This is a genomic window from Streptomyces sp. NPDC049970, assembly GCF_040660235.1.
GTDB lineage: Bacteria > Actinomycetota > Actinomycetes > Streptomycetales > Streptomycetaceae > Streptomyces.
The window spans coordinates 516,411-573,236 of record NZ_JBFALP010000001.1; the positions used below are offsets into that span (position 1 = coordinate 516,411).

The 56,826-nt window shown below is 70.9% G+C and carries 53 protein-coding genes (2 of these 53 running past the window's edge); 35 read left to right on the top strand and 18 right to left on the bottom strand.

Annotated elements, in window-relative coordinates:
* Nucleotides 1-1,399: the 5' portion of a xylulokinase gene (xylB, locus tag AB0I83_RS02210; protein WP_363303267.1), read on the bottom strand. 89 nt of this gene lie to the left of the window's left edge; only the first 1,399 of its 1,488 coding nucleotides appear in the window; its start codon is at nt 1,397-1,399; its stop codon lies off the left edge, out of view.
* A 222-nt stretch (nt 1,400-1,621) separates the two neighbouring features.
* On the opposite strand from xylB, the gene xylA reads away from it, so the two are divergent.
* Nucleotides 1,622-2,791, top strand: coding sequence for a xylose isomerase (gene xylA, locus AB0I83_RS02215; RefSeq protein WP_363303268.1), 1,170 nt, complete (start codon nt 1,622-1,624; stop codon nt 2,789-2,791).
* 120 nt (nt 2,792-2,911) lie between these two features.
* On the opposite strand, the gene AB0I83_RS02220 is transcribed toward xylA, so the two are convergent.
* The 5 genes from AB0I83_RS02220 to AB0I83_RS02240 form a co-directional block, all read right to left on the bottom strand.
* Complete coding sequence (locus AB0I83_RS02220; RefSeq protein ID WP_363303269.1) at nt 2,912-4,168, bottom strand: ROK family protein; 1,257 nt, start codon at nt 4,166-4,168, stop codon at nt 2,912-2,914.
* A 69-nt stretch (nt 4,169-4,237) separates the two neighbouring features.
* Entirely contained in the window at nt 4,238-5,545 is a 1,308-nt protein-coding gene (locus AB0I83_RS02225; RefSeq protein ID WP_363303270.1) for a phytase, read from the bottom strand.
* Between the two features lie 224 nt (nt 5,546-5,769).
* Nucleotides 5,770-6,438 (bottom strand): DUF305 domain-containing protein, encoded by a 669-nt coding sequence (locus tag AB0I83_RS02230; protein ID WP_363303271.1) that lies wholly within the window; start codon nt 6,436-6,438, stop codon nt 5,770-5,772.
* Nucleotides 6,435-7,085 (bottom strand): DUF3105 domain-containing protein, encoded by a 651-nt coding sequence (locus AB0I83_RS02235; RefSeq protein ID WP_356530393.1) that lies wholly within the window; start codon nt 7,083-7,085, stop codon nt 6,435-6,437. Before AB0I83_RS02235 ends, AB0I83_RS02230 begins: the two co-directional genes overlap by 4 nt.
* Nucleotides 7,086-7,188: 103 nt before the next feature.
* Nucleotides 7,189-7,611 carry a hypothetical protein gene (locus AB0I83_RS02240; RefSeq protein WP_363303272.1) on the bottom strand — a complete coding sequence of 141 codons (423 nt, stop codon included), beginning with the start codon at nt 7,609-7,611 and terminating at the stop codon, nt 7,189-7,191.
* A gap of 71 nt (nt 7,612-7,682) precedes the next feature.
* Between AB0I83_RS02240 and AB0I83_RS02245 the strand changes: the two genes are divergently transcribed.
* Nucleotides 7,683-8,552: a phospholipid scramblase-related protein gene (locus AB0I83_RS02245; protein ID WP_363303273.1), complete on the top strand. Its 870-nt coding sequence runs from the start codon at nt 7,683-7,685 to the stop codon at nt 8,550-8,552.
* 41 nt (nt 8,553-8,593) lie between these two features.
* Nucleotides 8,594-9,199 carry a GNAT family N-acetyltransferase gene (locus tag AB0I83_RS02250; RefSeq protein ID WP_363303274.1) on the top strand — a complete coding sequence of 202 codons (606 nt, stop codon included), beginning with the start codon at nt 8,594-8,596 and terminating at the stop codon, nt 9,197-9,199.
* Between the two features lie 264 nt (nt 9,200-9,463).
* Here AB0I83_RS02250 and AB0I83_RS02255 read toward each other — a convergent pair whose 3' ends face one another.
* Nucleotides 9,464-10,216 (bottom strand): VOC family protein, encoded by a 753-nt coding sequence (locus tag AB0I83_RS02255; protein ID WP_356530387.1) that lies wholly within the window; start codon nt 10,214-10,216, stop codon nt 9,464-9,466.
* 172 nt (nt 10,217-10,388) lie between these two features.
* Here AB0I83_RS02255 and AB0I83_RS02260 point away from each other — a divergent pair, with 172 nt between their 5' ends.
* The 8 genes from AB0I83_RS02260 to AB0I83_RS02295 all read left to right on the top strand — a co-directional run bounded on the left by AB0I83_RS02260 (nt 10,389) and on the right by AB0I83_RS02295 (nt 19,221).
* Nucleotides 10,389-12,092 (top strand): FUSC family protein, encoded by a 1,704-nt coding sequence (locus AB0I83_RS02260; protein ID WP_363303275.1) that lies wholly within the window; start codon nt 10,389-10,391, stop codon nt 12,090-12,092.
* Nucleotides 12,089-12,595: a MarR family transcriptional regulator gene (locus AB0I83_RS02265; RefSeq protein ID WP_356530385.1), complete on the top strand. Its 507-nt coding sequence runs from the start codon at nt 12,089-12,091 to the stop codon at nt 12,593-12,595. The genes AB0I83_RS02260 and AB0I83_RS02265 overlap by 4 nt, the downstream gene beginning before the upstream one ends.
* Before the next feature lie 601 nt (nt 12,596-13,196).
* Complete coding sequence (locus AB0I83_RS02270; protein ID WP_356530384.1) at nt 13,197-14,822, top strand: ATP-binding protein; 1,626 nt, start codon at nt 13,197-13,199, stop codon at nt 14,820-14,822.
* Nucleotides 14,819-15,226: a roadblock/LC7 domain-containing protein gene (locus AB0I83_RS02275; protein ID WP_014152870.1), complete on the top strand. Its 408-nt coding sequence runs from the start codon at nt 14,819-14,821 to the stop codon at nt 15,224-15,226. The genes AB0I83_RS02270 and AB0I83_RS02275 overlap by 4 nt, the downstream gene beginning before the upstream one ends.
* Nucleotides 15,223-15,591: a DUF742 domain-containing protein gene (locus AB0I83_RS02280; RefSeq protein ID WP_356530382.1), complete on the top strand. Its 369-nt coding sequence runs from the start codon at nt 15,223-15,225 to the stop codon at nt 15,589-15,591. The genes AB0I83_RS02275 and AB0I83_RS02280 overlap by 4 nt, the downstream gene beginning before the upstream one ends.
* On the top strand, nt 15,572-16,189 hold the full coding sequence (locus AB0I83_RS02285) for an ATP/GTP-binding protein (RefSeq protein WP_356530381.1): 618 nt from the start codon (nt 15,572-15,574) through the stop codon (nt 16,187-16,189). The genes AB0I83_RS02280 and AB0I83_RS02285 overlap by 20 nt, the downstream gene beginning before the upstream one ends.
* Before the next feature lie 79 nt (nt 16,190-16,268).
* Complete coding sequence (locus AB0I83_RS02290) at nt 16,269-17,792, top strand: cytochrome P450 (protein WP_363303276.1); 1,524 nt, start codon at nt 16,269-16,271, stop codon at nt 17,790-17,792.
* 82 nt (nt 17,793-17,874) lie between these two features.
* Nucleotides 17,875-19,221, top strand: coding sequence for a 6-phospho-beta-glucosidase (locus tag AB0I83_RS02295; protein WP_363303277.1), 1,347 nt, complete (start codon nt 17,875-17,877; stop codon nt 19,219-19,221).
* A 59-nt stretch (nt 19,222-19,280) separates the two neighbouring features.
* Here AB0I83_RS02295 and AB0I83_RS02300 read toward each other — a convergent pair whose 3' ends face one another.
* Nucleotides 19,281-19,721 carry a hypothetical protein gene (locus tag AB0I83_RS02300; RefSeq protein ID WP_363303278.1) on the bottom strand — a complete coding sequence of 147 codons (441 nt, stop codon included), beginning with the start codon at nt 19,719-19,721 and terminating at the stop codon, nt 19,281-19,283.
* Nucleotides 19,715-20,170: an ATP-binding protein gene (locus AB0I83_RS02305; RefSeq protein WP_363303279.1), complete on the bottom strand. Its 456-nt coding sequence runs from the start codon at nt 20,168-20,170 to the stop codon at nt 19,715-19,717. Before AB0I83_RS02305 ends, AB0I83_RS02300 begins: the two co-directional genes overlap by 7 nt.
* 207 nt (nt 20,171-20,377) lie before the next feature.
* Here AB0I83_RS02305 and AB0I83_RS02310 point away from each other — a divergent pair, with 207 nt between their 5' ends.
* The 3 genes from AB0I83_RS02310 (at nt 20,378) to AB0I83_RS02320 (ending at nt 22,086) form a co-directional block, all read left to right on the top strand.
* On the top strand, nt 20,378-21,238 hold the full coding sequence (locus tag AB0I83_RS02310) for a helix-turn-helix transcriptional regulator (RefSeq protein ID WP_356530374.1): 861 nt from the start codon (nt 20,378-20,380) through the stop codon (nt 21,236-21,238).
* Nucleotides 21,238-21,474: a DUF397 domain-containing protein gene (locus AB0I83_RS02315; RefSeq protein ID WP_356530373.1), complete on the top strand. Its 237-nt coding sequence runs from the start codon at nt 21,238-21,240 to the stop codon at nt 21,472-21,474. Before AB0I83_RS02310 ends, AB0I83_RS02315 begins: the two co-directional genes overlap by 1 nt.
* Nucleotides 21,475-21,636: 162 nt before the next feature.
* The gene (locus AB0I83_RS02320; protein ID WP_363303280.1) at nt 21,637-22,086 is read left to right on the top strand and encodes a YchJ family metal-binding protein; all 450 of its coding nucleotides are present in this window, start codon (nt 21,637-21,639) and stop codon (nt 22,084-22,086) included.
* 54 nt (nt 22,087-22,140) lie between these two features.
* On the opposite strand, the gene AB0I83_RS02325 is transcribed toward AB0I83_RS02320, so the two are convergent.
* The 6 genes from AB0I83_RS02325 to AB0I83_RS02350 all read right to left on the bottom strand — a co-directional run bounded on the left by AB0I83_RS02325 (nt 22,141) and on the right by AB0I83_RS02350 (nt 28,790).
* Nucleotides 22,141-24,216 (bottom strand): MDR family MFS transporter, encoded by a 2,076-nt coding sequence (locus AB0I83_RS02325; protein WP_356530369.1) that lies wholly within the window; start codon nt 24,214-24,216, stop codon nt 22,141-22,143.
* Between the two features lie 55 nt (nt 24,217-24,271).
* Complete coding sequence (locus AB0I83_RS02330) at nt 24,272-25,108, bottom strand: hypothetical protein (protein ID WP_356530367.1); 837 nt, start codon at nt 25,106-25,108, stop codon at nt 24,272-24,274.
* Nucleotides 25,109-25,341: 233 nt separating this feature from the next.
* Entirely contained in the window at nt 25,342-26,556 is a 1,215-nt protein-coding gene (locus AB0I83_RS02335) for an acyl-CoA dehydrogenase family protein (RefSeq protein ID WP_363303281.1), read from the bottom strand.
* 4 nt (nt 26,557-26,560) lie between these two features.
* Nucleotides 26,561-27,034: an SCP2 sterol-binding domain-containing protein gene (locus tag AB0I83_RS02340; protein WP_363303438.1), complete on the bottom strand. Its 474-nt coding sequence runs from the start codon at nt 27,032-27,034 to the stop codon at nt 26,561-26,563.
* An 81-nt stretch (nt 27,035-27,115) separates the two neighbouring features.
* Nucleotides 27,116-27,379 carry a hypothetical protein gene (locus tag AB0I83_RS02345; protein WP_363303282.1) on the bottom strand — a complete coding sequence of 88 codons (264 nt, stop codon included), beginning with the start codon at nt 27,377-27,379 and terminating at the stop codon, nt 27,116-27,118.
* A 196-nt stretch (nt 27,380-27,575) separates the two neighbouring features.
* The gene (locus tag AB0I83_RS02350) at nt 27,576-28,790 is read right to left on the bottom strand and encodes a helix-turn-helix domain-containing protein (RefSeq protein ID WP_356530364.1); all 1,215 of its coding nucleotides are present in this window, start codon (nt 28,788-28,790) and stop codon (nt 27,576-27,578) included.
* 660 nt (nt 28,791-29,450) lie between these two features.
* Here AB0I83_RS02350 and AB0I83_RS02355 point away from each other — a divergent pair.
* The 17 genes from AB0I83_RS02355 (at nt 29,451) to AB0I83_RS02435 (ending at nt 46,866) form a co-directional block, all read left to right on the top strand.
* A complete protein-coding gene (locus AB0I83_RS02355) occupies nt 29,451-30,086 on the top strand; it encodes a hypothetical protein (RefSeq protein ID WP_356530363.1) in 636 nt (211 codons plus the stop codon).
* A 388-nt stretch (nt 30,087-30,474) separates the two neighbouring features.
* Nucleotides 30,475-31,914: a DUF6801 domain-containing protein gene (locus tag AB0I83_RS02360; RefSeq protein ID WP_363303283.1), complete on the top strand. Its 1,440-nt coding sequence runs from the start codon at nt 30,475-30,477 to the stop codon at nt 31,912-31,914.
* Nucleotides 31,915-31,982: 68 nt separating this feature from the next.
* A complete protein-coding gene (locus tag AB0I83_RS02365) occupies nt 31,983-32,936 on the top strand; it encodes a hypothetical protein (RefSeq protein ID WP_363303284.1) in 954 nt (317 codons plus the stop codon).
* A 700-nt stretch (nt 32,937-33,636) separates the two neighbouring features.
* Nucleotides 33,637-34,620, top strand: a complete 984-nt coding sequence (locus AB0I83_RS02370; protein ID WP_356530358.1) for an ATP-binding cassette domain-containing protein — start codon at nt 33,637-33,639, stop codon at nt 34,618-34,620.
* The gene (locus AB0I83_RS02375) at nt 34,617-35,462 is read left to right on the top strand and encodes an ABC transporter permease (protein WP_363303285.1); all 846 of its coding nucleotides are present in this window, start codon (nt 34,617-34,619) and stop codon (nt 35,460-35,462) included. The genes AB0I83_RS02370 and AB0I83_RS02375 overlap by 4 nt, the downstream gene beginning before the upstream one ends.
* A gap of 3 nt (nt 35,463-35,465) precedes the next feature.
* Nucleotides 35,466-36,269, top strand: a complete 804-nt coding sequence (locus AB0I83_RS02380) for an ABC transporter permease (RefSeq protein WP_356530356.1) — start codon at nt 35,466-35,468, stop codon at nt 36,267-36,269.
* Nucleotides 36,269-37,567, top strand: a complete 1,299-nt coding sequence (locus AB0I83_RS02385) for an MCE family protein (RefSeq protein WP_363303286.1) — start codon at nt 36,269-36,271, stop codon at nt 37,565-37,567. The genes AB0I83_RS02380 and AB0I83_RS02385 overlap by 1 nt, the downstream gene beginning before the upstream one ends.
* Nucleotides 37,564-38,595 carry an MCE family protein gene (locus AB0I83_RS02390; RefSeq protein WP_356530354.1) on the top strand — a complete coding sequence of 344 codons (1,032 nt, stop codon included), beginning with the start codon at nt 37,564-37,566 and terminating at the stop codon, nt 38,593-38,595. The genes AB0I83_RS02385 and AB0I83_RS02390 overlap by 4 nt, the downstream gene beginning before the upstream one ends.
* Nucleotides 38,592-39,611 (top strand): MCE family protein, encoded by a 1,020-nt coding sequence (locus tag AB0I83_RS02395; RefSeq protein WP_363303287.1) that lies wholly within the window; start codon nt 38,592-38,594, stop codon nt 39,609-39,611. Before AB0I83_RS02390 ends, AB0I83_RS02395 begins: the two co-directional genes overlap by 4 nt.
* A gap of 1 nt (nt 39,612) precedes the next feature.
* Nucleotides 39,613-40,740, top strand: coding sequence for an MCE family protein (locus AB0I83_RS02400; protein WP_356839879.1), 1,128 nt, complete (start codon nt 39,613-39,615; stop codon nt 40,738-40,740).
* Entirely contained in the window at nt 40,737-41,891 is a 1,155-nt protein-coding gene (locus tag AB0I83_RS02405; RefSeq protein WP_363303288.1) for an MCE family protein, read from the top strand. The genes AB0I83_RS02400 and AB0I83_RS02405 overlap by 4 nt, the downstream gene beginning before the upstream one ends.
* Nucleotides 41,891-43,126 (top strand): MlaD family protein, encoded by a 1,236-nt coding sequence (locus tag AB0I83_RS02410; RefSeq protein WP_363303289.1) that lies wholly within the window; start codon nt 41,891-41,893, stop codon nt 43,124-43,126. Before AB0I83_RS02405 ends, AB0I83_RS02410 begins: the two co-directional genes overlap by 1 nt.
* A complete protein-coding gene (locus AB0I83_RS02415; protein ID WP_356530346.1) occupies nt 43,123-43,650 on the top strand; it encodes a hypothetical protein in 528 nt (175 codons plus the stop codon). Before AB0I83_RS02410 ends, AB0I83_RS02415 begins: the two co-directional genes overlap by 4 nt.
* Complete coding sequence (locus AB0I83_RS02420) at nt 43,647-44,252, top strand: hypothetical protein (protein ID WP_356530345.1); 606 nt, start codon at nt 43,647-43,649, stop codon at nt 44,250-44,252. The genes AB0I83_RS02415 and AB0I83_RS02420 overlap by 4 nt, the downstream gene beginning before the upstream one ends.
* Nucleotides 44,253-44,265: 13 nt before the next feature.
* The gene (locus AB0I83_RS02425) at nt 44,266-44,796 is read left to right on the top strand and encodes a nuclear transport factor 2 family protein (RefSeq protein ID WP_356530343.1); all 531 of its coding nucleotides are present in this window, start codon (nt 44,266-44,268) and stop codon (nt 44,794-44,796) included.
* 28 nt (nt 44,797-44,824) lie between these two features.
* Nucleotides 44,825-45,619: a hypothetical protein gene (locus AB0I83_RS02430; RefSeq protein ID WP_363303290.1), complete on the top strand. Its 795-nt coding sequence runs from the start codon at nt 44,825-44,827 to the stop codon at nt 45,617-45,619.
* A gap of 20 nt (nt 45,620-45,639) precedes the next feature.
* Entirely contained in the window at nt 45,640-46,866 is a 1,227-nt protein-coding gene (locus AB0I83_RS02435) for a lytic transglycosylase domain-containing protein (protein ID WP_363303291.1), read from the top strand.
* Nucleotides 46,867-46,870: 4 nt separating this feature from the next.
* Here the strand turns inward: AB0I83_RS02435 and AB0I83_RS02440 are convergent, their stop codons facing one another.
* Entirely contained in the window at nt 46,871-47,932 is a 1,062-nt protein-coding gene (locus AB0I83_RS02440; protein ID WP_356530338.1) for an ATP-dependent DNA ligase, read from the bottom strand.
* A gap of 94 nt (nt 47,933-48,026) precedes the next feature.
* Between AB0I83_RS02440 and ligD the strand changes: the two genes are divergently transcribed.
* On the top strand, nt 48,027-49,037 hold the full coding sequence (gene ligD / locus AB0I83_RS02445) for a non-homologous end-joining DNA ligase (RefSeq protein WP_363303439.1): 1,011 nt from the start codon (nt 48,027-48,029) through the stop codon (nt 49,035-49,037).
* Nucleotides 49,034-50,104, top strand: a complete 1,071-nt coding sequence (locus tag AB0I83_RS02450; RefSeq protein WP_356530337.1) for an ABC transporter permease — start codon at nt 49,034-49,036, stop codon at nt 50,102-50,104. Before ligD ends, AB0I83_RS02450 begins: the two co-directional genes overlap by 4 nt.
* Before the next feature lie 16 nt (nt 50,105-50,120).
* Here AB0I83_RS02450 and AB0I83_RS02455 read toward each other — a convergent pair whose 3' ends face one another.
* The gene (locus AB0I83_RS02455; RefSeq protein ID WP_363303292.1) at nt 50,121-52,361 is read right to left on the bottom strand and encodes a family 16 glycoside hydrolase; all 2,241 of its coding nucleotides are present in this window, start codon (nt 52,359-52,361) and stop codon (nt 50,121-50,123) included.
* Entirely contained in the window at nt 52,358-54,853 is a 2,496-nt protein-coding gene (locus tag AB0I83_RS02460; RefSeq protein ID WP_363303293.1) for a ThuA domain-containing protein, read from the bottom strand. The genes AB0I83_RS02455 and AB0I83_RS02460 overlap by 4 nt, the downstream gene beginning before the upstream one ends.
* A gap of 230 nt (nt 54,854-55,083) precedes the next feature.
* On the opposite strand from AB0I83_RS02460, the gene AB0I83_RS02465 reads away from it, so the two are divergent.
* Nucleotides 55,084-56,073, top strand: coding sequence for a multicopper oxidase domain-containing protein (locus AB0I83_RS02465; protein ID WP_363303294.1), 990 nt, complete (start codon nt 55,084-55,086; stop codon nt 56,071-56,073).
* A 209-nt stretch (nt 56,074-56,282) separates the two neighbouring features.
* Nucleotides 56,283-56,826: the 5' portion of a VOC family protein gene (locus tag AB0I83_RS02470; RefSeq protein WP_363303295.1), read on the top strand. Its footprint extends 251 nt past the window's final position; only the first 544 of its 795 coding nucleotides appear in the window; the start codon lies at nt 56,283-56,285; its stop codon lies off the right edge, out of view.

Consider the following 56,826-nt stretch of genomic DNA (forward strand, 5'->3'; position numbering starts at 1 on the left):
CGGTGTCGGTGGTGTCGCCCCCCGCGTTCCAGCGGGTCGCGATGGCGACCGGGTCGCCGCCGCCCGCCGCGGACGCGGCCAGTGCCGCGGCGCCGAGGGCCACCAGTTCGCCGCTGCCGGGAACGATCAGCGGCCGGCCGGAGAGCCGGCGCACGGTCTCCACCCATGTACGGCCCTGCGCGCCACCGCCGATCAGCCGCAGCGGCCGGCCCGCGACCTCCGGGTCGGCCGGGTCCAGGCCGCACGCCCGCAGGAGTTCGTCCAGCGCCCGCAGCACGGTGAAGGCCGCGCCCTCGTAGGCGGCGCCCAGCAGTTGCTGCGGTGTCGTGTCGTGCCGGAGCCCGGTGAGGAGACCCGACGAGGTGGGCAGGTCCGGGGTGCGCTCGCCGTCCAGGTAGGGAAGGAGGACGGCCTCGCCGCCCGGCGTCGAGTCGTCGCGGTGCAGACCGAGCAGGGTGGCCACCTTGTCGACGGCCAGTGTGCAGTTGAGGGTGCAGGCCAGCGGGAGGTACGTACCGTCTGCCGCGGCGAATCCGGAGAGTGCGGTGGAGGCGGGCCTGGTGCGCGAGGCGGCGAAGACCGTGCCCGAGGTGCCGAGGCTGAGCACGGGGTGGTCGAGCAGCCCGGCGCCGCCGAGGCCGAGGCCGACGCCGGCACTCATGTTGTCACCGGTGCCCGCCGCGACGGCGATCCCGGCGGGCAGGCCGAGCGCCTCCGCCGCGGATGCAGTCAGGGAGCCGACCCGGGTCCCTCCCGTGGCGGCCACCTCCGGCAGCATCGCCGTGTCCAGGCCGAGGAGGTCCAGGAGTCCGGGGTCGTAGGTCCCCGTCGCCGTCGAGTACCAGCAGGTGCCCGACGCGTCGCCGGGGTCGGTCGCCGCCGCGCCCGAGAGCCGCTCGGTGAGGAAGTCGTGAGGCAGCCGCACGGCTGCCGTCGCCTCGGCGTTCGCCGGGTCGTTCTCGCGCAGCCACCGCCACTTCGTGGCGGTCATGGAGGCGACGGGCACCGTGCCGGTGCGCGCGGTCCAGGCCTCCGGCCCGCCCAGTTCGGCCACGAGCGCCGCCGCCTGCGGCGCGGAGCGGGTGTCGTTCCACAGGAGTGCGGGGCGCAGCGGGCGGCCGGACCGGTCGAGCACCACGAGGCCGTGCTGCTGCCCGGCGACGGCGATGCCGGTGACGGCGGACGGGGAGACGCCGGACTCCTTGAGCCCCGCCGCGACGGCGTCGCACAGCGCGCGCCACCAGACCTCGGGGTCGCTCTCGCGCGCCCCGCCCTCGCCCGTGACCACGTGCGGCGCCCGGCCGACGGCGAGCAGCTCACCCGTCTCGGTGTCGGTGACTGCGGCCTTGGTGGACTGGGTGGAGCTGTCCACACCGATGACGACGGAACGCGGCGGCATGGGCTTACCTCTTCTCGTGCGGTGTCCGGACTGTGCGCATTTTGGGAGTGCGACAAACAAATTACGTGATCGGCGCCGCCCGGAACAGGGGCGTCGCTCGTTTCGTCGCCCGGGGGGTTACGTCCCCGGGGTGCCGTGTGCATAATTAATCATGTCAGTGAACAAATAGGCCCGGACGGCGACGACGGTCCCGGACCGCAGGCAGTCGAAGGCGGACAGACGATGACGGAACGCTTCACCCCCACCCCCGCGGACAGGTTCACCTTCGGTCTCTGGACCGTGGGCTGGCGGGGCAACGACCCGTTCGGTGAGCCGACGCGCCCCGCGCTGGACCCGGTCGAGTCGGTCGAGCGGCTCGCCGAGCTCGGCGCCCACGGTGTCACCTTCCACGACGACGACCTGATCCCGTTCGGATCCACCGACGCCGAGCGCGCCCGGCTCGTCGGACGGTTCAAGGACGCCCTGGAGCGCACCGGGATGAAGGTCCCGATGGCCACCACCAACCTGTTCACCCACCCGGTGTTCAAGGACGGCGGCTTCACCTCCAACGACCGCGACGTACGCCGCTTCGCCCTGCGCAAGGTCATCCGCAACATCGACCTCGCCGTCGAGCTCGGCGCCAGCACCTACGTGGCCTGGGGTGGCCGCGAAGGTGCCGAGTCCGGCGCCGCCAAGGACGTCCGCGTAGCCCTGGACCGTATGAAGGAGGCCTTCGACCTCCTCGGCGACTACGTCACCGAACAGGGCTACGACCTGCGCTTCGCCATCGAGCCCAAGCCCAACGAGCCCCGCGGCGACATCCTCCTGCCCACCGTCGGCCACGCCCTGGCCTTCATCGAGCGCCTGGAGCGCCCCGAGCTGGTCGGTGTGAACCCCGAGACCGGCCACGAGCAGATGGCCGGACTCAACTTCCCGCACGGCATCGCCCAGGCACTGTGGGCCGGCAAGCTCTTCCACATCGACCTCAACGGCCAGTCCGGCATCAAGTACGACCAGGACTTCCGCTTCGGCGCCGGCGACCTGCGCCAGGCCTTCTGGCTCGTCGACCTCCTGGAGACGTCGGACTACGAAGGTTCCCTGCACTTCGACTTCAAGCCCGTGCGCACCGACGGCATCGACGGTGTCTGGGAGTCCGCGAAGAACTGCATGCGCAACTACCTCATCCTCAAGGAGCGCGCCGCCGCCTTCCGCGCCGACCCCGCGGTCCAGGAGGCCCTCACCGCCTCCCGCCTGGACGAACTCGCCCGCCCCACCGCCGACGACGGCCTCAAGGCCCTCCTCGCCGACCGCAGCGCCTACGAGGACTTCGACGCCGGCACGGCCGCCGAACGCTCCATGGCCTTCGAAGCCCTGGACCAGCTCGCCATGGAACACCTCCTCGGCGTCCGCTGACCCGGCCGGATCAAGGGCGGCCGACGGCACGACCGCAGTCGGCCACGTCCCGGGGCGCGCGACGGCTCCACCGTCGCGCGCCCCCCACCCGCGTGCGGGGGCGGGCGGCCGGGGGACCAGTCAGGGGTGTGCCGGGGCGGGAGCGGCGTACGCGACCGGGTCGGCCAGTACGTCCTGCACCACCAGCGCCGCCGCGCCCCGTGCCGCGTCGCCCGCGACGGACGACGCCCGCAGCCTGCCGCCACCGCGGGACCACAGGCCGGACACCACACGGTCCGTCAGTTCCTCGTCGGCGGGCGGCGACAGCCACGGCATCAGGCCCCGGTATATCCCGCCGAGCACCACCGCGTCCGGATCGAAGAGGTTCACCGCGCCGGACAGCACCTGGCCCAGCATCCGGCCCGCTTCGCCCACCGCGCCGAGCGCCCGTGGGTCACCCGCCTGGGCACGCCGCTCCAGTTCCATCACACCGGCGGCCCCGCCACCGGCCACGTCGACACCGGCCGCCCTCAGCAGGGCCGACTGGCCGGCGTACTGCTCAAGGCAGCCGCGCGAGCCGCACCGGCACCCGGGCCCCGCCGGATCCACCACCACGTGCCCGATCTCCCCGGCGAAGCCGTGCGCCCCGCGCAGCAGTTCACCGTCGAGGACCAGGGCGCCGCCGACGCCGATCTCGCCCGTCAGGTACAGAAAGCTGCGGACCGCGCCGAGCCCGCCGAACCACAGCTCGGCCAGCGCCGCCAGGTTCGCCTCGTTCTCGGAGCGCACCGGAAGCGGGCCGGTCCCTGGGCGGAGGCCGGCGAGTGCCTCGGCGAACAGGTCCTCGGCGGCGACCTCGTTCCACCCCAGGTTCGGTGCCTGCCGCACGGACCCGTCCGAGACGAGTCCGGGCAGCGCGAGCGCCCCGCCGACCGGGTACAGGTCCTGCTCCCGCGCGGAGTCCAGAGTGCGTGCGGCGATCCCGGCAGCCCTGGCCAGCACCTCCCCGGGCGGCGCCCCGCGGTTGTCCAGGTGCTCGGTCTGCCTGACCCGGCCGGTGCCGGCGAGATCCACGACGCACACCGAGACGTAGTCGATGTTGATCTCCACGCCCAGCCCGGCGGGCCCGGTGCGCGCCACCTTCAGGGCCGTGCCGGGGCGGCCCGCCTGCCCGCTGAACGTCTTGCCCGACTCGGTGACGAAACCGCTGTCCAGCAACTGCTCGACCAGGGAGGAGACCGCGGCCCGGGTGAGCCCCACCCGGGCCGACACACCGGCCCGGGTGGCCTCGCCGGCCTCGCCCTCGTCCCGCACGGCGCGCAGCACGAGGCTCAGGTTGTGCCGTCGCACCGTGTCCTTGTCGGCCTTGGACCCCAGGGGCGTGAGGTAGCTATTCATATCGTCGACGAGCCTATGTGATGCCCGCCCCGCACCGGTCGCGGTCCGCGGCCGGTTTCCGGCATCGAGCTACATGCCCGTCGCGTTCCTCAGCGCACCCAGGTCGACGAACTTGAAGCCGGTCGCCTCCCTGCCCTCCTCGTCGCCCGACGCCGAGGTCTCGTGCCCGTCCTGGACCACGAGCAGGCCGTGCGGGTAGAGGGAGCCCAGCGGCTCGTTGAGCACGGCGGCGCCGTCGCACTCCTCGCTGCCGTCGAGGTCGGCCGACACGGCGGTGATCCGGAAGCCGCCCTCGTACTTGTTGCGCCCGCGCTCGGAGACCTCCCGGTCGTACAGGGCGAAGCTGTCGTCGCCCTGGCCGGACGCCATCAGATAGCCGTCACCACCGGACTCCCTGAGGAGGGTCAGGCCCTCCACGTCCGCGGCCAGGTGCCTGCCGCCGTAGCCCGGGTCCGCGCCGGGAGCGCACTCCTCGGTCTCCGGGTCGTACGTCCCCGGGACGCCGTACTCCCTGACCTTGTCCACCAGGACCGGGCGGCCGTTCAGGCCGGCCGGCAGACGCCAGATCCCGACGTCCTCCTGGCCCGCGTAGAGCGTGCCGCTGTCAGGGTCGACGACCATGCCCTCGACCTGCGGCAGCTCGCCCGGCTCGGCGCACGGCGTCCACGAGGTGCCGTCCGGGAGCCGGAAGGACGACGGGAGCGTGAGGGTGCGCACCAGGCGGTAGCCCACCGTGCCCCTCGCCGTCGGCCGCAGCTCCAGCAGCGCGAGGTCGGTGGTGTTGCGCCGGCTCACCAGCGCGTACGAGCGCCCGCTCGCGCGGTCCTGCCAGGCGGCCAGGCCGTAGGCGGTCCGCTGCTCGTCGATCTCGGCCTGGTCCGCCGAGAAGACCGGGGCGGCGGCTGGATCCGTGACGTCCTTCAGCGGGCCTCCGCGCCGGGAGGGGTCGATGCGGTAGACGCGGAGGCGGTCGTTGCCCCGGTCGCTCACCACGGCCACGTCCGCGCGGCCCGACGGGGTGCGCAGCCCGGTGACGAGGTCGACGTTGTTGAACCTGCCCGGGGCGGCGCCCTCCGTCGTGGGCGGGGGAGCCGGGACGGACTGGACCAGGGACGCGTCCAGTCCGTAGACCCGCAGACCGCCCTCCTTGGCGGTGGCGACGACCAGGCTGCGCGCGGGGTCGGCGTTGTCGCGCCAGATCGCCGGGTCGTCGGCGTCGGAGTTGCCGCCCGCCTCGTCGTCGTACAGCGCGGCCGTCTCGGCCTTCGCGCCCACGGCCGGGAGCGACCGGGCGTGGGCGGGGGACGACGGGACGAGGACGAGGAGTGCCGCGCCGAGGACGGTGGCCGCCAGGCGGGGTGAGCGCTGCATGCGCACGGATGCTTCCTGTCGTGAGAGGGACTTGTCCATGACTCGTCAGGAAGTGTCGGGTGGCGCGGCGGTGTCAGGGTGTCGAGTTGATGAGAGCGGCATGGGCGCCAGGTGAATTCGCTGTGGTGCCGAGCCCGGGACGGCCGAGCCCGGGACGGCCGAGCCCGGGGCGGCCGGGCCTGGGTACGGCGAGACCTCCCGCCGTACCCAGGCTCGGTGCCGCCGCCGACTCAGGGCCGCGCGCCCCGGGCCTCCAGCATGTCCGCCATGAGCGAGATCTCCGACTCCTGGGCGCGGGCCATGCCTGCGGCCAGCTCCCTGATCTCGTCCGTGGACGCCGAACCGGCCGCTGCCCGGGCCATGTCGGCGCCCGCGCGGTGGTGGACCGTCATGAGCCGCAGGAAGACGACCTCCGCCGACCTGCCGTCGGCCGCCCGCAGCCGGTCCAGTTGCGTGTCGGTCGCCATGCCCGGCATGAGAGCCCCGTCCGCCGCGGTGGCGGGGTGGCCCATCCACTCCATGGGCGGCCGTTCCGAGCTCTTGGGCATGTCCCAGGACTCCAGCCAGCCCAGCATCATGCCCCGCTGGTTGGCCTGGGTGTTGATGATGTCGTACGCGAGGCGGCGTACGTCCTCGTCGTCGGTACGGTCCCGGACGAGGAAGGACATCTCCACCGCCTGCTGGTGGTGGACCGACATGTCCCGCGCGAACCCCACGTCGGCCGACCCCTCCGCGGGTGCGGAGGCGGAGCCCCCGGAACGGGACGAGGAGCCCCCGGTGCCGGACGGGGAGGCCGCGGACGGTCGCACGACCATCAGCAGCACCAGCCCCACGGCCACCAGGAACACCAGCGCCCCCGCCCACACCAGCGAACGGGGAGCGGGCGCCGCCGAGCTCACTTGGCCACCCCGCCGGAGCAGGCGGCGCCCGGCTCCGGGGTCTGCGGACCCTGGACGTACTTGGTGAAGAACTGGCCGACCCGCGCGTCCGTGGCGCTCTTCACCGTGACCTGCTTCCCCCAGGCGCTGAGGATCAGCGGATCGTCCTGGTCGGCCACGGGGCTCATCAGGGAGTAGGGCGTCTTGGACACGCGCTCGGCGAGCGCCTTGACGTCGGCGTCCTGTGCCTTGTCGTTGTACGTGACCCAGACGGCACCGTGCTCCAGGGAGTGGACGGCGTTCTCGTTCGGTATCGCCTCCGTGTAGACGTCGGCGTCGCAGTTCATCCAGACCGGGTTGTGGTCGCCGCCCACGGGCGGGTTCATCGGGTAGTCGACGGCCTTCTGTACGTGTTCCTGGGTCAGTTTGTCCCAGGAGCGTTCTCCGGTGACGGGGGAGGTCTTGGCCTTGGCCTCCGCCTTGTCCTGCTCGTCGGCGGCCGACATCAGGTAGCCGCCGCCGGCGACGAGGCCGGCCACCACGACGACCGCGGCGGCGATGGTGATGACGCGGCTGCGGCGCTCGCGGGCCCGCTCCTTGCGGCGGGCCTCCTCGAGCTTGGCTCGGCGCCCGGCGGCGGGGCTGTTCTGGTTCTTGGCGGAAGCCATGTCAGGTCCTCGGGTTCAGCGGATTCGGGCGCGCGGAGCGCGCCACGGGGGCGGGTACGGAGAGCCGCTCCGCCGCGTTCGCGACGGGCGGCGGACCGCCGGTCTAGATCCGCTGGACCTGAAGACGCAACTGGTCGACGGCGCCCACGCCGTCGTTGGAGGGCCCCCGGATGGTCCCGGCACCGCAGAGCGGTGCCGCCGCGGGCGCGGCCGAGGGGCAGGGTGGTGCGGCCGGGGCCGGGTGGCCGGGCAGTACGACGGCCGTCGAATGGTCCGTCGCCCCGTGGCAGGAACTGCCGATGCCGCGCTCGCCCGGGGCGTCGGCCACGACGACCGACGCGGCCGCCGCGGGCGTCGGGGTGAAGGCACGAGCAGTGGCTCCGGACGGGGCTCCGGCGTGGGGTGCGGTCGTGGGGTCCGGAGAGCAGCAGAGGAACACGGCCATGAGCGTGAGCACCCAGCCCAGGGCGACGGGCAGGCTGTTCGCGCCCCGCCGCCGGTCCGTGCGCCCACTCGCTCTGGTCATCGCCGCCATCGTAACGGTGTGTGAAACTTCAATGAGTCCGGGCCCACAACCCGGCAGGATAGTGTGCCCCGGTGACGACGCAATCGAACGTACCTGCGGGCTGGCATCCGGATCCCCACGGCGCACCCAAGTTGCTCCGCTACTGGGACGGCTCCCGGTGGACCGAGCACACGCACCCGGCCGAGGGCCAGGCCGCGCCGGCTCAGGCCCCCGTGGCGGGCGGGCCCCAGGCCGCGGTTCCGCAGCAGCAGGCCGCACACCAGCAGTTCGCGCCGCAGCAGGCGGCCCATCAGCAGGGGGCCCCGCAGCAGTACACGCCCCAGCAGGGTGCGCCCGGCGGCGGCTCGCTGTTCAACCAGCAGGTCCTGGTCGTGAACCAGAAGGCCAAGCTGATCGAGGTCACCAACGAGTACCGCGTCTTCGACCAGCAGGGCAACACGGTCGGCTCCGTCGTCCAGGTCGGTCAGAGCGCCCTGCGCAAGGTGCTCAGGTTCGTCTCCAGCATCGACCAGTACCTCACGCACCGCCTGGAGATCCGCGACGCCCACGGGCAGCCGCAACTGCTGCTCACCCGCCCGGCGAAGTTCATCAAGTCCCGGGTCGTCGTGCAGCGCCCCGACGGGCAGCCCGTCGGGGAGATCGTCCAGCAGAACGCCATCGGCAAGATCAACTTCGCCATCATGGCCGACGGTCGTCAGGTCGGGGCGATCAAGGCCGAGAACTGGCGCGCCTGGAACTTCGCCATCGTCGACCACAACGACGCCGAGATCGCCCGGATCACCAAGACCTGGGAAGGTCTGGCGAAGACCATCTTCACGACGGCGGACAACTACGTCCTGCAGATCCACCACCAGCTGCCCGAGCCGCTCCTCAGCCTCGTCGTGGCGACCGCCCTGACGGTGGACACCGCGCTCAAGCAGGACGCCCGCGGCTTCGGCTGATCGTCCGGGACGGCGCCCCGGCGGCTGACAGGATGACGGGCATGCCGGTACTGGTGCCTCCCCACATCCCGCCGGGACGGCTCTCGTCCTCCCCGCAGCCGTCCGTCCCCGTCGGCGACGGACTGCTGCTGCGGCCCTGGCGCCCGCCGGACGCACCGGCCGTGCTCGCCGCCTTCTCCGATCCCGCGATCCAGCGATGGCACATGCGGAGGGCCGACTCCGAGGAGGAGGCCGCCTCCTGGATCGAGCAGTGGACATCGGACTGGTACGCCGAGACCGACATCCACTGGGCGATCGTCCGGCTCGGCGGCGGGGGTCCCGACGAGGTGCTCGGGCGTATCGCGCTGCGCGGCCTGATCCCGGCCATCGGATACGCCGAGTGCGCCTACTGGGTCCTCCCCGCCGCCCGTGGAGCCGGCCTCGCGCACCTGGCGGTCGACGCGGTGCGGCGATGGGCCTTCGACGAGGGGACCGGCTTCGAACGCCTCGAACTCGTGCACTCCGTACTGAACGAGGCGTCCTGCCGCGTCGCGGCCAAGTCCGGGTTCCCACTCGAAGGCATCCGCAGGCACGGAAACCTGCACGCCGACGGATGGCACGACATGCACGTCCACGCGTCCGTGCGGGGCGACGACAACTCCGGCTGAACGCCGACGCGGTCCCGAGGATCTGCCTGGCGCGCGGCGCCGCTTGCCCGGCCGGCTGCGACCGGGACCGGCAGCTGCGGCGCGGTCAACCCGCCGGCCGGGCACCGGCGGTCCCGCGTCACGAAGGGGAACACCCCGAGCCCTTCGGCCGGTTCGGCGACGTCTCGCGCGGCGCCGCAGGTCAGGCCCGGCAGGCCGCGCGGCGTCCACCCGGCGTGCGGGGTCCCGCCCGGTCGGGACCGACCGCGAGGGCGCGGTACGTCGCTACGGCGTGAGGACGCCGAAGGCCGCTCCGTGCGGGTCGCGGAGCGTGGCGACACAGGGACCGCCCGGGACGCGTCTCGGGAGCACGAGCTGTTCGCCGCCCGCGCTCAGGACTCCCGCCGCGGTGACCTCCGCGTCGGCGACCGCGAAGTAGGGCAGCCAGAGCGGTGGCGACCCGGCCCGTTCGTCGTCGTCCTGCTCCTTCGCGCCGCCGAAGTCGGCCCCGTCCACGCCCCAGTGCGTGAAGTGGTCGGACGCGTCGACCGTCCAGCCGAACACGGCCGGGTAGAAGGCGCGCGCGCCCTCGGGATCCGGGGTGCGCAGTTCGGTCCAGGTCAGGGTGCCCGCGTCGTTGAGACGGCCGGCGCCCGCGAAGGCGCGGGCCTGCCACAAGGAGAACACCGCGCCGGCCGGGTCCGAGGCGACTGCGAACCGGCCCCGGTCCAACACGTCCGTCGGCTCGACCAGGAGCGTGCCGCCCGCCGCCCGCACCGCGTCCGCGGTCGCGCCGGCGTCCTCGGTGGCGAAGGCGACGGTCCAGGCGGGTCGCTCGTCCCGACGACGGGCTGGGCTGAGCGCGGCGACGGCGTCCTCGCCGATGTGCGCCGTCGCGTATCCGCCGGCCTCGGGCCGCGGGTCGGTCTCCACCCGCCAGCCGAAGAGCGCCGCGTAGAACGCCTGGGCGGCCCGGATGTCCGGGGTGGTGAGCTCGGCCCAGCAGGGGCCGCCGGGCACGGGGCCGGTCAGCTTCATGTGAGTCCTCCCAGGCATCCGGCACGACAGGTTCGTGCTGCGGCAGGTTCCCTCGCCTTCGGCGGCTGTTGGGCAGCACGCTATGGCCGGGCGTGAGCGGTGGCCACCGGAGCGGCCCGATGTGCGGGGCGGCAAAGTCGTTCACAGGTGTAACACCTGTTAATGTAAATGAGTGAGTGATACACACGTGCGACCCCGGAAGTCGTCAGTCCGCAGACTGCCGGTCGCCGGTGTCCTGCGCCTGAACAGCCCCGCCGAGATCTGGTACAAGCCCGCGCTGAGCGTGGTCGTCGCCTCGGCGGTGCCGAACCTGCTGCTGTACTCCCTCGGCCGCCTCGACCTCGTCATGTACACCATGGCCGGATCGCTCTGCGCGCTCTACGGGCACAACCTGCCGTACGCGCGGCGCGCCCGCACTCTCGTCCGAGTGGTCCTCGGCATGGCGGCGGGTCTCGCGGTCTCCCTGGTCACCGCCTCGCTCACCGGTTCGACGGCCGTGCTGATCGCCGTCGGCGCCCTGCTCGCGGCCGTGCAGAAGGCCCTCTGCGACGCCACCCGTATCGGCCCGCCCGGCAACGTCATCTTCGCCTTCGTCACCTCGGCCGCCCTCTTCGCACCCCAGCGGACCGGGCAGGTCCCGGGGCACCTGGCCCTGATGCTGGCCGCGGGCGCCTTCGCCTGGCTCGTCACCGCCGGACCGGCGCTCTGGCACCGGGAGGGGCCCGAGCGTCTCGCCACCGCCCGCGCGCTCGACGGGGCCGCGGCCTACGCGGCGGCCCCCGGCGCGCGGACCCGGCACGCTGCCGCCGCCGCGATCCAGGGCGCCTGGCAGGCACTGCTCCTGGCCGGCCGGCCCACGCCCGTACGCCGGGGACTGGAGAGGCTCGTCGTCCACGCCGAACGAGCCCTCGCCGTCACCGCCGTCGACGGCCGGGTCCGGGGCGCCGACCCCGATGAGCTGCGCGGGTGGGCCGCCGGGACCCGGGGGCGCGGCCCCGTCCCCGATCCGCCGAGCGCACCCGGAACCACCGAGCAGCTCTTCGGGATCGACGCCGAGCGCGCGGGCCGTCGGATGCGGCGCGGCCGTCAGGAGGCAAGGCGCGGAATGCTCGGCGCGCTCGCCCCCGGCTCCCCGGTGCTGCCGATCGCCCTCCGTACCCTGACCGGCTGCGCGCTCGCCGGCTACGCCTCCTGGGCGCTCGGTGTGGGGCACCCCTACTGGGCACTGGTCACCGCGGCCTCCGTGTACCAGCCCAACCTCTCGCTCTCCTGGAGCAGGGGTCTGCAGCGGACCGTCGGCAACCTCCTCGGAGTGCTCGTGTTCGCGGCCGTCATCCCGCTCGCCCGGGTCGGCCCGCTCGTCCTCGTCCTGTGCGTCCTGTGCCTCAACTTCGCCGCAGAGGCCCTGATCACCCGGAACTACTGGCTCGGCTCCGTGGCCGTCACCCCGATGGCCCTGCTCGTCCTGGAATTCGGCGGGGCCCAGCCCGCCGGGGTACTGGTCACCGACCGGGCCCTGGACACCGTCGTGGGGGTCGCGGCCGGACTGCTGGCCGCAGTCGCCGTCACCAACCGCCGGGCGGGCGGCCGCGTGGAGCGTGCTCTCTCCGCGACGGAGGCGGCCAGGGCCGGCGCCGAGCGGGCTGTCGCCGACCCGGCCGCCGACGGCCGGGCGCTCGAAGCCGCACGACGGCGGCTGACTGCCGCGCTGGTCGAACTGCGGGACGCCGGTGACGTCGCATCGGGTGAATGGTGGCAGCGCGCCCTGCCCGAGGAAGAGCTGCTCGCCGCCGAGCAGGCAGGACACCGTACGCTCGCGACGACAGCACAGCGGCAGGGACTGATCACCCTGCCCCAGGCGAACGGAGCGGTGTGACCGATGACATCGTGGCCTCGGTGGTGCGGCAGTGGCATGCCGTCAACCCCGGTCTTGACACCGGGCCGATGGAGCTCATCGGCCGCATCAACCGATGTGCGGCCCTGCTCCAGCAGGCGGAGGACGCCCCCCTGCGCGCCGCCGGGCTGACGCGGGCCGAGTTCGATCTGCTCGGCGCGATGCGCCGGACCGGCCGTGAGCTCACGCCCGGTGAGCTGGCCCGCGAGACCTTCTCGTCCGGTGCGGCCGTCACCAAGCGTCTGCGCGCACTCCAGGAGGCGGGCCTGATCGCCCGCCGCAGCGACGCCAGGGACCGCAGGGTCGCCCACGTCGGCCTTACCGGGGCGGGCCGCGACCTGGTCGACCGTCTGCTTCCCGAACAGCTCGCCTACGAGCGGTCGGTGCTCTCCGGTCTCGACGAGGAGACCCGCAGCGGCCTCAGCGGACAGCTCGGCGAACTGCTGGTCCAGCTCGAAGGCCGCCTCGGAGGCGGCCGCCGCTGAACGGTGCCGTCGGCGCCGGTCGACGGCACGGCTTCACCGTGAGTGAGCACCGCGCGGAGGCGTGGAGGTGCTGTACCGACCGGAGCCGGTGGCCGCCGCTCCGTCGGCGGCAACTCGGCGGGTGGCCGCCCACGTCGTTCGCACACGTGTCCGTCGCTCAGGAAACTGCTCCTTTCGATCCGATTCGATCGCATGTGCCCTCGTCCCGCTCTGCGGTACGGATTCGGTCGTACGCGTAACGGTTCTTCGCTCTGACGGTCGCCCCTTCTGGCGTTCCACCTGTTCATCACCAGTTCTCGCCGACGGCCGGACCTCACCGTTGTCCCGCAAGACGGGACAGCGGTGTCTGCTTTCTGTCGGTTCCCTGCGGACGTCACTCCTCGCGCACGCGTGACGGCTCTGAGTACAAAACTGGTGAGTGTATTACTGCCGGCGCGCTCGCGCAGAGGGTTGGGTGAATGTGCCGAAGCACTGTTCTGATCTGGCTAGGCTCACGCACAGTGAAGTCGAGTTGTTACGAATTCGAGCGCTTGTTCATAACTGTCCGTAAAAGTGCTGTGCCTCCCGAATGCCTTCCCGAATCAACCGCCAGAGGGTTTAGATGGTCCGTGTCGAATCACCGCCGACCAACAGAGACATCCCCGCAATCCGCGCCGCGCTCCCGCCCGTCGTTCTGATGGCCGGAGCCACGGCGGCCGGCGCGGTGCCGGTCACCGGGGACACGCGGGCGGCAGTCGTCTGGTGCGGGGCGATCGCCACCGTCGTGGTCGCCGCGCTCACCGTCGTACTCAACCGCCGGCGCCGCGCCATGCGCGTGCAGCGAGCCGAGTACGAGCAGCGCATCGCCTTCCTGGAACACCGCATCGCCTCGTACGACCAGGAGACCGTCCGGCTCACCAAGGAACTCCTGCCCGCCGCGATCCGCCGGCTGCGAGCCAGCAACTCGCCGCAGGAGGTGATGCGCGACGTCGTCGACGCCGACGAGTCGTACCGAAGCCTCCCCAAGGCGCAACGCGCCCTGGTCCTCCAGGTCCTCGACATCATCGACAACGAGGAGGCCATGCGCGACTCCGCGCAGCGCGCCTTCGTCAGCGTCGCCCGCCGCGTCCAGGCCATCGTCCACCGACAGGCCAGTGAGCTGCGGGAGATGGAGGACCACCACGGGCGCAATCCCGACGTCTTCGACGACCTGCTCCGCATCGACCACGGCACCGCGCTGATCGGCCGGCTCGCCGACTCCATCGCCGTACTCGGCGGCGCGCGTCCGAGCCGCCAATGGCCCAAGGCCGTACCGCTGTTCAGCGTGCTGCGCGGCGCGATGTCCCGCATCCTCGAGTACCAGCGCGTCGATCTGCACTCGATCGCCAAGGTCGCCATCGTCGGCACGGCCGTCGAGCCGCTCATCCACGCCTGCGCCGAGCTCCTCGACAACGCGACCCGCTACTCGCCGCCCCAGACCCGGGTGCACGTCACCGCGGTCGAGGTGCAGACCGGCATCGCCATCGAGATCGAGGACGGCGGAGTCAGCCTCAGTGAGGAGGCCAGGGCCCGGGCCGAGAACATGCTCGCCCAGGCCCAGGCCGGCATCAACATGAACGACCTGGGGGAGTCCCCGCGGCTCGGCATGGCCGTGGTCGGCCGACTGTCGCGCATGTACCAACTCCAGGTCTCCCTCCGGCAGTCCGCGTACGGCGGTGTCCGCGCCGTGCTCATCGTGCCGCGCGACATGATCACCACCGGGCCCGCTCCCGGCATCGCACACGGCATCGGCGCCACCTCGCGGCCCCAGAGCTCGCTCGACATGTCGCAGATGCAGCACGTCGTACCCCCGCGCGGCAAGCACAAGGCGACGCGCCCCGCCGCGACCGGTCCCGTTCCCTCGGCGGCCGTCCCCGCGGCACCACCCGCGCCGGCCGCCGCCGCGGCACGACCGGCACCCGCCGCGGCGGCGGCCACGGGCGACGACGAGATCGTGGTGACCGAGTGGACCGCGGGCGGCCTCCCGCAGCGCCGCAGCCGGGGCCGCGCCCCGCTCGGTTCGCACAACCTCCCGCAGCAGTCGGCGGCCGCCCCCGAACCCGCAGCGGCGCGGAACGGCCACGGCGGCGATCCGGCACCGCCCGGCCTCTGGCTGGAGGCCTTCACCCAGGCCGTCAACGGTGTGCCCAAGGAGCCCGAGAACGGCGAAGACCCTGACGACGCGTGGGACAAGGGAGACAAGAAGTGATCCAGCAGCGGGGAAACATGGACTGGATGCTCAAGGAACTGGCCGACGACGTGCCGAGCATCCACCAGATCGTGGTGCTCTCCGCCGACGGCCTGCGCATCGCCCGCCACGGCGGCGACCCCGACGTCGCCGACCGTCTCGCCGCCGCCTGCGCCGGGCTGCAGAGCCTGGCCGCGGCCGTCGCCACCGAGATCCCGTACAGCGACGGTCTGATGAAGCTCGTCGTCATCGAGGTCACGGGCGGGTTCTTCTACCTGATGGCAGCCGGCGCGGGAGCCTATCTCGCGGTGCTCGCCGGCGAGACGGTCGACGCCGGACTGGTCGGCGCCCGCATGCGGGACATGGTCGTACGCATCGGTGCGCACCTGACGAGCCCCCCGCGCCATGACGGGCAGGCCGGATGAGTGCTCCCCGCCGAGAACGCAAGAAGGCCGACCCGGCGCTGAGCGACCCGGAGCGGCTGTACGTGATCACCGGTGACCCCGACGGAGAGCGCGCCGCGCTCGACCTCGTCACGATGGTGGTGGCGCAGGCCGAACCGACGCCCATGGTCCAGCCCGAGCAGGCCGCGATCCTGCGGCTCTGCCGGGCGCCGTTGTCCGTCGCCGAGATCTCGGCCTACCTGAGCCTGCCCTTCAGCGTGGTCACCTCCCTCCTCACAGAACTCCTGGCGACCGAACTGGTCGAGTCGCGCGCGCCCGTCGTCCGCGCCACGCTCCCCGACCGGTCCCTCCTCGAAGCGGTGATGCATGGACTTCAGAAGCTCTGACACGATCCCGGGCCCCCGCAACGAGGACGTCCTCCCCAGCACGGCCACGGCCGCTGTGAAGGTCGTCGTCGTGGGCGGGTTCGGGGTCGGCAAGACGACCATGGTCGGCTCGGTCAGCGAGATCCGGCCCCTGACGACCGAAGAGACCATGACCCAGGCCGGGGTCGGCGTGGACGACAACAAGGGCGTGGAGACCAAGACCGCGACCACCGTCGCCATGGACTTCGGGCGGATCAGCCTCAGCGAGGAACTGATCCTCTACCTGTTCGGCACCCCCGGACAGGAGCGCTTCTGGTTCCTCTGGAACGGCCTGTTCGAAGGCGCGCTCGGAGCCGTCGTCCTGATCGACACACGGCGGCTCCAGGTCAGCTTCGACGTCATCGGCAGGCTGGAGGAGCGCGGCGTGCCGTTCGTCGTCGCCGTCAACACCTTCCCCGGCGCTCCGCACCACCCCGTCGAGGCACTGCGCAACGCCCTCGATCTGCCGGCCGAGGTTCCCATGATCGACTGCGACGCCCGGCTGCGTACCTCCAGCCGCGACGTGCTGATGACCCTGATGCGCTACCTGCACAGCCTGGCCGTGCCGGTCGCCGGATGACCGTGCGTACACATCCCTCCCCTGACGGACCGCGGCCCCTCCCGCCCGGTCCCGGAACGTCCTTATCCCTGGAGCCACAGTGACAACCCCCTTCCAGCACGAACCCGGATCCGCAGCGGGCCAGGTCCCGCCCCCGCAGTGCCCCGCGCACGGCACTGGCATCGGACCCGGCGGGCTGCGCCGCATGTACGGTCCCGAGGCGGAGGCGGACCCCGCGGGCCTCTACGAGAAGCTCCGCGCCGAGCACGGGACGGTGGCGCCCGTCCTGATGCACGGGGACGTCCCCGCCTGGCTGGTGCTCGGCCACAGCGAGAACCTCCACCTCACCCGCACGCCCTCGCAGTTCTCCCGCGACTCTCGGCGCTGGCACGCGCTGCAGGACGGAAGCGTGGCACCGGACCACCCGCTCGCCCCGATCTTCACCTGGCAGCCGGTGTGTTCGTTCGCCGAGGGCGCCACCCACGAGCGGCTGCGCGGCGCCGTCACCGACAGCATGGCGCGCATCGACACCCGCGGGGTCCGCCGCCACATCAACCGCTACAGCAACCGGCTCGTCAACGACTTCTGCCGGGAGGGCCGCACCGACCTGGTCAGCCAGTTCGCCGAGCGCCTCCCGATGATGGTCATGTGCGCGATCGTCGGAATGCCGGACGACTACAGCGAACGCCTGGTGGAGGCCGCCCGCGACCTGACGCGGGGCACCGAGACCGCCGTCGCCAGCAACGCCTTCCTCATCGGCGAACTCAACCGGCTGGTCGAGCGCCGGAGGGCGGAACCCGCGGAGGACTTCGCCACCTGGCTCATCGAGCACCCCGCCGGGCTGACCGACACGGAGGTCAGCGAGCACCTGCGGGTGGTTCTCTTCGTCGCGTACGAGACGACAACCAACCTGATCGCCAACGTGCTGCGGATGGTCCTCACCGACCCGCGATTCCGGGCCCGGCTCAGCGGCGGGCACATGACCGTGCCCGAGGCGGTCGAGCAGACCCTGTGGGACGAGCCGCCGTTCACGTCGATCCTGGGCCGCTGGGCGGTGGGCGACACCGAACTCGGCGGACAGCAGATCAAGGCCGGGGACGCACTGATCGTCGGTATCGCGCCCGCCAACACCGATCCGCTGGTGCGGCCCGACCTCAAGGCCGGCATGGAGGGCAACCGCGCCCACATGTCCTTCAGCAGCGGCCCCCACGAGTGCCCCGGCCAGGACATCGGACGCGCCATCGCCGACGTCGGTGTCGACGCCCTGCTGATGCGCCTTCCCGACCTCGAACTCAGCGTCGAACCGGACGAGTTGCGGTGGGTCGGCAACTTCGTGTCACGGCACCTGGTGGAGCTCCCGGCGAGCTTCGCCCCAAGCCCGGAGCAGGCGATCGACGAGGAACCGCTGCCGGCGGTCTCCCGGACCCGGGCGTCCACGGACTGGGAGGTCGCCTCGCCCGCCCCACGGCACCCGGTGGGCGGCGTCCCCATGAGCCGTGCGCCGGCCGGTCCGGGGAGCGCCGAACCGTCGGCGGCGCCCGAGCAGGAGGCGGTGATCCCGGCTCAGCGCACCGGGCGTACGAGGGTCTGGCGGGCCGTCGTGCGGTGGTGGAACGGCCACTGACGCCGCGGCTGCGTGCCGGCCCGGGACTCCCGACCCTCCGGGTCCGGGGAACCGGGCCCCGGGCCCCGTACCATCGAGCAGCGTGAAGCTGACAATTCTTGGCGGCGGCGGATTCCGCGTCCCTCTCGTGTACGGGGCACTGCTCAGGGACCACGCCGAGGGCCGCGTCTCCCGGGTGACCCTGTACGACACGGACACGGACCGGCTCACCGCCGTCGCCCGGGTTCTGGGTGAACAGGCGGCAGGTATCGCCGATGCCCCCGAGGTCGTGGCCACGGAGGACCTCGACGACGCCCTGCGCGGCGCGGACTTCGTCTTCTCCGCGATCCGGGTCGGCGGCCTCGACGGCCGGGCGGCCGACGAGCGTGTCGCCCTCGACGAAGGCGTCCTGGGCCAGGAGACGGTGGGCGCCGGCGGCATCGCCTACGGGCTGCGCACCGTCCCCGTCGCCGTCGGGCTCGCCCGGCGCATCGCCCGGCTCGCGCCCGACGCCTGGGTCATCAACTTCACCAATCCGGCCGGCCTGGTCACCGAGGCCATGTCCCGCCACCTCGGCGACCGCGTCATCGGCATCTGCGACTCCCCAGTGGGGCTCGGCCGCAGGATCGCCAGGGTCCTCGGCGCCGACCCGGACCGCGCGTGGGTCGACTACGTCGGACTCAACCACCTGGGCTGGGTCCGCGCGCTCCGCGTCGGGGGCCGTGACGAACTCCCGCGCCTGCTCGGCGACCCGGCGCTGCTCGGCTCCTTCGAGGAGGGCCGGCTCTTCGGACCCGACTGGCTTCGCTCGCTCGGTGCGATTCCCAACGAGTACCTGCACTACTACTACTTCAACCGCGAAGCGGTCAGCGCCTACCAGGACGCGGAGCAGACCCGGGGCGCCTTCCTCCGTGAGCAGCAGGAGGGGTTCTACGCCCGGATGAAGGAACCGGGTACTCCCGCGCTGGCCACCTGGGACCGTACGCGCGCCGAACGCGAGGCCACCTACATGTCGGAGAACCGGGACGTGGCGGGAGCCGGTGAGCGGGAGGAGAGCGACCTCGAATCCGGGGGCTACGAGCAGGTGGCACTGGCTCTGATGCGGGCCGTCGCCCGAGACGAGCGGACCACGCTGATCCTCGACGTCCGCAACCGGGGCACCCTCGCGGTGCTCGACGACGACGCCGTCATCGAGGTGCCCTGCCTGGTCGACGCCAACGGTGCCCATCCGGTCGCCGTCGACCCCCTGCCGTATCACGCGGTCGGCCTGGTCACCGCGGTCAAGGCCGTGGAGCGGGCGGTGCTGGAGGCGGCCGACAGCGGCTCACGGGCGGCGGCGGTACGGGCCTTCGCCCTGCACCCGCTCGTCGACTCGGTGTCCGTGGCCCGGCGGCTGGTCGAGGGCTACACCAGGGTGCATCCGGGCCTCGCCTACCTCGACCGGCCCTGAGGGGGCTCCCTGTGAACGCCTGGCGCCCTGCGCTGAACTCCCCGCGCCGGACGGCGCGTTCAGGGGGCCGAGACGGCCCTGGGCGGGCCGGACCGGGCCCAGGAGGGCGCCACACCCGTGACCTGGCACACCATCAGGAAAAGTGGGATGGGCGGCGTGTAGGGCGTGCGGCTCTCCGGCGCGTGGATGAGCCGGGGCCGCCCCGCGGGTACGTAGGCACCGGTGGCGTACGAGGCCTGTTCGGGCCAGTCCAGATCGAGATCCGAACCGGACGGCACGATCCACCACCACTTGTCGGCGTCGGCGAACACGCAGCCGGCGCGCGGCAGGTGCGACATCAGCCGGAATCCGTACTGGGCGGGCACCCCCACCGCGTCGTAGCCGAGGCTCGCCGACAGCGCGGGCGGCAGCGGCAGCCGGATCCGGCCCGTGGTGCCGTCCCCCTGCCCGGTGCGGGTACGCCGCGCACCGAGCAGCTGGGACAGCGTCTGTCTCAGCATGTCCGCTCCGCGCCGTCCAGCTCCGCCCAGACGACACGCCCCGAGTGGTTCCCAGCGTCGTAGGAGCCCCAGGCGAGTGCCATGGATTCCACGAGGAGCAGCCCGCGGCCGTGTTCGCCGTCGGCCCTGCGGTAGAGGCGGGGGCCGTCCGGCCTGCCCCCCTGGTCCTGCACGGCTATGCGCAACCGCCCGTCACCGCAACGGAGCTCGCAGACGACCCGGGTGCTCGCGGTGTGCACCACCGCGTTGGTGACGAGTTCGGAGACGATCAGGACGGCCGCGTCGCAGGTGTCCCCGTTCAGCCGCCACCGGGCCAGCCTGGCCTGCGCGCGGCTCCGGGCACCCGCCACCGACTCGGGATGCGACGACAGCGCGAAGCAGTAACGGAGCGCTTCCGTCCCGGGGCTGAGATCCATGAGCCTGGGGATGAGCGCACTGCCAGGTGCCACGACCGATTCCTCACAGTGGGGGCTGTGTCACGCTTCGCGCCGCCCCGAAACGGGACGGTGCGAGACCACGCGATCTCGTTCACTGGCCAACTCTCCCCCTGACATGACCACTTGGCAAGAGGCACTCTGAAAAATCCAGAGTGGCAGTGTTCTTCGGGTACACGTGCATGGCACACTGCTGGCACACAGTGCATCGGGAGGTCTGAAGTGAGCGAACCGCGGTCCGCCCCGACCGTGGGACAGGTCGTTCTGGGCAAGCGCCTGCAGGATCTGCGGGAGCGTGTCGGCCTGAGCCGCGACCAGGCTGCGAAGGTGCTCCGTGTGGCCCCGGGGACCATACGCAGGATGGAGACAGCCGAAGTCGGGCTGAAGATCCCCTACGTCCAGCTCCTCCTCAAGGCCTACGGCATCGCCGACGACGAGGCCGACGCGTTCGTCGAACTCGCCGAGGAGGCCAACAAGCCCGGCTGGTGGCAGCGGTTCCACGACGTGCTGCCCGACTGGTTCAGCATGTACGTCAGCCTGGAGGGCGCGGCCGGCCTCCTGCGCATGTACGAACCGCACTTCGTCCCGGGACTGTTGCAGACGGAGGACTACGCGCGCTCCGTCATGCGTACGGGGGCGGTCGGTCAGACCCGGCCGGCCGACATCGAACGCCATGTGGCGCTCCGGATGGAGCGCCAGTCCCTGCTGACGAAGGCCGAGGCGCCGAAGCTCTGGGTGGTCATGGACGAGACCGTCCTGCGCCGTCCCGTCGGCAGCCCCGGTGCCATGCGAGCCCAGATCGACCGGCTGCTCGAAGCTACGGACCTGCCCAACGTGACTCTGCAGATAGCGGAGTTCGCGACCGGCCACCACCCGGGCACCTACGGTCCGTTCGTGCTCTTCCGGTTCGCGGTCCCCGAGCTCCCCGACATGGTCTACAGCGAGTACCTGACCGGTGCCGTCTACTTCGACGCGCGCCCCGAGGTGGCCTCCTACCTCGAGGTCATGGACCGAATGGCGGCTCAGGCCGCAACTGCACAACGCACGAAGGAAATCCTCAGGGACTTCCGCAAGGAGCTGTGATGAACCACATATACAACGGAATGCCGGCCGCCGACCTCGGCACCGAAGGCTGGTACAAGCCGTGGAGCGGTGGTAACGGCGGCAACTGCATCGAGGCCATGAAGCTGGCGGACGGCAGGGTGGCGGTACGCCAGTCCGCCGACCCGGAGGGCCCCGCACTCATCTACTCCAACGGCGAGATCGCCGCCTTCATCCAGGGCGCCAAGGCCGGCCAGGCCGATTTCCTCCTCACCTGACGCCCAGTCGCACAGCTCGCCGCACACGCTGTCCTCCCCCTCGTCCCTCCCCTCGCGCTCCTCCACCTGCGCGCAAGCCCTGAGGCCACGGCGCGCAAGCGTCGGCCGCCCAGGCCGGGGGTGCCCGGCCTGCCACTCCCGGCCGCAGGTCACAATGGGCACATGTCACGACGCACCCCCCGCCCCCGCGGCTCCGTACCCCCCGGAGCGGGCCCCCTGCGGATCACCCCGGGATCACCGTGCCCGTGCGGTCGGCAGGCCACGTACGGTGACTGCTGCGGCCGGTTGCACGCGGGCACCGCGGCCGCCCTGACCTGCGAGGCGCTGATGCGCTCCCGGTACGCCGCCTTCGTGGTCCAGGACGCCGGCTACCTGCTGCGCACCTGGCACCCGGAGACCCGGCCGCCCGCCGTGGACTTCGACCCGGCGATGCGCTGGACGGGTCTGGACATCCTCGGGACGACGGAGGGAAGCGCCTTCCACACCACGGGCACGGTGACGTTCAGGGCCCACTACACCGACGGCGGCCGCCCCGACGCCCTGCACGAGAAGAGCCGCTTCGTCCGCCACGAGGGGGCGTGGGTCTACGCCACGGCGGTCTTCGTCGACTGAGATCCCCGGAGCCGGAGCCACCGGAGCGTCGCGCCACCCCCGCGAGCGGGACGCTCAGGCCGGTGCCCCCACCCGTTCCGTCGACGGCGACAGCTCCTGGGCGAGGTCCTCGGCGAGCAGCCGCTTGGCGATCACATCGACCGCCGCCCGTAGCTGCCGGTCGTCGGGCCGGGCGCCGTCCTCGGCCAGCCGTTCGTTGAGCCAGCGGCCCCAGGCCGCCGAGATCGTAGCCGCCTCGCGCCGCCCGGCCGCCGTATGGGTGAAGAGGTGGCCGTCCCCGGTGAGATAGCCCTCCTCGATCATCCGGTCGAAGACCGGCACCAGGACCTCCGGCGGGATCCGGTGCCGGGTCGCGATGAGCCCGAGTCCCGCGTGGCCGACCATGCGGGTGAAGAGGTCGACCTGCATCACGGCCCAGGCGCCCGCCATGTCGAGCCGGGTGTCGGACTCCGCCACGATCCGCCGTGCCGTGTCGGGACCCGCCTGGTGCAGGATCCTGGCCACGGAGTACTGGAGGACGTTCGCGGCGTCCCCGGTGCTCGGCTGGGCGAAGCCCTCTCCCATGTCGGTGGACCCCGCACGGGCGCTGTCGCGCAGCTTCACCTGCTTCAGGAAGAGCGACACGACGAAGCCCAGGAGCGCCACCGGTACCGTCCACAGGAAGACGGTGTGCAGGGTGTCCGCATAGGCCTGAGCGAGGGGCGCGGTCTGCTCGGCGGGCAGGGCGTGCACCGCCTGCGGGCTCTCGGCGGCCCGTGCGAGTACCGCGGGATCACCGCCGGCCCGTACGGCCCGCTCGACGCCCTGCGTCAGATTCGGTCCGAGCGAGTTCGCGTAGATCGTGCCGAAGACGGCCGTGCCGAACGAGCTGCCGAGCGTGCGGAAGAAGGTCACGCCGGACGTCGCCGTGCCGAGGTCCGAGTAGTCGACGGTGTTCTGCACGGCGATCGTCAGTACCTGCATGGACAGGCCGATGCCGATGCCCAGCACGAGCATGTACAGGGACTCCAGCCAGACCCCGCTGCCCGGGCCCATCCGGGACAGGAGGTACAGGCCGGCGGCCATGACGAGCGAACCGACGACGGGGAACAGGCGGTAGTGGCCGGTCCTGCTCACCACGTTGCCGCTGAAGATCGAGGCGGCCAGCAGGCCCACCACCAGTGGGAGGGTCCGTACGCCGGAGAGCGTGGCCGAGTCCCCGTCGACGTACTGCAGATAGGTCGGCAGGTAGATCATCGCGCCCAGCATGGCGAAGCCCACGATGAAGCTGAGGACGGAGCACACCGCGAACACCGGGTTGCTGAACAGCCGCATCGGCAGCATCGGCTCCTTCGCACGCGTCTCCACGACGCAGAACAGGGCCAGGGCGACGAGGCCTCCGACGAACAGGCCGAGGATGACCGGTGAGCCCCAGGCGTACTCGTTGCCGCCCCAGCTCGTGCCCAGGATCAGCGCGCTGGCCCCGACCGCGACCAGGGCGATCCCCAGGTAGTCGATGACCGGGCGCCCCGCCGCCCGCACGGACGGGATGTTGCGGGCGGCGGCGATGACCACCACGATCGCGATCGGCACGTTGACGTAGAAGGCCCAGCGCCAGGTCAGGTGGTCGGTGAACAGTCCGCCCAGCAGCGGTCCGACGACCGTGGCCACGCCGAAGACCGCACCGATCGCCCCCTGGTACTTGCCCCGGTCGCGCAACGGGATCACGTCGGCGATCAGCGCCATCGACGTGACCATGAGCCCGCCCGCGCCGATGCCCTGCAGGCCGCGCCAGATGATCAGCAGGAGCATGTTCGACGCGAGACCGCAGAGGAACGAACCGGTGATGAAGACGACGGCCGAGATCTGGAAGATCAGCTTCCGGCCGAAGAGGTCACCGAACTTGCCGACCAGCACCGTCGCCACGGTCTCTGCCAGCAGGTAGGCCGTCACGACCCACGACATGTGCTCCGCGCCACCCAGATCCGACACGATCGTGGGCAGAGCCGTCCCCACGATCGTCTGGTCCAGCGCGGCGAGCAGGATGCCCAGCACGATCGTGGCGAACACGATGTTCCGGCGTCCGGGGTCGAGGACGGGTGGCGCTGCGGCACTCTGCGCGGCGGGTGGGGTCTCGCTGGCAGTGGTCACCCTCGCACCCTCACACCCGGCCCTGTCCCACGCATGCGGGCGCGGACCGTCCGGGTCAGGCCAGCACGTCCCGCACCGAGTCCTTCATCCGGGCCACGAATCCCTCGCGGACCTCGTCCGTGACACGGTCGAGGGACAGATACGGATTGAGGTCCTCCAGCTCGACGAGCAGCAGTTCCCCCTCGGCCGTCCGGCAGGCGTCCACCCGCTGGATGCCGTGCGTGAGGGTGTTCCACTCCACGAAGCGGCGTGCGAAGTCGAGGTCCGCCGCGCTCGCCGAGTAGGGCTCGAGCACCCAGCGCCGCTCCGGGTGCGGCGCGTGGAGCGCGTACTGGAAGTCGTGGCCGACGTAGTAGAAGGAGACCTCGTAGCGGAAGTCGATCCGAGGCTGGACGAGAAGTGTGTCCCCGGCGTCCCCCGGGAGCTCCGGAGTGTCGGTGAACCGCAGGCCGACCGAGTCCGCGCCCAGCTTGGGCTTGACGACGTACCCGGCCGCGCGGGGGAGCAGCCCGAGATCCTCCGCGCGGTCGACGGTGGGGATCACCGGGAAGCCGTCCCGGCTCAGGTCGACCAGGTACTGCTTGCCCGCCATGTCCCCGCGTCCGTCGAGCGTGTTGTGGACGCGGACACCGGTTTCCCGCACCCTGGCCCGGAACGCGTCGTAGGCGTCCCGGTAGTGCAGTACCGGACCGCTGTTGCGTACGACGACCGCGTCGAACCCGTCGAGCAGTGCCGCGGCGTCCCGGGGGTGGCAGAGCGCCACGTCGAAGGACTCGCGCAGCCTGGAGGTCAGGAAGATGTCCTCGTCGCAGTAGCGCCGGCCACGTGCCTCGTAGGCGAGATCCGTGACGAAGAGGACGGAGGGGCGTGCCCCGCCGGACGCGGTGCTCAAGACGGCTCCCAGGAGGTTCGGTGTCGGGCTTCGGTCAACAGCCGTGGCGTCGAAGCGCGTTCACTGCCACGAGACACCACTGTCTCCGGCCCGCAGGAGCCACACGTGCCCCACGCGTCGTCGCCGCCCGACATTCTCCCGCCCGCCTGCGCCGACGGTCCCACGGGGTCTCCACCGGGTGAGGGGGACGGTCCGGGGCCGGCGCGGGACTCCTGGCGCCGGCGCCGGTGGAGTCAGCGGATGTGACGCCCCGAGATCGACCGGGCGATGACCAGCCGCTGGATCTCGCTGGTGCCCTCGAAGATCGTGTAGATCTTGGCGTCGCGGTACATCCGCTCCACCGGGTGCTCCCTGCTGTACCCGGCGCCGCCCAGGATCTGGATCGCCTTCTCCGTCGCCGACACGGCGAGTTCACCCGCGCGGAGCTTGGACATCGAGCCCTGGCCGGCGTCGAAGGTCCGGTCGTTGCGGGCCATCCAGGCGGCCTGCCAGATGAGCAGGCGCACGGCCTCGATCTCGGTGCGGATGTCGGCCAGCGCGAACGCGATGGACTGGTTCTCGATGATGGGCCGGCCGAACGCCTCGCGCTGTCCGGCGTACTCCAGCGCGTACTCGTAGGCGGCCCGCGCGATGCCCAGTGCCTGAGCTCCCACGGTCGGGCGGCTGACCTCGAACGTGGCCATGGCCGCCTGCCCCTTCGCGGTGCCGCCCTCGCGGGCACGGGCGAGCCGGGCGTCCAGCTTCTCCTTCCCGCCCAGCAGGCAGTGCCCGGGAACGCGTACTTCGTCGAGGAACACGTCCGCCGTGTGCGACGCGCGCAGGCCGAGCTTCTTGACGGTACGGCCGGCCTCCAGGCCGCGCGTACCGGGCGGCACGATGAACGCGGCCTGGCCGCGGGCACCGAGCGACGGATCGACCGAGGCCACCACGACATGGACCTCGGCGATGCCGCCGTTGGTGATCCACGCCTTCTGGCCGGACAGCACCCACGCGTCCGCGGCCTCGTCGTAGCGTGCCCTGGTGGCCATCGCGGAGACGTCCGACCCCGCCTGCGGCTCCGACACGCAGAAGGCGGCCACCTTCGGGTCGTCCGCGTCGCCGTAGCACTGCGGGACCCACTCGGCGAGCTGGTCGGGCGTGCCGGAGGCGAAGATCCCCGCGACGGCGAGCGAGGTGCCGAAGAGGGCCATGCCGATCCCCGCGTCGCCCCAGAACAGCTCCTCGTTGGCGATCTGGAGAGAGAGCCCGCTGGGGTCCCCGTACATGTCGGCCAGCGACTCGAATCCGTACAGGCCGATTCTGGCGGCCTCCTGGATGACGGGCCACGGCGTCTCTTCCCTGGCGTCCCATTCGGCCGCCGCGGGGCGCACGACCTGGGCGGCGAAGCCGTGTACCCAGTCGCGCAGGTCCTGCTGCTCCTCGGTGAGGGCGAGGGAGAAGTAGCTCATGGGCTCAGGCCTTCGGGATGTCGAAGTAGCGGGTGAGCCCCGAGGCCAGGCCGACGTCACCGGCGACCTTGAGTTTGCGCATCATGAACATCGTCACCGGGTTGCCGTTGCCGGAGACGAGCTTGAGGAAGTCGGCGTCGGCCATCACCAGGGTGGTGCGGGGCTCCGCGTCGGAGCGGCCGGCGCTCACCGTGCAGGTGCCGTCGGCTATGTCGGTCTCGTAGACCTCGTCGCTCTCGCCCGTGATCCTCCAGCGGATCAGGGCCTTCAGCCGGCCGGCCGCCTCCGGCCGGAACTGCTGCCGCATCCGGCCGAACACCTCGCTCAGCACGCGGGTGCGCAGTTCGCCCCGCATCACCTCGCCGAGTTCCCTGGCGGACAGGCCTTTGACGATCCGCGCGAACTCCTCGGGCGAGACGGCCGCGAGGTCGAGCCCGGACAGTTCGTCGGTGAGGTTGCCGCTGCTGCGGTCGGACACGTTGTCGGGCACGCCAAATCCTTACTCCAGAGTAAACTTACTTTTGAGTAAGGTAAGGGTGTCGTCGGCTCTTCGCAAGCGTCACCAAGGGTCGCCCGGGCGCACCGCGAGAAGGGGGTGATACGCGGACAGCAGCTTGTTGGCCCAGGCGAGTTCGGACAGCGCCTGTTCGCGGTCGGCCTGGTCCTCGACGCCGAGCCCCGGTCCACGGAACCTGCGCACCTCGCGGGCGGCGCAGTCGGCGTCGAACTCCGCCCGAAGGATGTGCGGCGGGGTGCATGACCCGATCAGCGCGGCGACCCGGTCGGGGATCGGCACGGGGACGAGGAGGTGCGAGGCGGTCATGGGGGTTCCCTCTCGGGTGGTCGGCCAGGAGGCTGTGGTGCGCGACGGCCGGTGAGTCGTCGCTCCTCCATATGTACGGGACGCAGTTCCTGGTTTTCCGTTGAGAACGTCTCCGTGTCGCAACCGTCTGGGACTGACCGTCTATTTCGCATTACCTGGAGGTAAGTTGACTCGGGGTGTGTGGTGTGATGCACCCTCAGTTGAGCATTCTCGCTCCTCGGGCCCGTAACTGCTGCGCGCGCAGCACCGCTTCGGTGGAGAAGCGGCTCTCCGGATCGGTCAGCTGATCGCCGAAGATCGCCTCCAGGCTGCGCATCCGGTAGCGGACCGTCTGCGGATGCACGTCCAGCAACTCGCCCATCTGCGCCGCGGTGCCCCGGGTGTCGAGCCATATCCGCAGCGTCTCGATCAGCCGCTCGCGCCGTGTGGTGCTGATGCCGGCCACGGCGGCCAGTTCGCGCTCGGCGAGCTGGTCCAGGAGGGCGGGATCGGAGAGGAGCCACAGGGTGGTGAGATGGTCCTCGCACATCACGAACGGGGCGCTCTCGATCACGCCGGCGTCGACGAGTTCGAGTACGCGGCGGGCCCAGCGGATCGAGTCGGCGGCCAGTGCGGTCGGCACGGTCAGCCCGATCGCCGCGCCACCGCCGGGGATCGTCCGGTCGAGCATCTGTCTGCGTGCGTCGTCCACGGCGCCGGGGACCAGGAGGTGCGGCTGCGGGTCCCCGGGATCGATCAGGACGTCGTGGTCCGCGCTGATCCGGTCGAGACCGGCCGGGGCGCGTACGGCGACGAGCGTGACCTGCTCGGGCAGTGTCCAGCCGGTCTGCTCGCAGAGCTCCGCGATGGCGCTTCTGGGGACCGGGCGGCCGGCCAGGACGAGGTGGAGCAGCTGGCGGCGCATCGCCTCGCTCTGCTCGCCCGACCTGGACTGCACCTCCAGGAAGCCCTCGCGGGAGAGGGCTTCGAGCTCGTCGACGTACGCGAAGAGCGCGTCCGCGAAGCTGAGCATCAGGGAGGGGGAGAAGTTGTACCGCCGGCCGACCTTCTTGGCTCGGCGCAGGGCGATCCGGGCGCCGAGCCGGTAGGCGCCCTGGAGTGTCTCCATGGTGCGGCCCTCGTAGGCCTCGAACCGTCCGAACCGCCGGCAGATGTCGTCGCGGAGCGGTGTGGCGGATGCCGGTTCCGCGACCAGGTCGACGAACGCGGCGAGGCTCTGCTCCACGCCGACCCGGATCGCCTGGCCGTTGGGCCCGCCGAGCAGCCGGGCGTACTCCGGATAGGCCCGGGTCACCTCGACGCCGATCTCCTTGATCAGGCTCGGCAGTTCGGGCCGCATGATCGCGGCGAACTCCTGGGGGAGAGGCCCCAGCGGGTCGCCGGTGTCCAGCGGCTGGATGAGTCTCGGCATGACCGTCCCCTTGCTCATCGGTGCCCGGTGCGGGTGAGTCGCTGGGGGGAAAGCGCTCCCACGGACCGATAGGTGTATACCAACATCGGCGCCGAAGATAGACCAAGTCGGGTGGAGTGCACACCACTTGGACAAGATCGAAGTGCAGGGGCCACACAATGTGGCCCTGTTACGGGGTTCCGGTGCAGGTGGGGCGGTCCTGCTCACTTCCGGACAATGTTTTCGGCCGTGCGCTCTCCCGGCGGCGTATAAGCGACCCCGGGAAGTGTCCGCGGTGCGGACGAGACGCCGGTTCCGACCTCCGCGCCAGGCGTGGGGCGGTCCGGCTGGATCCCTCCCGTCCGTCTGTGCCGCGTGGGCCGAAGATCCCGGTCGGAGGTCGATCTTCCACGAATTCTGCGCACCAAGTGACAAGTGGAGTAAGCGAATTAGTGACGTACTGACGAGGAAACAAACTCGCGGCACCAATCTTGACCGACGGCATTGTGCTCCAAGTTTCCCGCAAGTAACGTCACGCCCTGTCACAGAACGTGTGTGGCTGAAAGCACAGCACGGCCCCCACGCAACTCGGTTCATCGCGGCACTCCCTGCACCTTTGCAGGAATTTGGGTGCTGTCCCCGCAGCAGTGCACCCGCATTGTCGAATCGGAGGAACTCACTGTGCGCAACTCCCTCAGAAAGCTCTCGATAGCGGTCGGTGCCGCCACCGCCGCCGTCGCCCTCGGCGCCACCACGGCGACCGCAGGCGTGTCCGCTCCGACCTGGACCGTCGGTCCCAGCTCGCCGGAGACGTTCTCGGCCACCGCCGGCACCGTCACCCTCAGCCTCAACGGCATCCCGATGACGTGTACGTCGTCCGCGGCACAGGGCAACCTGGCGTCGGCCGCCGGCACGACCAACGTGCAGGTCGGCACCATCGCTCCGCTGACCTGGAGCGGCTGCACCAGCCCGTTCGGCCCGGTGACCCCGACCGCCGACACCTCCACCTCCTGGAAGCTGAACGCGAACACCTACAGCGCCGGTGTCACGAACGGCTACATCAGCGGTGTCAAGGCCACGCTCAAGGTGCTCACCTGCACCTTCACCGTGACCGGCAACGTGGTCGCGAAGTACACCAACTCCACCGGTGTGCTCGCGGTCAGCAACAACGCCACGTACAAGCTGACGGTCGCGACCGTCACCGCCGGCTGCGCGGGCATCGCCGCGGTGGGCAACAACCCGACCTACACCGCCAACTACAACGCGGTGACGCCGATCGGCGGCACCACCAAGCCGACCATCGTCTACACCCCCTGATCCGGCCCCCGGCCGGTAACGGGTGAACGGGGATCGCACGGCGGGTCCGCCCGCCGTGCGATCGCGGCCCCGGCGCCCGGGAAGGTGACGGACGCCGACGCCACCTATGCACCGGGACCCGCAACAACGACCCTGGGGTGCTCGGGCCTCATCGTCCTGGGGGACGAGTGGAAGTACGGCGCGACGTGCTCGGTGGCCACTCCGGTCGGTGGTACGACCGCGCCGAGCAACGTGTACACCCCCTGATCCGGCCCGCACGCATTCCGGGAACGTCGCGCACGTGCCGGAACGCGTCCGGCGGCGGACGTGCTCGAGTCCGAGGGGGACATCGTCAGTGAGGGGAAGTCGTATGGCAGGGGCACGGCGGCGCACGGCGCGAGGGGCAGCGGTGGCCACCGCTGTGCTGTTGGGCGGGATGATTCCCGGCGCCCAGGCGGCACCCGGCGTTCAGAAGATCGAGGCGGAGCTGGCGTACACCTGCGACTTCCCCGAGGGGCCGCAGCCCGTGGAGGCGGTCGTCACGGCGGAGATCCCCGGGTCGGCCCGGGCGGGAGAAGTGATCCAGCCCGAGGGCGTGTCCGTGGAACTGGCCTTTCCCGAGGCCGTACCGGCGGAGCTCGCCCGTGCCGGAGCGGCGACCGTCAGTGCCGAGGCGCGGCTCTCGGTCGGCGTGGCCCAGGAAGGCCGTGAGGCGCGGGCCGAGTGGAACCTGCGGACCGGGGAACCGGTGCCGCTGCCCGAGGCCGGCGGCCTCACTCTGACCACGTCGGGGAGCGTGCCCTACGTGAAACCCGGGGCCTCCGGCGAGTTGCACCTCGACGCGTCCGCCCTCTCGGTGGAACTGGCCCTGAAACAGGCCGGCGGCGCACCGGCCGAACCACCGGACACCACCGTGGAGTGCACGCCGGACGCGGAGCAGGAGACGGGCCTGGCTACGGTCGAGGTGAGCGGCGCGGACGGGGAAGGCGCATCGGAGCCCGCACCCTCCGAGACGTGGCCCGGCCAGGAGGAGGAGACACCGGGAGAAGCCGCGCCCGAGGTCGGTGTCGGAGCGCGGCCGAAGGCGTCGGCGGCCGACGTGCCCCCCTGCACCGGGGATCCGGAGGACGCCGCCAACATGGTCGCCTACGTGACCGGCTACGCCAACGTGACGAAGCTCGACGGAGCCACCAGGTTCCCCGTCGCGTGCGGGAACATCACCCAGGGAGCGCAGTGGCCCTCCATGGAGGACGGCGTCCTGCACTTCTACCAGTACTCGACGGTGGACCTGGAGTACCGGGGGAAGCCGCAGCTGCCGCCCGCCTCGGGAACGTTTCTGACCTTCGGGTTCATGCCGACCACCGCCACCCTGGAGATGACCCAGATCCCCACCGGAACCGACGCCGACGGGGTGCGTATCCCGAACATCGAGTCGGACCTGGCGATCCTGCCCACCTCGAGCCGGAACCGCACGACCATCACCCTGGACCTGATGCTCCGGCTCCGGGACGTCGAGGTCAACGGAGTGCCCCTCGACGTGGGGAGCAACTGCCGTACGAGCAAGCCGTTCAAGCTGACCCTGGAAGGCCTCGGAACGTGGGGGCCCGACGGTCTTGTCGGATACACCCTCGTCTCGGGCGGTGAACTGACCGGCTCGGTGACCATCCCGCCCTTCAGCGGGTGCGGGGCGACGGAGGACCTGGACGACATCTTCACCGCGTCGCTCTCCGGCGTGCCCAACTACGTCAAGCAGGTGCAGGGGGCGCCCTGCGCGTCCGCGAACGGTGCGGACCCGGCCTTCTGCACACCCGACTACCAGCCCGTGGACATACCCGAGGCCGCTCGCTGAGCCCCGAAGGCGTACCGAGAACCAACGCGCACAGCAATCCCCCGAGCCGCTACCGAATTGAGGGAACGATGAGACCTGTCTCGAAGACCTGGATCAAGGGCGCCGGCGCCGTCGCCGCGTCCGCCGCGCTGGTCATGCCGCTCAGCGCGACGCCCGCCGGTGCCGCGACGGCCGCCGCCCAGCTCAACGGCGCGTGGGCCCCGTTCGACCGGTGTCCGGTGGACGCCCCCGCCATGCTCGCGACGGACGGCGACACCGACGTCCCGCTCTGCGTGACGTCCACCTCTCCCAACGGGACGATCAAGCTGGGCAACACCACGGCGACGACCGGGTCGACGAACCTGCAGTTCGGTGTCATCCAGCACCCGGCCGAGGGGACCTACACCGTCGTCCCGCCGCCGGCCGGCTCCATCATCAGCGGGAAGACCACCATCCCCGGTGGGCTGCTGGGCATCATGTGCCCCAGCAACGTCCCCGTCATATCCGCCGTGTGCGGGCAGATCACCAACGCCACCCTCAACAAGGTGACCGCCACGGTCGAGTCCGCCGGTACGCCGACCGAGTTCAGCCTGGTCGCGGGCATATCCTCCGGGCCGATCGTCAAGCTGCCCGTGAAGATCCGTCTGGAGAACCCGCTGCTCGGCTCCAGTTGCTACATCGGGAGCAGCAGCAACCCCGTGATCCTGCGTCCCGGGAACCTCAGCGCTCCCACCATGGCCGCCTCCAGGTTCAACGGTGACGGCACGGCGAACCCGGACGAGGGCTCCCTCATCCAGATCGCCCTGTCCGGGGCCGCGCAGGGCGACAGCCAGTTCTCCGCGCCGAAGGCCGGCGGCTGCGGTCTCGGCGGCATCCTCAGCTGGGCGATCGACCTCAAGGTGGGACTGCCCGCCGCGGCCGGGTCGAACAACCTCGTCCTGAACGACGCCAAGACCTCCACGATCGGCCTCACGGCGCCGGGGCTCTCGGTGCCGAACGCCGGCAAGGAGCTCGCCCAGAACTGGCACTCCGCGGTGAAGTAGCCGAAAGGAAGGGCCGGCGGCGTCCGTTGTCACTTGGTGCGTGCCGCCGCGCCGTCCGCCTGGAGCCCGCCCCGACCGAAGGAAGCCTGGTCGGGGCGGGCTTCAGTGCGTCCGCACTGCCTTTCGACGCCGTCCTGGACCGACTGGGAATGCCTCACTTTTCGATAGGTTTCGCGCGCCGATTACTCATCCGGACACAAGAAAACAGGAGTCCGGAATTGCCTCGGAGAAAGTTCGTGAACCGCTATTGCGAACCAAGGTTACTCACCCGTAGCGTCCCGCTTGAGCAGCTCGGAGAAACGTCCGTACCTGCTCGTCCGACGTACGTGGATTCCTGGTCCCGCCCCTCCTGACCCGGGAATCCTCCGGGAGTCCATCCGATCCCGGACACTCCCGCCGGGGCGGGGAGCTCCCACCGCCGGGGTCTCGCGGCTCCGGCCTCCCGGACCGCCGGGACCCGGCGGGCAGGGAGCGCTTGCGCAGATGACGACAAACCCCCGACAGGGTTTTGTCATTCGGTGACAAGTGGTCGGACCGAAGATCGAAGTCCGACGATTTCCGCTGCTCAACGGCTTGTCCTGGCGGTTTCGGCGGACATAACGTGCGCCCCCTGGTGCATGTGTGACAAGCCGTCGTTGCATGGACCGGAGCCGGAGCGCTGACAGATGACGTCGTCCACCACCACCTCGAGGGAGGGCCGATGGGAATCGAAGTAGTCGTCGAAGGCCTGACGAAGTCCTTCGGCAAGCAGAACATCTGGCAGGACGTCAGCCTCACGCTGCCGGCCGGTGAGGTGAGTGTCATGCTCGGTCCTTCCGGAACCGGGAAGACCGTGTTCCTGAAATCCATCATCGGACTGCTGAAGCCGGAAAAGGGCCGCGTCCTCATCAACGGCGTCGACATGGTCAACAGCCCCGAACGGGAGATCATGGAGACCCGGAAACTGTTCGGGCTCATGTTCCAGGACGGCGCCCTCTTCGGTTCCATGTCGCTCTTCGACAACATCGCCTTCCCCTTGCGTGAACACACCCGCAAGAAGGAGTCCGAGATCCGGCGCATCGTCATGGAGCGGATCGACGTCGTCGGTCTGCTCGGAGCCGAGGGAAAGCTGCCCGGCGAGATATCCGGCGGAATGCGCAAGCGGGCCGGTCTGGCCCGCGCGCTGGTCCTGGACCCGCAGATCATCCTCTGCGACGAGCCGGACTCCGGGCTGGACCCGGTTCGTACCGCCTACCTCTCGCAGCTGCTCATCGACCTCAACGCGCAGATCGACGCGACGATGCTCATCGTCACCCACAACCTCGACATCGCGGCCACGGTCCCGGACAACATGGGCATGCTCTTCTGCCGCAACCTCGTCACCTTCGGGCCGCGCGAGGTCCTGCTCACCAGCGACACACCCGTGGTCGCACAGTTCCTCTCGGGACGGCGCGAGGGCCCGATCGGCATGTCCGAGGAGAAGGACGCGGCCACCCTCGCGGCGGAGCAGACCAACGGCCACGGACACACCGCGGCCCCCCGCACGGTCGTACCGCAGCTGGAACCCTCTCCCGGAATGCCCGTACGGCAGGCCGCGCTGCGCCGCCGGGAACGGGTGATCTCCATGATGGGCCAGCTGCCCGAAGCCGCCCGTACGGCCATCATGAACAGCTACACCCCCACCTTGGACGGTGGACGCCGATGACGGCACCACCGCCCCTTCGGCCCGCCGAACCGGCCACCGGGAAGGCCGGAGACCCGTCCCGGCCGAGGCCTCCCTCGCGGCTCCTCGCGCCGCTGCGCCAGACCGGCCAGCTGTTCGCGCTCGCCCTGGCGGTCGCCCGGGCGGTCTTCCGCCGGCCCTTCCAGCTGAGGGAGTTCATCGAGCAGTTCTGGTTCGTCGCCAGTGTCACCATCCTGCCGGCGGCCCTCGTCTCCATCCCGTTCGGAGCGGTGATCGCCCTCCAGGTCGGCTCGCTCACCGAACAGCTGGGCGCCCAGTCCTTCACCGGCGGTGCCAGCGTCCTCGCGGTCATCCAGCAGGCCAGCCCGCTGATCGTGGCGCTCCTCATCGCCGGGGCCGCCGGCTCCGCGATCTGCGCCGACCTCGGCTCCCGCAAGATCCGCGAGGAGCTCGACGCGATGGAGGTCATGGGCGTCTCGCCCATCCAGCGCCTCGTCGTCCCGAGGGTGCTGGCCACCATGCTGGTGGCGGTCCTGCTGAACGGTCTGGTCTCCGTCGTCGGCACCCTCGGCGGCTACTTCTTCAACGTGATCATGCAGGACGGTACCCCCGGCGCGTACCTCGCCAGCTTCTCCGCCCTGGCCCAGCTGCCCGATCTCTACGTCGGCGAGCTCAAGGCCCTGATCTTCGGCTTCATCGCGGGCATCGTGGCCGCCTACCGGGGACTGAACCCGCGCGGCGGCCCCAAGGGCGTCGGTGACGCGGTCAACCAGTCCGTGGTCATCACCTTCATGCTCCTGTTCCTCGTGAACATGATCCTGACGGCGATCTACCTGCAGATCGTCCCCCCGAAGGGGGGCTGACCGATGTCGATGCTCGGCTGGCTCGACCGCTCGGGAGACCAACTCACCTTCTACGTCAAGGCGCTCGTCTGGATCCCCCGGACCCTGCGCCGCTACCTCAAGGAGGTGCAGCGGCTGCTCGCCGAGGTCGCCTTCGGCAGCGGCGGTCTCGGGGTCGTCGGCGGAACCATCGGCGTGATGATCGCGATGACCCTCGCCACCGGATCGGTCGTCGGCCTCCAGGGGTACGCGGCCCTCGACCAGATCGGCACGTCCGCCTTCACCGGCTTCATCTCCGCCTACTTCAACACCCGCGAGATCGCCCCGCTCGTGGCCGGCCTCGCCCTCTCCGCGACCGTCGGCGCGGGCTTCACCGCCCAGCTCGGGGCGATGCGGATCAACGAGGAGGTCGACGCACTCGAAGCGATGGGCGTCCGCTCCATGCCCTACCTCGTCACCACGCGGATCATCGCGGGGGTCGTCGCCATCATCCCGCTGTACGCGATCGGCCTGCTCTCCTCCTACCTGGCGTCCCGCTACATCACCGTCCTGTTCAACGGGCAGTCGGCGGGCACCTACGACCACTACTTCAATCTCTTCCTCTCCCCGGACGACGTGCTGCTGTCGGTGCTGAAGGTGCTGATCTTCAGCGTGCTGGTGATCCTCGCCCACTGCTACTACGGCTTCCACGCCACTGGCGGTCCCGCCGGCGTCGGCGTCGCCGTGGGCAGGTCGGTGCGCAACGCCATCGTGCTCATCAGCGTCACCGACTTCTTCCTCTCGCTCGCCATCTGGGGTGCGACGACAACGGTGAAGGTGGCCGGCTGATGAGTTCCTCCACGGCGCAGACCGTGCGCCGCAGACTCGCGGGTGTGGCCTTCGTACTCGTGCCCGCCGTGCTCGTATGGGTCTCGGTGTCGGTCTACGAGAAGGACTTCACGGACGACGCCACCGTGACCGTACGCACCGGCAGCGTCGGCAACGAGATGCACGACAACGCCGACGTGAAGCTGCGCGGTGTCGTCGTCGGCGAGGTGCGCCACATCGCCACCGACGGCGAGGGCGCCCGCCTGACCCTCGCCATCGAGCCCGGCAGGCTCGGCCGGATACCCGCCGACGTCACCGCCCAGATGCTCCCCACGACCCTCTTCGGCGAGCGGTTCGTCGCCCTGGTGCCGCCCGCCGTCCCGTCGGCGCGGGCCCTGAGGGCGGGGGCGGTGATCCCGCAGGACCGCTCCAGCAACGCGATCGAGCTGGAAGAGGTACTCGACAACGTGCTGCCGATGCTGACCGCCGTCAAGCCCGAGAAGCTCGCCGCCACCCTCAACGCCGTGTCCCAGGCGCTCGAAGGGCGGGGCGAGAAGCTCGGCGACACCCTGGTCACCCTCGACGCCCACCTGAAGGAGTTCAACCCGCAACTCCCCACCCTCAACGCGGACATCAAGGAACTCGTCAAGGTGAGCACGCTGTACGCCGACGCGGCCCCCGACGTGCTGGACGCGCTGACCGACTTCACGACCACCAGCGGCACCATCGCCGAACAGCAGGCGGAGCTCGCCGACCTGTACGGCTCCACCACCGCGTCCGCGCAGGACGTGACGTCCTTCCTCCGCAAGAACAAGGACAACCTCATCCGCCTCTCCGCCGCGGGCAGGCCCACGCTGGAACTCCTCGCGGAGTACTCCGACGCCTTCCCCTGCACCCTGCGCACGATGGCCGGCTTCGTACCCGCCATGGACAAGGCGCTCGGCAAGGGAACCGACAGACCGGGGCTGCACGTCACGCTCAGGCCCGTCGAGTCCAAGGGCAAGTACGTCGCCGGCAGGGACACCCCGGTCTACGGCGCCACCGGCGGCCCGCACTGCTACTCGGTGCCGTACACCGGCAAGGCCGTCCCGACGGCCGACGTCCGGACCGTGTCCGTCCCCGGCACCGGGGCCGCCGGGGAGACCCGGGAACCCGAGGCCGCCGACACCGCACTCGGCATGCCCAACTCCCCCGAGGAGAGCCGGCTCGTCAACGAACTGGTCGCACCCTCGCTGAAGGTCCAGCCGCAGAGCCTGCCCGACTGGAGCGGCGTGCTCATCGGGCCGGCCTTCCGCGGTGCGGAGGTGAAGCTCAAGTGAAGCGCCGCTCCCTCACGGGACCCCTCGTCAAATCGATCGTCTTCGTCGTGGTGACCGCCCTGGCGACCACCGTCCTGGGGCTGTCCATCGCCAACACGGGCGTAGGCGACACGACGTCGTACAGGGCTAGGTTCACCGACGCCACCGGACTCGTCGTCGGCGACAGCGTCCGTATCGCGGGTGTCAAGGTCGGGCAGGTGGAGTCCATCGAGGTCGCCGACAGGCGGCTGGCCGAGGTCGGCTTCGCCGTGCGCAAGGGCCGCACGCTGCCCGCCTCGGTCACCGCTTCGATCAAGTACCTCAACATGGTCGGCCAGCGCTACATCGACCTCGGCCAGGGAGCCGGTCCGGTCGGCGAGAGCTTCAGGTCGGGAGCGACCATCCCGCTCTCGCGCACCACACCGGCCCTGGACCTCACGCAGCTCTTCAACGGCTTCCAGCCGCTCTTCGAGGGACTGTCGCCACCGGACGTCAACCAGCTCGCCGGCTCGATCGTCCAGGTCCTCCAAGGCGAGGGCGGCACCGTGGACAGCATCCTCTCCCACGTCGGATCACTGACCGGCACCGTCGCGGCCAAGGACGAGGTGATCGGCGAGGTGATCAAGAACCTCAACACGGTCCTGAAGACCGTCAACGACCGGGAGGCAGGCTTCGACGACCTCGTCGTCACCCTGCAGAAGCTGGTCACCGGCTTCTCCGGCGACCGCAAACCGCTGGGCGAGGCGGTCACGGCGATGGGCGCGCTGACCACCGTCACCGCGGGCCTCCTCCAGGACGGACGGAAGCCCCTCAAGGAGGACATCGCCCAGCTCGGCCGCCTCAGCGGGCAGCTCGACAAGAACTCGCCCCAGATCGAGAGCTTCCTGCGGAAGACCCCGGCCAAGATGGCGGCGATCACCCGCCTCACCTCCTACGGGTCATGGCTCAACCTCTACCTCTGCGAAGCGAAGGTCAGCGGCGTGACGACCGAGGACGGCAGTGCCCCGCCCACCGGCATCACGATCGGCCAACCGAGGTGCCAGGCATGAGAATCAAGCCCGTACGGGAACGCAACCCCGTCGCCGTCAGCATCGTCGGACTCCTCGTCCTGGCGCTCGTGGGCCTCGCCGCCTACCGTGCCGACGCGCTGCCCTTCATCGGCGGCGGAACCACCTACAGCGCCGACTTCACCGAATCCGCCGGCCTCGACGAGGGAGACGAGGTGCGCGTCGCAGGGGTGAAGGTCGGCCAGGTCACCGGGGTCTCGCTCGACGGCGCCAAGGTCAAGGTCGACTTCAAGGTCAAGGACGCCTGGATCGGCAACTCCTCCACCGTGGGCATCGCCATCAAGACGCTCCTCGGCGACAAGTACCTGGCGGTCGACCCGCTGGGCAACGCCCCGCAGGACCCGGACTCCCGCATCACCGCGAGCCGCACCACGTCCCCGTACGACGTCACCCAGGCGTTCAACGGCCTCGGTGAGACCATCGACGAGATCGACACGGCGCAGCTCGCCCGGAGCTTCGAGACGATCTCCGACACCTTCAAGGACTCCCCGCCGGACGTGCGCAGCGCCGCGAACGGGCTGTCCGCGCTGTCCAGGACCGTCTCCGAGCGGGACGCCCAGCTCGCCACCCTCCTCAAGGGCAGCAAACAGCTGACCAAGACGCTCGCCGGCAAGAAGAGCAGCTTCGAGACGCTGCTGGAGGACGGCAACCTGCTCCTCGGCGAGATCCAGGCCCGCCGCGACTCCATCCACCTGCTGCTCACCGGTACGCGAAATCTCGGGACCCAGCTCAGCGGGCTCGTCGCGGACAACGACAAGCAGCTGAAACCCACCCTGGACTCGCTCGGCCGGGTCACCGCCGTGCTGGTGAAGAACCGCAAGAGCCTCGACAAGGTGCTCTCGCTGGCCGGCTCCTACAACCGCCTGGTCGGCAACGCCCTCGGCAACGGCCGCTGGTTCGACAACTACGTCTGCGGTGTCGTCCCGAAGAGCTATCTGCCCGCGGGCACGCCCCCGGCCAACGGGGGCTGCATGCCGCCGAAACAGGGAGGGAGCTGACATGAGACGCACACGCGTCATCGGGATCGCCGCCGGACTCGCCGTCGTCGCCGTGGCCGCCACCTCCGGTGTGATGGCCATGGACGACCAGGGGAAGACGACCATCACCGCATACTTCGACCAGGCCACCGGCGTGTACGCCGGTTCCGACCTGCGGATCCTCGGAGTGAGGGTCGGCACCGTCGAGTCCGTCGAACCGCACGGCGAGGAGGTCAGGGTCACCCTGCGGCTCGACAAGGGAGTCAAGGTCCCCAAGGAGGCGCACGCCGTCGTCGTGGCCCCCAGCCTGGTCGCCGACCGGTACGTGCAGTTGGCACCCGCCTACAGCGGGGGAGCGAGGCTGGAGGACGACGCCGTACTGCCGGCCGCGGACAACGCCACACCCATCGAGGTCGACCAGCTGTACGAGTCGATCACCGAACTCTCCACGGCGCTCGGCCCGGACGGAGCGAACACCGACGGGGCGCTCGCCGGACTCCTCGACACCGGCGCGAAGAACCTGGACGGCAACGGAAAGGCCATCGGGGACAGCATCGAGCAGTTCGGCAAGGCGACGAAGACCCTCGACAAGAGCAGCGGCAACCTCTTCGACACCCTGTCCTACCTGCAGACCTTCACCACGATGCTGAAGGACAACGACGGCAACGTGCGCTCGGCCGAACAGCAGCTGAACTCCGTCACCGGCTTCCTCGCCGACGACAAGGAGAACCTCGGCGCCGCACTCAAGGAACTGGGCAAGGCACTCGGCCAGGTCAAGGGCTTCATCCAGAGGAACCGCGGCGCCCTCAAGGAGAACGTCGACCTCCTCGTGCCCCTCACCCAGACCCTGGTCGACCAGCGCGCCTCGATCGCGGAGTCCCTCGACACGCTGCCCCTCGCCGCCGGCAACGTACTGAACGCCTACGACCCGGCCAACCGCACCCTCAACGGGCGCACCAACCTCAACGAGCTGTCGATGGGCGGCCCGCTCACCGAACCCGGAGCCGGGTCCACCGGTCTCACCGGGCTGGCCCCGGTGGACCCCGCCCGGCAGAAGGTGCTGCCCGCGCTGCCGCTGCCCGCCGTCGGCACCGTCTACGGCACCCCGGACAGAGCCGGGACGCAGGAGAAGAAGGAGGCGACCCGATGAGCCGCGCCCCACGCAGACCCGGCAACCGCACGCTCGCGGGACTGGGCGCCCTGGTCGCCGCCGGCGTCGGCTTCACCCTCGTGGCCACGAGCATGGGACTGCCGTCACTCGGAGGGATCGACCAGGTGCCGCTGCCGGGCGGCGCGGATCTGGGCGACCACCCGTACGAGATCACCGCCGAGTTCGGCGACGTGCTCAGCCTCGCCCCGCAGTCGTCCGTCAAGGTCAACGACGTCGCCGTCGGACGCGTCACCAGGATCTCGCTCACCCCCGGGGGCTGGACCGCGAGGGTCACCATGCGCGTCAACGGGAAGATCGACCTGCCCGCCAACGCGTACGCCCACCTCGAACAGTCCAGCCTGCTCGGCGAGAAGTTCGTCCAGCTCTCGCCGCCGGAAGCCGGCACCGCCCAGGGCGCACTCGCGGACGGCGACCGGATCCCGCTCGCCCGCACCAACCGCAACCCGGAGGTCGAAGAGGTCTTCGGCGCCCTGTCGATGCTCCTCAACGGCGGCGGGGTCAGCCAGCTCAAGACCATCACCACCGAGCTCAACAAGGCACTCGCCGGACAGGAACCCCAGATCCGCTCGACGCTCGACCGCGTCGACACACTCGTCACGAACCTGGACGACCACAAGGAGGACATCACCCAGGCACTCGACGGCGTCAACCGCCTGTCCGCCACACTCGCCACCCGCAAACAGGACGTCGGCACGGTCCTCACCGGGCTCAGCCCCGGCCTGAAGGTCCTGGAGAAGCAGCGCGGATCGCTCCTCACCATGCTGCGCTCCCTCGACTCGCTGTCCACGGTCGCCGTCGACACGATCAACAAGAGCAAGGCGGACATGATCGCCGACCTCAAGGCCATCGCCCCCACGCTCACCGCGCTCGCCGACTCGGGCGACGACCTCCCCGACTCCCTCCAGGTGCTGCTCACCTACCCGTTCACTGACGAGGTGCTCCGCGGCGTCAAGGGCGACTACCTCAACGTGTACCTCGACGTGACCGCCCTGCCCGGCACCCAGATCATCCCGGCGCTCACCCCGGCCACCACACCGCCCGCGGCGTCCGGCACCCGGAAGGGAACCGGCGCGGCGCTGCCGTTGCCGCTCCCCTCGATCACGACACCGGGAACGGAGAGCACCCGCTGATGATCACCCCTGCCATCCGCCTCAAGAACGTGGCGTTCCTCGTCATCGCCGTACTCGTCCTCGGCTACCTCGGCGCGCGGTACGCCGACCTCGGCCACTACGTGGGGTTGCGCGGCTACTACACCGTCACGGTCCAACTCCCTCAGACAGGCGGCCTGTACACCCACTCCGACGTCAGCTACCGGGGCGTCTCGGTCGGCAGGGTCGGCCCCATCGAGCTCACCGACGACGGGGTCGAGGCCGAACTGCGCATCGAGAACGACGCCCCTCCCATCCCGGACAGCCTCCGGGCCGTCGTCGCCAACCTGTCGGCGGTCGGCGAGCAGTACATCGACCTGCGGCCCACCCGCTCGGACGGTCCGTTCCTCGGCAACGGCTCGGTCATCGACCAGGCCGACACGACCATCCCCGCACCCGTCACCAACGTCCTCACCAGCGTCAACGATCTGACGGCCTCCGTCGACACCGAGGCCCTGCGCACGGTCGTCGACGAATTCGGCGCCGCCTTCAACGGGCGCGGCGACGACCTCCAGGTGCTGCTGGACACCAGCGGCGAGTTCGTCGACGCGGCCGACGAGGCCCTGCCCACCACCACGAGACTGATGGCCGACGGCGAGACCGTGCTGCGCACCCAGGCCGAACAGGGCCAGGCGCTCAAGGGGTTCGCCTCTGGAGCGAAGGAACTCGCCGCCGAACTCAAGGGATCCGACACCGACCTGCGCCGGCTCATCGCCGCGGCACCCGGCGCCACCGAACAGATCAGCGGACTGCTGCGCGACCTCGACCCCGAGTTCGGGGTGGTCGTCGCCAACCTCCTCACCACCTCCGAGGTCGCCGTCACCCGGCAGCGCGGACTGGAGGAACTCCTGGTGAAGGTGCCCGCGGTGGTGGCGGCAGGGTCGAGCGCCATCGACGGGGAGGGGGCCAGGTTCGGGATGTCCGTGACCTTCTTCGAACCGCTGCCCTGTACCTCCGGATACGGCGGCACCACCTACCGGGAGGGCATCGACCTCTCGCCCGCCCCCGCCGTCAACACCAAGGCCCGCTGCGCGTCGGGGCCCGGCAGCGGGATCAACGTCCGCGGCAGTGCGAACGCCCCGAAGGGCGGCCCCGTGCCGGAGCCGGCCGAGCCCGGCTCCTCCCTCCCCGGGGCCCTCGGGGCCACGGGTACGGGTGGCACCACGCACCCGGCGGACGGCATGGCCGGACTCCTGGGACTGGGGGACGGGGCATGAGCGACCGCACCCGCACGGGATCCGGACTCGGCTGGGCCGCGCTGCTCGCCGCCGCGCTGGTCTGCGCGCTCGGCGCGTGGTCGTACGCCCAGGCGCGGGGCGACGACACCCTGGCGTACGCGAAGAGCCGGGACGCCGCCCTCGCCGACGGTGAACGGCACCTCGCCAGGCTGACCAGCATGGACGGCAAGAACGCCGCCGGTGTGGAGTCCGGGCTCACGGCCTGGCTCGCCGCCTCCACCGGACCGCTGCACGACCGGCTGGAAAGCACCCGGAGGAAGGACGCGGGCGAGCTCACCGAGTCCGGTGCCACCGCGCGCGGCAAGGTCACCGACGCGGCGCTCACGGCACTCGACGAACGGGCCGGCACCGCGGCGCTCATCGCGACCGTCGACGTCCAGGTCACGCCCCGCACCGGCAAGGGCGGCACCGAGCGCAAACGCTTCGAGGCGACGCTCGCCAGGACCGGACAGGGCTGGAAGGTCAAGGCACTTGAGGCACTACCGGTGGGGGGCGGCTCATGAGGCGGAGCACGGCGGAGACGACGACCCCGCCCGAACCCGCCGCGGTGACGGACCCCGAACCCGCCGTCGGGACGGACCCGGAGCCGGCCCGCCCGGCGGGCCGCGGGCGATGGCCAGGAGTTCTCGCCGCGGTCCTCGCCCTCGCCCTGCTGGGGACGGGCGGAACACTGTTCGTCCAGGGGCGCCAGCTCCGCGACACCCCGGCCACCTCCAACCACGCACTGACGGACACCGCCGCGACCACCCGGGTCGTCGGCGATGTGAGCAGCGCGCTGGGCAAGGTCTTCTCGTACAGCCCGCAGGCCACCGGCGCCACCAAGGAGTCGGCCGGGCAACTGCTCGGCGGCCGGGCGCTGAAGCAGTACGCGTCGCTGTTCGGCCAGGTCGAGAAGCAGGCGGCGGACCAGAAACTGACGCTCACCACCCAGGTCGTACGCGCCGGGGTCACCCGGCTCGGCGGCAGCAGCGCCCACCTGCTCGTGTTCCTCGACCAGGTCTACGAGCGCGAGGGGAAGGCGGCCACCACGGCGGCGGCCCAGCTGTCCGTGACCGCCGAACTGCGGAACGGGCACTGGCGGATCGTCGACATCACGTCCAGGTAGGGGAGAGACACCGATGGTACGGGTACGGACGACGAGCAATCCGGTGGTGGCGGCGGCGATCGTGCTGACGATCGCGGCCGCAGCCATCGCGGGCTGGGGCGGCTGGTCCCGCTACGAAGCCGGCCACGACGACTCGGCGGCCTACGCGCAGGCCCGCGACGACGCCCTTGCGGCGGGCGAGCAGGCCGTGCAGAACATGAACACGCTGGACCACGCGGAACTCGGCGAAGGGCTCGACAGCTGGGAGGACTCCACCACCGGTGATCTGCACAAGCAACTCGTCGACGGGCGCGACGCGTTCGTCGAGCAGATCGAGGCGGCGAAGACCGTCAGCACCGCGAAGATCCTGTCCGGAGCCGTGACGGAGCTGGACGCCCGCGCGGGCAGGGCCGGGGTGATGGTGGCGCTCCGGGTCACCGTGACCGCGCCCGAGGGCAAGCCCGCGGTCAAGGAGAGCCGCATGCTCGGGCAGCTCACCCGCACCCCCGAGGGCTGGAAACTCAGCGCCCTGGGCCAGGCGCCCGTCGGCAACACGGCCGGCTGACCCGCCCATTCCGAGAGGACCTCCGTACATGTCGACGACCCGACACCTCGTGAACCGGCGCCGCCGTCTGGCAGTTGCCGCCTCGACCGCCGCGCCTCCACGCACCACCGCGCCCCCGGCCGACGGACCGGCCCGCGACGGGACCGGGCAGGAGCGCCCCGGCGCCGCCCAGGAACCCACGCCCCAGGACGGGACCGCCCCGGACACGGCCCCCCGGGGTGAGGACGCCGCAGAGGCCGGCTCCCCGGACGGCGACGCCGCCGAGGAGAGGCCCGCAGGGGACGAACCTCCGCGCGGGCGGCTGCCACGCCTCCGGGTCAGGCTGCCCGCGGTCCTCTGCGCCGCGACCGTACTCCTCGGCGCCTTCGCGGCCTGGGCCTTCACCTCGGCCGGTGACCTGCGCGACGAACCCGCCCGGCAGAACACGGCCCTCACCGACATCAGCCGGACCAGCGAGGTCAAGGGCCGGATCACCGAGGCGGTCGGCGCGGTCTTCTCCTACGACTACGCCGCGCCCGAGAAGTCGGACCGCGCGGCCGGTACGTATCTCGTCGGAAGGGCGGTCCAGCAGCACAGGGACATGCTCGCCGAGGTACGGGCCCAGGCGCCGAAGCAGAAGCTCGTGCTCACCACGACCGTCACCGAGAGCGGGGTCGAACTGCTCGACGGGGACCGGGCCCGGCTGCTCGTCTTCGCCGACCAGAGCAACACCCGTACCGGCAAGGAGGAGGAGACGACCTACGCGGCGGCCATGTTCGCCGTGGACGCCGTCCGCCGGGACGGCACCTGGCGCATCTCGGCCATCGACACGTTCACCCAGTGACCCGGGGGAGAGGAGCACGCGTGAGGTTCAACGGAAAGATGCGCCGCGGACTCGGCGGTACGGCCACCGCGGTCGCCGCCATGGCGGCGCTCACGGCATCCCAGGCGCCCGGACTCGCCGCGGGCGCGGACGGCGCGAAGCCGGCTGCCGCGGCCGACGACGTCGTCTGGACCGAGGTGCCGAACGACGACAGCTACCACACCGAGCTGCCGCCCCTGAAGTCACCGGAACCGCCGAAGGCCGGGCAGAAGCCCGCCGACCCGGCCGCCGCGCGGTCCTTCGCGGAAGCGGGCATCCCCGCCACCGTCCTCGCCGCCTACCGGAACGCGCAGCGCTCGATCGCCCGCACCGATCCCGGCTGCCACCTCCCGTGGCAGCTGCTCGCGGCGATCGGCAAGGTGGAGTCGGGCCACGCGAGCGGCGGGCGGGTCGACTCCGCCGGTACGACGCTCACGCCGATACTCGGCCCCGTCCTCGACGGCGCGGGCTTCGCCCACATCCCCGACACCGACGGCGGCGCCTACGACGGCGACACGAGGTACGACCGCGCGGTCGGCCCGATGCAGTTCATCCCCTCCACCTGGGCGCACTGGGGCAGGGACGGGAACGGCGACGGACGCAAGGACCCCGGCAACGTCGTCGACGCGTCCCTCGCGGCCGGCCACTACCTCTGCGCCGGGACGCGGAACCTGTCCCTGCGAGCGGATCTGGACCGGGCGGTCCTCAGCTACAACCACTCGGACACCTATCTGCGCACGGTCCTGTCCTGGCTGGAGTTCTACCGCAAGGGCGTCCACCAGGTGACCGACGGCAAGGGCGTGATCCCGGGGAGCCCCGGCGCGGGAGGGCGCCACGCACCCAAGACCCCGGTCGGCGGCCCCGGCAGCCCCGGCAAGGGCGGAGGCGGCATCGTCGTCGGCCCGCAGCCGAGCGGCTCGCCGAGTCCCTCCACCTCTCCCACCCCCACCCCGTCGGACTCCCCGAGTCCCGGCGATTCTTCCGGCCCCACCGATCCGGGTCCCGGCCCGACCGGCGGCAGCGGCCCCACGGACTCCCCGACGCCGGACCCCACCACCTCGCCCGATCCGACGACCACGCCCGACCCGACCACGTCACCCGACCCGGACCCCGGCACCACACCTCCCGAGTGCCCCACGGACACGGCGGACCCCGACCCCTCGCCCAGCGCCCCGCCCACGGACGGCGCCACTGACGGCCCCTGCGCCACCCCGACCCCGAGCCCCTGACGGGTCACCCCCGCCGAAGCACCTCGGACAGGTCGTACCGCACCACTTCCTCCAACTGCTCGTAGGAGCAGTCGGCGGCGGTGCGGTCCGGCCGCCACCGCCGGAACTGCGTGGTGTGGCGGAACCTGTCACCCTCCATGTGGTCGTACGCCACCTCGCAGACCCGCTCCGGGCTGAGAGCCACCCAGGACAGGTCCTTCCTGCCCGACCACCTGCTCGGCGCGCCCGGCAGCCGCGAACCCTCGTGCGCCGTCGCGTCCGCCCAGGCGGACCAGGGGTGTTCGGCGGGTTCGACGCGCAACGGATCCAGCTCCTCCAGGAGTTCGGCGCGCCGCTTCATCGAGAAGGCCGCGCACACCCCGACGTGCTGGAGCGCGCCCCCGGAGTCGTACAGGCCGAGCAGGAGCGAGCCGACCACCGGGCCGCTCTTGTGGAAGCGGTAGCCCGCCACGACGCAGTCGGCGGTCCGCTCGTGCTTGATCTTGAACATGACCCGCGCGTCCGGCTTGTACGGCAGGTCGAGCGGCTTGGCCACCACCCCGTCCAGCCCCGCGCCCTCGTAGCGCTCGAACCACTCCTGGGCGAGCGAGGCGTCCGTGGTCGCCGGGGCCAGGTGAACCGGCGCCGAGGCACCCTCCAAGGCCCTCTCCAGGACGGTGCGTCGTTCGGTCTGCGGGGCGGTGAGGAGGGACGTGCCGTCCAGCGCGAGGACGTCGAAGGCGACGAGACTCGCAGGATTCCGCTCGGCCAGCATCCGCACCCGGGAATCGGCCGGGTGGATGCGCTCGCTCAGCCGGTCGAAGTCCAGACGCCCCTCGTGCGGCAGGACGATCTCGCCGTCGATCACGCAGCGCGGCGGCAGATTCTCCCGCACGGCGGCGACCACCTCGGGGAAGTAGCGGGTGAGCGGCTTCCCGGTCCGGCTGCCGATCACCACCTCGTCGCCGTCCCGGTGCACGATCGCGCGGAAGCCGTCCCACTTCGCCTCGTACTGCATCCCCGGGGGGATCCTGGAGACGGACTTGGCGAGCATCGGCTTCACAGGAGGCATCACCGGCAGGTCCATGGCCCGATCCTCTCCCGGCGTGCGGGGCACGTCTTCCGATATGCGCCATATGTGGGCCCGGCCTACGGTGTCCGACATGGGAGCAGGAGCAGCGGTGGAGCTGGACGTGGGCGGACGGGCCGTACGGCTGTCCAACCCTGACAAGGTGTACTTCCCGGAGAAGGGCTACACCAAGAGGGACGTGGCCGACTACTTCCGGGCCGTGGGGCCCGGCATCCTCCGCGCCCTGCGCGAGCGGCCGACCACACTGCAGCGCTTCGTCGACGGGGTCGAGGGCGACTTCTTCTACCAGAAGCGCGCCCCCAAGAACCTGCCCGACTGGACCCCCACCGCCCGGATCGAGTTCCCCAGCGGCCGGCACGCCGACGAGATGTGCCCGACCGAGCTCGGCGCCGTCCTCTGGGCGGCCAACCTCGGCACCCTGACCTTCCACCCCTGGCCGGTGCGCAGGGCCGACACCGACCACCCGGACGAGCTCCGCATCGACCTCGACCCCCAGCCCGGCACCGACTACGCCGACGCGGTCAGGGCGGCCCACGAACTGCGCTCGGTCCTGGACGACCACGGCCTGCGCGGCTGGCCCAAGACCTCCGGCGGGCGCGGCATCCACGTCTTCGCCCCGATCGTCCCGGAGTGGACCTTCACACAGGTCAGACGGTCCGCCATCGCGGTGGGGCGGGAACTGGAACGCCGGATGCCGGACCGGGTCACCACGGCGTGGTGGAAGGAGGAACGGGGCGAGCGGATCTTCGTCGACTACAACCAGACGGCCCGCGACCGCACCATCGCCTCCGCCTACTCGGTACGCCCCTTCCCGCACGCTCCCGTCTCCGCACCCCTGCGCTGGGAGGAGATCGACGACGCCGAACCCCGCGACTTCGACCTCCGCACCATGCCCCTCCGCTACGCCGAGGTGGGCGATCTGCACGCGGAGATGGACGACCACGCCTTCCGGCTCGACCAGCTGCTGGAGCTGGCCGCACGGGACGAACGCGAGCACGAGCTCGGGGACCTGCCCTATCCGCCGGAGTACCCGAAGATGCCGGGCGAGCCGAAGCGGGTGCAGCCCAGCCGCGCCCGGCACGACGACGGCGACACCGTATGACCTCCGGTGCCGACGGCGAGCACGGGGCGCACGGAAGGCCGCCCACCCGGCGGGAGAAGTGGGAGACGTACAAGAGGTCGCCGTACTTCCCCGCGGTGGTCCTGGTCCTGATCGTGTCGGCCGCGGCGGGCCTCTTCGCGGGTTCGTACACCTACGCCATGGCCAATCCGACGCCGCACCGGATCCCTGCCGCGGTGCTCGACGGTCCCAGGGCGCCCCACGCCGCCGAGTTCGTCAAGGGGATGGAGAGCGCGCTCGACGCCTCCCTCGAACTCCACAGGTACCCGGACGGCGCACAGGCCCGCGCGGCGCTGGACGAGCAGAAGATCTTCGTGATCCTGCGGAGCACGGGGAACGGCGTCCTGATGCAGGTCGCGGGCGCCTCGGGCGCCACCGTCGCGCAGCTGCTGGCCGAGACCGGCGTGAAGGTGGCCGACACCATCGGGGTCCCGCTCACGGTGACCGACGTCAAGCCGCTCCAGCGGGGCGACCCGCGGGGTCTCGCCCTCTTCTACATCTCGCTCGCCGCCGTCATCATGGGATTCCTCGGCGCGATCCAGCTCAGTGTGCACGCCCGGGAGCTGATCCCGCTGGAGCGGATCCTGTTCACCGTCGTGTACGCCCTGCTCGGAGGGTTCGCCATCGCGGCGGTCGTGGACTGGGGGCTCGGCGCGCTCGACCTGCCCTTCGCGCAGTCCTGGCTGATCCTGGCCTTCACCATGTTCACGTCCGGCATGGTCTTCACCATGTTCAACACCATCATGGGGCGCTGGGCGATGATCCCCACCTGGGGTGTCATGGTGCTGCTCGGCAACCCGTCGTCCGGCGGCGCGGTGTCCTGGCCGCTGCTGCCCTCGCTCCTCGGGCACGTCGGCCGCTGGCTCCCGCCGGGCGCCTCGGTCAACGCGCAGCACACGGCGGTCTACTACCAGGGCCACCAGTACGTCTTCCCGTACCTCGTCATGGCCGCCTGGGCGCTGGTCTCCTGCACGGTCTTCTGGGTGTGGCGCCACCGGCACCCCGGAGGCCGCGACCACATGCCCGAGCACGCGGCCACGGCCTCCTGAGCGTGTCCGGCCCCTCCTACAGCTCCTTGACGCGGATGTCGCGGTACGAGATCACGTCTGTGGTGCTGTGGACCTGGATTCCGATGTAGCCGGAGGCGTACCGGCGGCCGTCGGTGCCCGGGTCGTCGCCCCGCGGCGGCTCGAAGAGCTGACCGCCGTCGTTGTCGAACTCGTTCAGCAGGACACCGTTGCGGTAGACCGAGTAGTGCTGGTCCACCACCCGGATCTCGTAGTCGTTCCAGGTGCCCTTGGGGGTGACCCCGGCTCCGCCGAGACCCACCCGGTCGAATCCGTATACGGAACCGGTCTTGTACATGTCGCCGCCGGGTCCGTCGAAGGCCTGGATCTCATGGCCGTACTTGATGGCGGCCCACTCCGGGCGGGGCTCCTCCGGGTGGTCGTGGACGTTCGGGAAGCGGACGAAGACCCCGCCGTTGGCGTTGCCGGCGCCGGGGGCGTCATCCCGCCACTGGAGCTTCAGCGAGAAGTCCCCGTACTGCCGGGCCGGGAACCACAGCATCCCCATGCCCTCCACGGTGGTGGAGCTGGTGATCGAGCCGTCCTCCGTGTTCAGCCCGAACTTGCCGCCGCCGACGTGCTCCCACTTCGCGAGGGAGGCCGCCGTGCCGTCGAAGAGCTTGCGGTAGCCCTCGTCCTGCCCCGGCCTGCCGATGCCGGACTCCTTGGCGGCCCTGTAGATCTTCTTGTGCTCACGGGCGTCGACGACCCCGTCGGTGAGCAGCTTGTCCAGGACCTTGTCGACGTGCTTGAGGAACAGCGCGTGCGAGGACCAGTCCTTCTCGTCCTCGATCAGCTCGTTGATCGTGCAGCGGTTGCCGGTGAGCCGGTTGGGGACACCCGTGTCCACCGTGCCGACGATGACCGTGAGGCGTTCGTCGAACTCGGGGCAGTTGGGTGCCGGGACTCCGCCGCTCTCCGCGACGGTGAACGAGGACTGCTCGGCCTCCGAGGTGTTGCCGGCCTTGTCCGTCGCCCGGTGGGCGAACGTGTGGCGGCCGACGCGGTCGACGATGACGGGTGCGGAGTAGGCCAGGTACGGGCCGCCGTCGAGGGAGTACTCGACCTTGTCCACGCCCGAGTCGGCGTCGGTCGCGGTGACCGTCGCCCTGGCGCTGGTGATGAACGCGCCGTCCGAGTTCTTGTCGCCGGTCACCGCCACGGAGGTCACCGGCGGTGTCCTGTCCTGCGAAGGCGGCTCGACGACGGTGAAGTCGACGGACTTCTCGGCCGCAGCGTTGCCTGCCTTGTCGGTGGCGCGGTAGCGGACGGTGTGCGTCCCCACCTCGTGCACCATCACGGGTGCGGTGTACGGCTGCCAGGCGCCGTCGGCCCCGACCGCGTACTCGATGGTGTTGACGCCCGAACCGGTGTCGGACGCGGTCACGGTGACCGTGGCCATGCCGAGGTAGGCGCCCGAGTCGTCCCTCTCACCCGACACGGTCGCCGAGGTCTCCGGCGGGGTCTCGTCGTCCGTCGGAGGCGCGGCCACCGCGAAGTCGACGGACTTCTCGGCCGCCGCGTTGCCTGCCTTGTCCGTGGCGCGGTAGCGGACGGAGTGCGTCCCCACCTCGTCCACCACGACGGGTGCGGTGTACGGCTGCCAGGCGCCGTCGGCCCCGACCGCGTACTCGACGGTCCCGACACCCGAACCGGTGTCGGTGGCCGCCACAGTGACGGTGGCCTGGCCGATGTAGGCACCGTCGGCGTTCTTGTCACCGTCCACGGTCGCCGAGGTCTCGGGAGCGGTGGTGTCGTCGCCACCGCCGCCGTCCTCGGTCACCGTGAGGATGCCCTGCATCGAGCCGTGGCCGGGAATCGTGCAGTGGTAGAAGTACCGGCCGGGCGTGAGGGTGACGTCGACGCTGTGCTTGCCGCCCTCGCTGTCACTGGGGTTGGCGAGGATGTTGACCGCGACGTCGTCGTTGAACTCCGGGTCGGAGACGCTGAACGTCAGCGTGTGCGGCATCCCCGAGGTGTTGCCGGTGGCCGCGCTGTTCTCGAAGACGATGGTCGCGGCACCGGCCACCGCGGTCTTGGGCGCGCTCAGGTAGTGGTCGATGGGGTCGCCGGCGGTCCAGTTCAGGACCTGGTCGGCCGCGGCCGTCGCCCGGCCGTCGTCCTGTCCGTACGCGGCCGTCGAGGACAGCCCGAGGACCATCAGGAACGAGCCGAGCAGGGCGAGCCACCAGCGGGCGGGCCCGTACCGCCTCCGAGCGAGGAGCGAGGGGTGTCTCACTGCGCTGCCGCCTTCCTGGCCAGGTCTGCGGCGGCCGGGGTCGGACCGCCGCCCTTGTACGTCACGCGCCACAGCGCGGACTTGGTGTCGGAGGTGAAGAAGCCGCGCCCGTAGTCCAGTACGTAGAGCGAACCGTCCGGGGCGAACTTCCAGTCCATGAGGTTGCGGATGCCGTCCGCGCCGACCGGGATGATCTTCTTCAGGGACTCGGCGTGGGTGGGCAGACCGCCCTTGCCGACGGTCTTCGGATCGGTCAGCACGGCGTGGCGCGGCTGGGTGTCGTCGTAGAAGTCACCGACGAACCACTTGCCGTCCCAGTACGAGGGCCACTTGGCCTCGCTCGTGCTCGCCGCGTCGTAGCGGTAGACCGGACCGTTCATCGTGGCCTGGCCGCCGCCCTTGAGCCAGGGCAGGAGCTCCTTCTGGTCCTCCACCTTGTAGCTCGGGACGCCGTCGGCGTCGCGCGGGTAGTCGACGCCGCCGCCCTGGGGGGAGTACCAGATGGTGTTCGACGTGATCGGCGGCAGCTTGACCAGGCCGTCGTTGTTCGGCGACTCGTTCCTCGGCGCGTCGCAGTCGTACCAGTCGAGCGGCTTGGACGGGTCGGGCAGGTTGCGGTCCCGGTAGGGCTGCTTGTTGCCCATGCAGTAGGGCCAGCCGTGGTTGCCGGCCCGGGTGATCGCGGCGAACGTGTCGTACTTCGCGGGCCCCCAGGTCGTGCTGGGAGCGCCGGCGTCGGGGCCGACCCAGCCCGCGTACAGCGTGTCGGTCGACTTGTCGATGGAGATGCGCGCCGGGTTGCGGACCCCCATCACGTAGATCTCGCCGCGGGTCTTTCCGCCGCCCTCGTCCGGCTCCCTGCCGGTGAAGAGGTTGCCCCCGGGCAGGGTGTACGTGCCGTCGTCCTCGGGGTGGATCCGCAGGATCTTGCCGTTGAGGTTGTTGGTGTTGCCCGCGGTGCGGCGGGCGTCGGCGAACGACACGCCCTTGTAGTTCGGCTCCGGGTTGTTGCCCGAGTAACCGTCGCTGAAGCCGGAGGAGTTGTTGTCACCCGTGGCGATGTAGAGGTTGTTCTTCGAGTCCCATGCCATGCCGCCGCCCGCGTGGCAGCAGCTGTGGATCTGGACCGGCCAGTGCAGCAGCACCTTCTCTGACGCCAGGTCCAGCTTGCTCGTGGCGTGGTCGAAGGTGAAGCGCGAGACCTGACGCACCGCCATCTGCTTGTCGCGGTCGATCTTCGCGTGCGGTGTGTAGTGCAGATACACCCAGCCGTTTGTGGCGAAGTCCGGGTCCAGCTCGATACCGAGCAGTCCCTCCTCGACCTTGACCAGCTCGTCGCCGCCGCCCTTGTTGCCGAAGACGCTCAGCTTGCCGGCGAGAGTGACCTTCTTGGTCGAGGGGTCGTAGACGTGGATCTCGCCCTCGCCCTTGCCCACATCGGGGTTCTTCCAGTCGGTGACCACCGGCACGCTGCTGTCCGCGCCGCCGCGCCCGATGTAGAAGACCCGGCCGTCCTTCGCGGTGACCAGGCCGTGGGGCTCACCGATCTGGTCGTTCTTGCCGGGCTGGTTGGGTTGGGTGAGGCGCTCGGCCGTGTAGTTGGAGTCGATCGTGGCCTTGCAGTCGGCCTGCGAGACGCGGCTCGTCCAGGCCAGCGCACCGCGCAGGTGGTCCCGGAAGTCGGTCTCGGCGAAGCTCGCGGCCGTACCGCCCATGGCGGTGTAGAAGGACCGGCCGCCGTCGTAGTCGCGGCACCAGGAGACCGGGTGGTCCCAGCCGTTGGCGCTCTTGCCCGGGGTGTAGGTGAGCTCGCGGACCCGGGCCACGGTGTGGACGTCGCCGGACGGATTGTCCTTCCAGTTCAGCCACTTGTCCGGACGCTTCCACTCCAGCGGGAGGTTCTTCGTCGCCGGGTGCTGCCGGTCGCCGATCTCCACGGTCGCACGCTGGACCGCCGTCGGGCTGTCGGCGGCCGGGCGGGCGCCCACGAGACCGGTGAACCAGTCGGAGTACGGCTCGGTGCGCGCCGCGTCGTGGATGCCGAGGAAGCCGCCGCCGGCCTCCATGTACGCCTCCAGGCCCGCCTCCTGCTCCGGGTCCAGCACGTCACCGCCGCCGGTCAGGAAGACGACCGCGTTGAACCTGCCGAGCTTCTTGCCGTTGGTGAAGACCCCGGCGTCGTCGGTGGCGACGGTCTTGAAGCGCCCGGCCTCCGGGCCGCTGAGCCCGATCTTCTCGACGGCCGCGATCCCCGCGTCCACGGTCGGCGACTCCTCGCCCGCCGAGGCGTGGAACACCAGCACCCTCACGTCTGCCCCGCCCGGTGGCGAGGGAAGGGACAACGTTGTCGCCACCCGTTCCCCGAGCCCCGGATCGGGATAGGGGCTCGCGGCGGCGTTCCCGCCCAGCAGGGACGCGGTCAAGGCCCCGACCCCTACGGCCGCCGCGATGCCGCGGCGCGATCTGGACCTGCGATGTGGTGTGCGCTGCATGTGGTCACCCACCCTCTTGGTCACTTCTCCGGTCACTTCTCCGTCACCGCGCCTCTGTGGTCACTGCGACAGCGCACGAAGCTAGACCTCTTTTCGCGGCTCGCCAATAGGTATGGCAGCAATCGAACGAACTTTGTCCTGAGTGTGGATAAACGGGGTTCCCCCGGCTACGGTGTGGGCCGTCCAGGGGTGCAGCGCGTCAGTTTCCGTCTCTCAGTGGGGAGTTCGACATGGACCGAAGGACCTTCAACCGCCGGATGCTGGTGGGCGGCGGGGTGGCGGCTGCGACCGGGGTGACATCGATGTCACTCGGTGCGGTCCAGGCCACCTCGGCCGAGAACCCGGCGAAGACCGCGCCGGCCGGGGGAGTCGTCCGCCATCTCAAGCTGTACGCCGAGAAGTTGGCGGACGGCTCGATGGGCTACGGCCTGGAGAAGGGCAAGGCGTCGATCCCGGGTCCGCTCATCGAGATCACCGAAGGCGACACGCTGCACATCGAGTTCGAGAACACCACGGACGTGGACGCCAGCCTCCACGTCCACGGCGTGGACTACGACATCGCGAGCGACGGCACCCGCATGAACAGGAGCCACGTCGAACCCGGCGGCACCCGTACGTACACCTGGCGCACGCACGCCCCCGGCCGCCGGAAGGACGGCACCTGGCAGGCCGGCAGCGCGGGCTACTGGCACTACCACGACCACGTCGTCGGCACGGACCACGGAACCGGAGGCATCCGCAAGGGCCTGTACGGGCCCCTCGTCGTGCGCCGGAAGGGAGACGTGCTTCCCGACAGGACGATCACGATCGTCTTCAACGACATGACGATCAACAACAAGGCGGCCCACGAGAGCCCGGACTTCGAGGTGACCGTGGGCGACCGGGTCGAGGTCGTGATGATCACGCACGGCGAGTACTACCACACGTTCCACATCCACGGGCACCGCTGGGCCGACAACAGGACGGGCCTGCTCACCGGACCCGACGACCCCAGCCGCGTGATCGACACGAAGATCTGCGGGCCGGCCGACTCCTTCGGCTTCCAGATCATCGCGGGCGAGCACGTGGGCGCGGGCGCCTGGATGTACCACTGCCACGTCCAGAGCCACTCCGACATGGGGATGGCCGGGCTGCTGCTGGTAGCCAAGGCCGACGGCACGGTCCCGGGATACGACCCGCCGCACCACGCGGCCGGGACCGCGGAGACGCACGAGCACTGAGGGGTTTCGCCGGCTTCCGTCCGCGCGGACGCCCGGTCGGGCCGGGCGCCATCGGGCGGAGGCCCAGCGGCGGGCTCCGCCACGGCGACACGTGTGCACCGGCGGTCGCCGGGGCTGCGGCCGACGGGCCCCGGTGCAAGACTCGGGAGAAGGGGGAAACCACCGCGCCGCGAGACGCGTGGGACACGGAACCGTCCGAGGAGCACACCATGCTCGACCCGTCCTTCGAGACCGGCGCCCCCAACTGGATCGATCTGGGTACCCCCGACATCGACGCGGCCACGGCCTTCTACCACGGTCTCTTCGGCTGGGAGCTGGTGCCCGGCGGCCCCGAGATCGGTGGCTACGGGACGTACCAGCTCAGGGGCAGGACCGTCGCAGGCGTCATGACCGTGCCGGAGGGCAAGGGGAAGCCCGCATGGTCGGTGTACTTCCAGACCCCGGACGCCGACGCCACGGCGCGGACGGTGCGGCAGGCGGGCGGGACCGCCGCGTTCCCTCCGATGGACGTGCTGGACTACGGGCGCATGGGCGGCTTCACGGACAGCACGGGAGCGTACTTCGGCGTCTGGCAGCCCGGGACGAACACCGGGCTCGGCGTGATCATGGAGCCGGGCGCACTGATCTGGTCCGAGCTGTACACCCCGGACGTTCCCGCGGCGGCGGGGTTCTTCACCACCGTGTTCGGTTGGCAGACGGGGGAGATGAAGTATCCGGGCGGTTCCTACACGATGCTCCGCCCCGCCGACGGCG

Coding starts and splice junctions, on each gene's coding strand:
- xylA (WP_363303268.1), top strand. CDS start 1,622: ATGACGGAACGCTTCACCCCCACCCCCGCGGACAGGTTCACCTTCGGT.
- AB0I83_RS02220 (WP_363303269.1), bottom strand. CDS start 4,168: ATGAATAGCTACCTCACGCCCCTGGGGTCCAAGGCCGACAAGGACACG.
- AB0I83_RS02235 (WP_356530393.1), bottom strand. CDS start 7,085: ATGGCTTCCGCCAAGAACCAGAACAGCCCCGCCGCCGGGCGCCGAGCC.
- AB0I83_RS02240 (WP_363303272.1), bottom strand. CDS start 7,611: ATGACCAGAGCGAGTGGGCGCACGGACCGGCGGCGGGGCGCGAACAGC.
- AB0I83_RS02250 (WP_363303274.1), top strand. CDS start 8,594: ATGCCGGTACTGGTGCCTCCCCACATCCCGCCGGGACGGCTCTCGTCC.
- AB0I83_RS02255 (WP_356530387.1), bottom strand. CDS start 10,216: ATGAAGCTGACCGGCCCCGTGCCCGGCGGCCCCTGCTGGGCCGAGCTC.
- AB0I83_RS02270 (WP_356530384.1), top strand. CDS start 13,197: ATGGTCCGTGTCGAATCACCGCCGACCAACAGAGACATCCCCGCAATC.
- AB0I83_RS02280 (WP_356530382.1), top strand. CDS start 15,223: ATGAGTGCTCCCCGCCGAGAACGCAAGAAGGCCGACCCGGCGCTGAGC.
- AB0I83_RS02285 (WP_356530381.1), top strand. CDS start 15,572: ATGGACTTCAGAAGCTCTGACACGATCCCGGGCCCCCGCAACGAGGAC.
- AB0I83_RS02300 (WP_363303278.1), bottom strand. CDS start 19,721: ATGCTGAGACAGACGCTGTCCCAGCTGCTCGGTGCGCGGCGTACCCGC.
- AB0I83_RS02315 (WP_356530373.1), top strand. CDS start 21,238: ATGAACCACATATACAACGGAATGCCGGCCGCCGACCTCGGCACCGAA.
- AB0I83_RS02320 (WP_363303280.1), top strand. CDS start 21,637: ATGTCACGACGCACCCCCCGCCCCCGCGGCTCCGTACCCCCCGGAGCG.
- AB0I83_RS02335 (WP_363303281.1), bottom strand. CDS start 26,556: ATGAGCTACTTCTCCCTCGCCCTCACCGAGGAGCAGCAGGACCTGCGC.
- AB0I83_RS02345 (WP_363303282.1), bottom strand. CDS start 27,379: ATGACCGCCTCGCACCTCCTCGTCCCCGTGCCGATCCCCGACCGGGTC.
- AB0I83_RS02350 (WP_356530364.1), bottom strand. CDS start 28,790: ATGCCGAGACTCATCCAGCCGCTGGACACCGGCGACCCGCTGGGGCCT.
- AB0I83_RS02365 (WP_363303284.1), top strand. CDS start 31,983: ATGAGACCTGTCTCGAAGACCTGGATCAAGGGCGCCGGCGCCGTCGCC.
- AB0I83_RS02370 (WP_356530358.1), top strand. CDS start 33,637: ATGGGAATCGAAGTAGTCGTCGAAGGCCTGACGAAGTCCTTCGGCAAG.
- AB0I83_RS02375 (WP_363303285.1), top strand. CDS start 34,617: ATGACGGCACCACCGCCCCTTCGGCCCGCCGAACCGGCCACCGGGAAG.
- AB0I83_RS02380 (WP_356530356.1), top strand. CDS start 35,466: ATGTCGATGCTCGGCTGGCTCGACCGCTCGGGAGACCAACTCACCTTC.
- AB0I83_RS02385 (WP_363303286.1), top strand. CDS start 36,269: ATGAGTTCCTCCACGGCGCAGACCGTGCGCCGCAGACTCGCGGGTGTG.
- AB0I83_RS02395 (WP_363303287.1), top strand. CDS start 38,592: ATGAGAATCAAGCCCGTACGGGAACGCAACCCCGTCGCCGTCAGCATC.
- AB0I83_RS02400 (WP_356839879.1), top strand. CDS start 39,613: ATGAGACGCACACGCGTCATCGGGATCGCCGCCGGACTCGCCGTCGTC.
- AB0I83_RS02405 (WP_363303288.1), top strand. CDS start 40,737: ATGAGCCGCGCCCCACGCAGACCCGGCAACCGCACGCTCGCGGGACTG.
- AB0I83_RS02410 (WP_363303289.1), top strand. CDS start 41,891: ATGATCACCCCTGCCATCCGCCTCAAGAACGTGGCGTTCCTCGTCATC.
- AB0I83_RS02415 (WP_356530346.1), top strand. CDS start 43,123: ATGAGCGACCGCACCCGCACGGGATCCGGACTCGGCTGGGCCGCGCTG.
- AB0I83_RS02420 (WP_356530345.1), top strand. CDS start 43,647: ATGAGGCGGAGCACGGCGGAGACGACGACCCCGCCCGAACCCGCCGCG.
- AB0I83_RS02425 (WP_356530343.1), top strand. CDS start 44,266: ATGGTACGGGTACGGACGACGAGCAATCCGGTGGTGGCGGCGGCGATC.
- AB0I83_RS02430 (WP_363303290.1), top strand. CDS start 44,825: ATGTCGACGACCCGACACCTCGTGAACCGGCGCCGCCGTCTGGCAGTT.
- AB0I83_RS02440 (WP_356530338.1), bottom strand. CDS start 47,932: ATGGACCTGCCGGTGATGCCTCCTGTGAAGCCGATGCTCGCCAAGTCC.
- AB0I83_RS02450 (WP_356530337.1), top strand. CDS start 49,034: ATGACCTCCGGTGCCGACGGCGAGCACGGGGCGCACGGAAGGCCGCCC.
- AB0I83_RS02460 (WP_363303293.1), bottom strand. CDS start 54,853: ATGCAGCGCACACCACATCGCAGGTCCAGATCGCGCCGCGGCATCGCG.
- AB0I83_RS02465 (WP_363303294.1), top strand. CDS start 55,084: ATGGACCGAAGGACCTTCAACCGCCGGATGCTGGTGGGCGGCGGGGTG.